This is a genomic window from Ramlibacter sp., from assembly GCF_036676645.1.
Lineage (GTDB): Bacteria > Pseudomonadota > Gammaproteobacteria > Burkholderiales > Burkholderiaceae_C > Ramlibacter.
In genome coordinates, this window is the sequence record NZ_JAKFCM010000054.1 from 1 (window position 1) to 56,169 (window position 56,169).

47 protein-coding genes, 5 tRNA genes and 3 pseudogenes (1 of these 55 only partly in view) are annotated in these 56,169 nt (G+C 68.8%); 19 read left to right on the top strand and 36 right to left on the bottom strand.

The annotated features are described in order from the left end of the window. Window positions 1-393: sigma-70 family RNA polymerase sigma factor (locus V6M57_RS08700; RefSeq protein ID WP_332814595.1), on the top strand; the 393-nt coding region annotated here is incomplete at its 5' end. Between the two features lie 137 nt (window positions 394-530). On the opposite strand, the gene fumC is transcribed toward V6M57_RS08700, so the two are convergent. Continuing rightward, complete coding sequence (gene fumC / locus V6M57_RS08705) at window positions 531-1,919, bottom strand: class II fumarate hydratase (protein ID WP_332814596.1); 1,389 nt, start codon at window positions 1,917-1,919, stop codon at window positions 531-533. 210 nt (window positions 1,920-2,129) lie between these two features. On the opposite strand from fumC, the gene V6M57_RS08710 reads away from it, so the two are divergent. The 3 genes from V6M57_RS08710 (at window position 2,130) to crcB (ending at window position 5,498) form a co-directional block, all read left to right on the top strand. After that, window positions 2,130-3,734: a methyl-accepting chemotaxis protein gene (locus tag V6M57_RS08710; RefSeq protein ID WP_332814597.1), complete on the top strand. Its 1,605-nt coding sequence runs from the start codon at window positions 2,130-2,132 to the stop codon at window positions 3,732-3,734. A gap of 223 nt (window positions 3,735-3,957) precedes the next feature. After that, on the top strand, window positions 3,958-5,013 hold the full coding sequence (locus tag V6M57_RS08715; protein ID WP_332814598.1) for a GNAT family N-acetyltransferase: 1,056 nt from the start codon (window positions 3,958-3,960) through the stop codon (window positions 5,011-5,013). 101 nt (window positions 5,014-5,114) lie between these two features. Further along, window positions 5,115-5,498, top strand: coding sequence for a fluoride efflux transporter CrcB (gene crcB, locus V6M57_RS08720; protein ID WP_332814599.1), 384 nt, complete (start codon window positions 5,115-5,117; stop codon window positions 5,496-5,498). A gap of 352 nt (window positions 5,499-5,850) precedes the next feature. Here crcB and V6M57_RS08725 read toward each other — a convergent pair whose 3' ends face one another. The 4 genes from V6M57_RS08725 to nhaA form a co-directional block, all read right to left on the bottom strand. Beyond that, the gene (locus V6M57_RS08725; RefSeq protein WP_332814600.1) at window positions 5,851-7,065 is read right to left on the bottom strand and encodes a DesA family fatty acid desaturase; all 1,215 of its coding nucleotides are present in this window, start codon (window positions 7,063-7,065) and stop codon (window positions 5,851-5,853) included. A 507-nt stretch (window positions 7,066-7,572) separates the two neighbouring features. After that, a complete protein-coding gene (locus tag V6M57_RS08730) occupies window positions 7,573-7,818 on the bottom strand; it encodes a hypothetical protein (RefSeq protein ID WP_332814601.1) in 246 nt (81 codons plus the stop codon). Window positions 7,819-7,823: 5 nt separating this feature from the next. Next, the gene (locus V6M57_RS08735; RefSeq protein WP_332814602.1) at window positions 7,824-8,978 is read right to left on the bottom strand and encodes a sensor histidine kinase; all 1,155 of its coding nucleotides are present in this window, start codon (window positions 8,976-8,978) and stop codon (window positions 7,824-7,826) included. A gap of 109 nt (window positions 8,979-9,087) precedes the next feature. Continuing rightward, complete coding sequence (gene nhaA, locus V6M57_RS08740) at window positions 9,088-10,398, bottom strand: Na+/H+ antiporter NhaA (RefSeq protein WP_332814603.1); 1,311 nt, start codon at window positions 10,396-10,398, stop codon at window positions 9,088-9,090. A gap of 134 nt (window positions 10,399-10,532) precedes the next feature. On the opposite strand from nhaA, the gene V6M57_RS08745 reads away from it, so the two are divergent. From V6M57_RS08745 to V6M57_RS08760, 4 genes and pseudogenes are all read left to right on the top strand, one after another. Then, complete coding sequence (locus tag V6M57_RS08745) at window positions 10,533-10,733, top strand: hypothetical protein (RefSeq protein ID WP_332814604.1); 201 nt, start codon at window positions 10,533-10,535, stop codon at window positions 10,731-10,733. Beyond that, window positions 10,730-10,987: a hypothetical protein gene (locus V6M57_RS08750; protein ID WP_332814605.1), complete on the top strand. Its 258-nt coding sequence runs from the start codon at window positions 10,730-10,732 to the stop codon at window positions 10,985-10,987. The genes V6M57_RS08745 and V6M57_RS08750 overlap by 4 nt, the downstream gene beginning before the upstream one ends. 205 nt (window positions 10,988-11,192) lie before the next feature. Then, window positions 11,193-11,576: pseudogene (locus tag V6M57_RS08755) on the top strand (IS21 family transposase); the annotation flags it as partial. Then, window positions 11,573-11,980 (top strand): annotated as a pseudogene (locus V6M57_RS08760) (ATP-binding protein); the annotation flags it as partial. The pseudogenes V6M57_RS08755 and V6M57_RS08760, both read left to right, overlap by 4 nt. A gap of 66 nt (window positions 11,981-12,046) precedes the next feature. Here V6M57_RS08760 and V6M57_RS08765 read toward each other — a convergent pair. Beyond that, window positions 12,047-12,358 (bottom strand): annotated as a pseudogene (locus V6M57_RS08765) (DUF4917 family protein); the annotation flags it as partial. Between the two features lie 185 nt (window positions 12,359-12,543). Between V6M57_RS08765 and V6M57_RS08770 the strand changes: the two are divergent. Next, window positions 12,544-14,100 (top strand): fumarate hydratase, encoded by a 1,557-nt coding sequence (locus V6M57_RS08770; protein ID WP_332814606.1) that lies wholly within the window; start codon window positions 12,544-12,546, stop codon window positions 14,098-14,100. 16 nt (window positions 14,101-14,116) lie between these two features. Here V6M57_RS08770 and V6M57_RS08775 read toward each other — a convergent pair whose 3' ends face one another. Continuing rightward, window positions 14,117-15,445, bottom strand: a complete 1,329-nt coding sequence (locus V6M57_RS08775) for an MFS transporter (RefSeq protein ID WP_332814607.1) — start codon at window positions 15,443-15,445, stop codon at window positions 14,117-14,119. A 187-nt stretch (window positions 15,446-15,632) separates the two neighbouring features. Next, window positions 15,633-16,253, bottom strand: coding sequence for a DUF6806 family protein (locus V6M57_RS08780; protein ID WP_332814608.1), 621 nt, complete (start codon window positions 16,251-16,253; stop codon window positions 15,633-15,635). Window positions 16,254-16,459: 206 nt separating this feature from the next. On the opposite strand from V6M57_RS08780, the gene V6M57_RS08785 reads away from it, so the two are divergent. The 3 genes from V6M57_RS08785 (at window position 16,460) to V6M57_RS08795 (ending at window position 18,559) form a co-directional block, all read left to right on the top strand. Further along, window positions 16,460-16,552: transfer RNA gene (locus V6M57_RS08785), tRNA-Leu, on the top strand. A gap of 162 nt (window positions 16,553-16,714) precedes the next feature. Then, complete coding sequence (locus tag V6M57_RS08790) at window positions 16,715-17,476, top strand: hypothetical protein (RefSeq protein WP_332814609.1); 762 nt, start codon at window positions 16,715-16,717, stop codon at window positions 17,474-17,476. Window positions 17,477-17,785: 309 nt separating this feature from the next. Further along, on the top strand, window positions 17,786-18,559 hold the full coding sequence (locus V6M57_RS08795) for a hypothetical protein (protein WP_332814610.1): 774 nt from the start codon (window positions 17,786-17,788) through the stop codon (window positions 18,557-18,559). Window positions 18,560-18,618: 59 nt separating this feature from the next. Here the strand turns inward: V6M57_RS08795 and V6M57_RS08800 are convergent. The 9 genes from V6M57_RS08800 to V6M57_RS08840 form a co-directional block, all read right to left on the bottom strand. Next, a tRNA-Cys gene (locus V6M57_RS08800) sits at window positions 18,619-18,692 on the bottom strand. A gap of 61 nt (window positions 18,693-18,753) precedes the next feature. Further along, window positions 18,754-18,829: transfer RNA gene (locus V6M57_RS08805), tRNA-Gly, on the bottom strand. Between the two features lie 60 nt (window positions 18,830-18,889). Further along, on the bottom strand, window positions 18,890-21,325 hold the full coding sequence (lon, locus tag V6M57_RS08810; RefSeq protein ID WP_332814611.1) for an endopeptidase La: 2,436 nt from the start codon (window positions 21,323-21,325) through the stop codon (window positions 18,890-18,892). A 253-nt stretch (window positions 21,326-21,578) separates the two neighbouring features. Then, a complete protein-coding gene (gene clpX / locus V6M57_RS08815) occupies window positions 21,579-22,844 on the bottom strand; it encodes an ATP-dependent Clp protease ATP-binding subunit ClpX (RefSeq protein WP_332814612.1) in 1,266 nt (421 codons plus the stop codon). 77 nt (window positions 22,845-22,921) lie between these two features. Beyond that, window positions 22,922-23,530: an ATP-dependent Clp endopeptidase proteolytic subunit ClpP gene (gene clpP / locus V6M57_RS08820; protein WP_332814613.1), complete on the bottom strand. Its 609-nt coding sequence runs from the start codon at window positions 23,528-23,530 to the stop codon at window positions 22,922-22,924. Window positions 23,531-23,661: 131 nt separating this feature from the next. Then, window positions 23,662-24,972, bottom strand: coding sequence for a trigger factor (gene tig / locus V6M57_RS08825; protein ID WP_332814614.1), 1,311 nt, complete (start codon window positions 24,970-24,972; stop codon window positions 23,662-23,664). Window positions 24,973-25,000: 28 nt separating this feature from the next. Further along, window positions 25,001-25,087: transfer RNA gene (locus V6M57_RS08830), tRNA-Leu, on the bottom strand. Between the two features lie 143 nt (window positions 25,088-25,230). Then, window positions 25,231-28,410, bottom strand: a complete 3,180-nt coding sequence (locus V6M57_RS08835; RefSeq protein ID WP_332814615.1) for an efflux RND transporter permease subunit — start codon at window positions 28,408-28,410, stop codon at window positions 25,231-25,233. 7 nt (window positions 28,411-28,417) lie between these two features. After that, the gene (locus V6M57_RS08840; RefSeq protein WP_332814616.1) at window positions 28,418-29,575 is read right to left on the bottom strand and encodes an efflux RND transporter periplasmic adaptor subunit; all 1,158 of its coding nucleotides are present in this window, start codon (window positions 29,573-29,575) and stop codon (window positions 28,418-28,420) included. A gap of 91 nt (window positions 29,576-29,666) precedes the next feature. Here V6M57_RS08840 and hpnC point away from each other — a divergent pair, with 91 nt between their 5' ends. Genes hpnC through hpnE form a run of 3 tightly spaced genes read left to right on the top strand, consistent with a single transcriptional unit; the run spans window position 29,667 to window position 32,705 of the window. Further along, on the top strand, window positions 29,667-30,515 hold the full coding sequence (gene hpnC / locus V6M57_RS08845; RefSeq protein WP_332814617.1) for a squalene synthase HpnC: 849 nt from the start codon (window positions 29,667-29,669) through the stop codon (window positions 30,513-30,515). Window positions 30,516-30,525: 10 nt separating this feature from the next. After that, window positions 30,526-31,365, top strand: coding sequence for a presqualene diphosphate synthase HpnD (hpnD, locus tag V6M57_RS08850; protein ID WP_332814618.1), 840 nt, complete (start codon window positions 30,526-30,528; stop codon window positions 31,363-31,365). Beyond that, complete coding sequence (hpnE, locus tag V6M57_RS08855; protein WP_332814619.1) at window positions 31,362-32,705, top strand: hydroxysqualene dehydroxylase HpnE; 1,344 nt, start codon at window positions 31,362-31,364, stop codon at window positions 32,703-32,705. Before hpnD ends, hpnE begins: the two co-directional genes overlap by 4 nt. On the opposite strand, the gene V6M57_RS08860 is transcribed toward hpnE, so the two are convergent. Next, window positions 32,679-33,371, bottom strand: a complete 693-nt coding sequence (locus V6M57_RS08860; protein ID WP_332814620.1) for an HAD family hydrolase — start codon at window positions 33,369-33,371, stop codon at window positions 32,679-32,681. The two genes, hpnE and V6M57_RS08860, sit on opposite strands and share 27 nt — an antisense overlap. A gap of 18 nt (window positions 33,372-33,389) precedes the next feature. On the opposite strand from V6M57_RS08860, the gene hemH reads away from it, so the two are divergent. Next, a complete protein-coding gene (gene hemH, locus V6M57_RS08865) occupies window positions 33,390-34,442 on the top strand; it encodes a ferrochelatase (RefSeq protein WP_332814621.1) in 1,053 nt (350 codons plus the stop codon). 271 nt (window positions 34,443-34,713) lie between these two features. On the opposite strand, the gene V6M57_RS08870 is transcribed toward hemH, so the two are convergent. The 10 genes from V6M57_RS08870 to V6M57_RS08915 form a co-directional block, all read right to left on the bottom strand. Continuing rightward, the gene (locus tag V6M57_RS08870) at window positions 34,714-35,613 is read right to left on the bottom strand and encodes an alpha/beta fold hydrolase (protein WP_332814622.1); all 900 of its coding nucleotides are present in this window, start codon (window positions 35,611-35,613) and stop codon (window positions 34,714-34,716) included. A 77-nt stretch (window positions 35,614-35,690) separates the two neighbouring features. Beyond that, window positions 35,691-36,812 carry a branched-chain amino acid ABC transporter permease gene (locus V6M57_RS08875; protein WP_332814623.1) on the bottom strand — a complete coding sequence of 374 codons (1,122 nt, stop codon included), beginning with the start codon at window positions 36,810-36,812 and terminating at the stop codon, window positions 35,691-35,693. A gap of 3 nt (window positions 36,813-36,815) precedes the next feature. Continuing rightward, window positions 36,816-37,796 carry a branched-chain amino acid ABC transporter permease gene (locus tag V6M57_RS08880; RefSeq protein WP_332814624.1) on the bottom strand — a complete coding sequence of 327 codons (981 nt, stop codon included), beginning with the start codon at window positions 37,794-37,796 and terminating at the stop codon, window positions 36,816-36,818. Continuing rightward, the gene (locus V6M57_RS08885) at window positions 37,793-38,515 is read right to left on the bottom strand and encodes an ABC transporter ATP-binding protein (RefSeq protein WP_332814625.1); all 723 of its coding nucleotides are present in this window, start codon (window positions 38,513-38,515) and stop codon (window positions 37,793-37,795) included. Before V6M57_RS08885 ends, V6M57_RS08880 begins: the two co-directional genes overlap by 4 nt. Beyond that, a complete protein-coding gene (locus tag V6M57_RS08890) occupies window positions 38,512-39,348 on the bottom strand; it encodes an ABC transporter ATP-binding protein (RefSeq protein WP_332814626.1) in 837 nt (278 codons plus the stop codon). Before V6M57_RS08890 ends, V6M57_RS08885 begins: the two co-directional genes overlap by 4 nt. A 106-nt stretch (window positions 39,349-39,454) precedes the next feature. Further along, window positions 39,455-40,657 carry a substrate-binding domain-containing protein gene (locus V6M57_RS08895; protein ID WP_332814627.1) on the bottom strand — a complete coding sequence of 401 codons (1,203 nt, stop codon included), beginning with the start codon at window positions 40,655-40,657 and terminating at the stop codon, window positions 39,455-39,457. Between the two features lie 149 nt (window positions 40,658-40,806). Further along, window positions 40,807-42,291 (bottom strand): sigma-54 interaction domain-containing protein, encoded by a 1,485-nt coding sequence (locus V6M57_RS08900; protein WP_332814628.1) that lies wholly within the window; start codon window positions 42,289-42,291, stop codon window positions 40,807-40,809. A gap of 18 nt (window positions 42,292-42,309) precedes the next feature. Further along, window positions 42,310-43,806: a tripartite tricarboxylate transporter permease gene (locus tag V6M57_RS08905; RefSeq protein WP_332814685.1), complete on the bottom strand. Its 1,497-nt coding sequence runs from the start codon at window positions 43,804-43,806 to the stop codon at window positions 42,310-42,312. Continuing rightward, the gene (locus tag V6M57_RS08910; protein WP_332814629.1) at window positions 43,806-44,315 is read right to left on the bottom strand and encodes a tripartite tricarboxylate transporter TctB family protein; all 510 of its coding nucleotides are present in this window, start codon (window positions 44,313-44,315) and stop codon (window positions 43,806-43,808) included. The genes V6M57_RS08905 and V6M57_RS08910 overlap by 1 nt, the downstream gene beginning before the upstream one ends. A gap of 86 nt (window positions 44,316-44,401) precedes the next feature. After that, window positions 44,402-45,361, bottom strand: coding sequence for a Bug family tripartite tricarboxylate transporter substrate binding protein (locus V6M57_RS08915; protein WP_332814630.1), 960 nt, complete (start codon window positions 45,359-45,361; stop codon window positions 44,402-44,404). Between the two features lie 123 nt (window positions 45,362-45,484). Here V6M57_RS08915 and V6M57_RS08920 point away from each other — a divergent pair, with 123 nt between their 5' ends. The 3 genes from V6M57_RS08920 to V6M57_RS08930 are packed head-to-tail and all read left to right on the top strand — an operon-like array spanning window position 45,485 to window position 47,983. Continuing rightward, window positions 45,485-46,159: a response regulator transcription factor gene (locus V6M57_RS08920; RefSeq protein ID WP_332814631.1), complete on the top strand. Its 675-nt coding sequence runs from the start codon at window positions 45,485-45,487 to the stop codon at window positions 46,157-46,159. Next, complete coding sequence (locus V6M57_RS08925) at window positions 46,156-47,580, top strand: sensor histidine kinase (protein ID WP_332814632.1); 1,425 nt, start codon at window positions 46,156-46,158, stop codon at window positions 47,578-47,580. The genes V6M57_RS08920 and V6M57_RS08925 overlap by 4 nt, the downstream gene beginning before the upstream one ends. Beyond that, window positions 47,561-47,983, top strand: a complete 423-nt coding sequence (locus V6M57_RS08930) for an RNA-binding S4 domain-containing protein (protein ID WP_332814633.1) — start codon at window positions 47,561-47,563, stop codon at window positions 47,981-47,983. The genes V6M57_RS08925 and V6M57_RS08930 overlap by 20 nt, the downstream gene beginning before the upstream one ends. 4 nt (window positions 47,984-47,987) lie before the next feature. Here the strand turns inward: V6M57_RS08930 and V6M57_RS08935 are convergent, their stop codons facing one another. The 8 genes from V6M57_RS08935 to V6M57_RS08970 form a co-directional block, all read right to left on the bottom strand. After that, the gene (locus V6M57_RS08935; RefSeq protein WP_332814634.1) at window positions 47,988-48,635 is read right to left on the bottom strand and encodes an aspartate/glutamate racemase family protein; all 648 of its coding nucleotides are present in this window, start codon (window positions 48,633-48,635) and stop codon (window positions 47,988-47,990) included. Continuing rightward, window positions 48,632-51,211, bottom strand: a complete 2,580-nt coding sequence (locus V6M57_RS08940) for a TRAP transporter permease (RefSeq protein WP_332814635.1) — start codon at window positions 51,209-51,211, stop codon at window positions 48,632-48,634. Before V6M57_RS08940 ends, V6M57_RS08935 begins: the two co-directional genes overlap by 4 nt. A 70-nt stretch (window positions 51,212-51,281) precedes the next feature. Beyond that, a complete protein-coding gene (locus tag V6M57_RS08945) occupies window positions 51,282-52,262 on the bottom strand; it encodes a TAXI family TRAP transporter solute-binding subunit (protein ID WP_332814636.1) in 981 nt (326 codons plus the stop codon). 28 nt (window positions 52,263-52,290) lie between these two features. Further along, window positions 52,291-53,637, bottom strand: coding sequence for an aspartate aminotransferase family protein (locus tag V6M57_RS08950; RefSeq protein WP_332814637.1), 1,347 nt, complete (start codon window positions 53,635-53,637; stop codon window positions 52,291-52,293). 58 nt (window positions 53,638-53,695) lie between these two features. Then, the gene (locus V6M57_RS08955; protein WP_332814638.1) at window positions 53,696-54,472 is read right to left on the bottom strand and encodes an SGNH/GDSL hydrolase family protein; all 777 of its coding nucleotides are present in this window, start codon (window positions 54,470-54,472) and stop codon (window positions 53,696-53,698) included. 136 nt (window positions 54,473-54,608) lie between these two features. Further along, window positions 54,609-55,820: an acyltransferase family protein gene (locus V6M57_RS08960; RefSeq protein WP_332814686.1), complete on the bottom strand. Its 1,212-nt coding sequence runs from the start codon at window positions 55,818-55,820 to the stop codon at window positions 54,609-54,611. Window positions 55,821-55,930: 110 nt separating this feature from the next. Next, window positions 55,931-56,023, bottom strand: a tRNA-Ser gene (locus tag V6M57_RS08965). A 58-nt stretch (window positions 56,024-56,081) separates the two neighbouring features. Then, window positions 56,082-56,169 carry the 3' end of an aspartate kinase gene (locus V6M57_RS08970; protein WP_332814639.1) on the bottom strand. 1,181 nt of this gene lie beyond the right edge of the window, so only the last 88 of its 1,269 coding nucleotides appear in the window; the start codon falls outside the window, past its right edge; it ends in the stop codon at window positions 56,082-56,084.

Below are 56,169 nucleotides of genomic sequence, written 5' to 3' on the forward strand. Positions count from 1 at the left end.
GCCAAGATGGAGATCCCCGAGGACAAGATCCGCAAGATCATGAAGATCGCCAAGGAGCCGATCTCCATGGAGACGCCGATCGGCGACGACGACGACAGCCACCTGGGCGACTTCATCGAGGACACCGGCAACACCGCCCCGATCGAGGCCGCGATGCAGGCCGGCCTGCGCGACGTGGTCAAGGACATCCTGGACTCGCTCACCCCGCGCGAGGCCAAGGTGCTGCGCATGCGCTTCGGCATCGAGATGAGCACCGACCACACGCTGGAGGAAGTCGGCAAGCAGTTCGACGTGACGCGCGAGCGCATCCGCCAGATCGAAGCCAAGGCGCTGCGCAAGTTGAAGCACCCGAGCCGCAGCGACAAGCTGCGGTCGTTCATCGACACGCTGTGATGAGTGCGGGGTCGCGTCCGCACTTCGCGTTTCATTCCGGCGAGAGCCGGGCTCCACCCTCGGGCCGAGTTGGACGGCGGGTGATGGGTTGCGGCTCGAGGCCGCAATGACATGGACGGCGCCTTCGGGCGCCGTTTCTATTTCGGTCCGACCATCTCCCCGGGCCGCACCCACTGGTCGAACTGCTCCGCGGTCACGTAGCCGGTGGCAATGGCCGCCTCGCGCAGGGTGGTGCCCTCCCTGTGCGCCTTCTTGGCGATCTCGGCCGACTTGTCGTAGCCGATGTGCGGGTTGAGCGCAGTCACCAGCATCAGCGAGCGCTCCACCAGTTCAGCGATGCGCTCGTGGTTCGGCTCGATTCCGGCGGCGCAGTGGTCGTTGAAGCTGTTCATGCCGTCGGCCAGCAGCCGCACGCTCTGCAGGAAGTTGTGCGCGATCATGGGCCGGAACACGTTCAGCTCGAAATTGCCCGATGCACCGCCGAAATTGATCGCCACGTCGTTGCCGAACACCTGGCAGCACAGCATGGTCAGGGCCTCGCTCTGGGTCGGGTTGACCTTGCCCGGCATGATCGACGAGCCGGGCTCGTTCTCGGGGATGGCAATTTCGCCGATCCCGCTGCGCGGGCCGCTGGCCAGCCAGCGCACGTCGTTGGCGATCTTCATCAGGCTGGCAGCCAGGCCCTTGAGGGCACCGTGTGCGTGCACCAGCGCATCGGCCGCAGCCATCACCTCGAACTTGCTGGGGGCGCTCACGAGGGGCTGCTGCGTCAGGCGCGCCAGTTCGGCGGCGACCTTGTCGGCGTAGCCGGCGGGCGCATTGAGGCCCGTGCCGACGGCGGTCCCCCCCAGCGCCAGCTCGCACAGGTGCGGCAGCGACGCTTCGACGTGCGCCCGCGCCTGCCGCAGCTGCGCCGCGTAGCCGGAGAACTCCTGCCCCAGCGTCAGCGGCGTGGCGTCCTGCAGGTGGGTGCGGCCGATCTTGACGATGCCGGCAAAGGCCTCGCTCTTGCCCTGCAGGGTGGCCTGCAGGCGGTCGAGTGCCGGCAACAGCCGCATGCGCAAGCCCTCCACCGCTGCCAGGTGCATGGCGGTCGGGAACACGTCGTTGGAGGACTGGCTGCGGTTCACGTCGTCGTTGGGATGAACCAGCCGGCCCTCGCCGCGCGGCCCCCCGAGCAGCTCGCTGGCGCGATTGGCGAGCACCTCGTTGACGTTCATGTTGGTCTGGGTGCCCGACCCGGTCTGCCAGACGACCAGCGGAAACTCGGCCGCGTGCCGCCCGGCCAGCACTTCGTCGGCCGCGGCCACGATCGCCCCGGCCTTGCGTTCCTCCAGCAGCCCCAGCTCGCGGTTGACCACGGCCGATGCGCGCTTGACCTGCGCCAGGGCCCGGATGATCTCGCGCGGCTGCCGCTCGCCGGAGATGGCGAAGTTCTGCAGCGACCGCTGGGTCTGGGCGCCCCAGAGACGATCCGCAGGGACCTCGATGGGGCCGAAAGTGTCGCGCTCGGTGCGTTGGTTCATGCCACTGTCTCGCCGGTTACAGGTGCACCGTAGCACAGGGCCGCCGCCCCTTCGCCGGCACGGCATTCCGGCGCGGCCGGCCGCCGGGCGGACCGGCGCAGCCGCTGCTCGGCCCGGCGCGCCTTGCACCTTGATGGGCCGCGCGGCCGCGGCCTAAGATGGGCCAGCGCCGGCGGCGCCCCCTGCGCCGCGCATGCACGAGGAGTCCCCATGCCGAAGTGGATGTCGACACCCGCGTTCACCCTCTTGAAGCGGGTGAGTTTCCTGGCGGGCTTTGCGCTGGCCGCAGGGCTGCTCGTCGTGGCGGCGCTGCTCTGCCTGGGTGCGGCCATGGGCGGGCCGCCCGCCATCCTGCTGCCGCCGGCGGCCCTGTTCGCGCTGGCCGGGGTGTACATGCAGGCCGCCCTGTACGCCTACATGACTTCCGGCGTCAGCCGCCTGATCCGCATGACCGAGCGGGTCTCGGCCGGGGAGCTGGTCAACAGCCGCGAGAGCTTCGGCGAGGACTCCAGCAACGGCGACTCCTCCAGGCTCTGGGCGGCGATCCTGAAGATGAACGACCGCCTCGCCGAGATCGTGCGGCAGGTGCGCTCCAGCGCCGACGGCATCGTGCTGTCGGCGCGCGACATCGCCGAGGGCAACCACCACCTCGCACAACGCACCCAGGAACAGGCGGCCTCGCTCGAGCAGACCGCTTCGGGCATGGAGGAACTGGCCGCCAGCGCCCAGCAGAACGCCGGCGACTGCGCGCGCGCCAGCGAACTGGCCGCGGGCGCCCACGACGTGGCCGGCAGGGCCGCCGCGCAGATGCAGCAGCTGGCGGCGACCATGCGCCGAATCGACGAGAGCGCACGCCGGGTCGGCGACATCCTGGCCACGGTGGAAGGAATCGCCTTCCAGACCAACATCCTGGCGCTCAACGCCGCCGTCGAAGCGGCCCGTGCCGGCGAGCAGGGCCGCGGCTTCGCAGTGGTGGCCACCGAGGTGCGCAACCTGGCCCAGCGCAGCGCCGCCGCCGCGAAGGAGATCAAGGGCCTGATCGCCGATTCGATCGGCAGCGTCGATCAGGGACGCAAGATGGTCGGCACCGCCGAGGCCACCATGATGGACGTGGTCGGCAGCGTCAAGGCAGTCAGCGAGGTGATCGCAGGGATCGCCATGGCGTCGGCCGAGCAGCGGGCGGGCGTGGAGGCGATCAACCAGGCCGTGGTGCAGATCGACTCGGCCAACCAGCAGAACGCCACCCTGGTGGAGGAAGCCAGCGCCGCGGCCGCCACCTTCGAACAGGAGGCCGCGCGCCTGGCCGACGTGGTCAGCCGCTTCAAGCTGGATCGGGGAGCCGAGCGCGGCAAGGTGGTGGCCATGGTCAAGGAGGCCGTCGCCCACCTGAAGAAGGTCGGCGCCACGCGCGCCTGCGCGGACTTCAACGACTCCCGCGGCCACTTCGTGCGCGGCGAGTACTACATCTTCGCGCTGGCGATCGACGACGGCCGGCGGCTGGCCTATCCGCCCGACCTGAGCCTGGTCGGCACTCTGGGTACCGAGCTGCGCGATGCCGATGGCCGGCCGTACGGGCAGGACATCCTGAACGTGGGCCGCCAGTACGGCTCCGGCTGGACCGACTTCAAGATCCTCAATCCCAGGACCGGCCGGGTCGAGCCCAAGTCGGTCTACGTCGAAGCGGTGGACCGCGTCGTCCTCGGCTGCGGCATCTACCGGAGCGCCGAGGATGCCGCCGCGACCCAGCTCGCAGCGGACAACCGGCGCGTGCACGCCACCGCCGGCTCCCTGCCGCGGCTCGCCGGCAGCCACTGACCTTCGCGAGGACACCGGCGGCCTGCAGGCGGGGCCTTCCGGCGCGCCCGCTTCCTGCGGAAGAGTCGAAGCCAGGTGTTCCTGGACGTCGTGAACTGGCCCTTTCGGGCTATCGACCTGCGAAGTCCCGCACTGGCACCCTCCGTTACGGCATCCTCTGTCGTATGCAGGGCTGCGCCACGCTTCGTCGCGCGGCAAGGTCATCGATGCCCAGTCTCCCCACGTGCGCACCCATCTCATCAAACCCCATGAACTGGACCGGCAAGCCCTGGCGCGCTGGCGGGATCTGCAGGCCCGCAACGATGCCCTTGCCAGCCCCTACTTCTCGCCGGAATTCACGCTCGCCGTCGCCGCCGTGCGGGATGACGTCTACGTCACCCTCCTCGAGGACGATGACCGCAGGATCGCCGGGTTCTTCCCCTTCCAGCGCCGCTGGGGCGCAGGATCGCCCGCAGGGGGGCGCCTGTCGGACCATCATGGCGTGATCGCGGCGCCCGGCACCCGCTGGGACTGGAACCAGCTGCTGCGCGGCTCCGGGCTGGGCTACTGGCAATTCGATCATCTCGCGGCCTACCAGAGGCCGCCGGGCCAGTGGGCGCACTCCGTTTCGCACGCCATGGACCTCGCCGGCGGGTACGCGGCCTGGCGCGAGGCCAAGGTGAAGGCCCGCAGCGAAACCGTCCTGCGGGTCGAGCGCAAGATGCGCAAGCTCGAGCGGGAGGTCGGGCCGCTGCGCTTCGTGGCGAACACGGACGACCTCGGCGTGCTGCAGACGGTGATCCGCCTCAAGCTGGACAAATGCCGGCGCACCGGTGCCATCGAGTACTTCGAGTGGCCATGGACCCGCGAGCTGGTCGCGCGCATCCAGGCCATCGACGAACCGGGCTTCGGCGGCCGCCTGTCGGCGCTCTACGCGGGCGACACCCTGATCGCCGCGCACTTCGGCATGCGATCGGAGCGCGTGTGGCACACGTGGTTCTCGGTGTACGAGCCCGACTGGGCCAGCTGGTCCCCGGGAAACATGCTGATGCTCAGGATGGCGGAGGCGGCGGCGGCTTCGGGCCACCGGGTCATGGACTTCGGCAAGGGCGACGAGGCCTACAAGCTGGCCCTGGGCAACGGCGGCCTGCCCCTGGTCGAAGGGTGCCTGACGCGGGCGTCGGCCGCGACCGGATTGAGGGCGGCCAGGAAAGGCACGGGCAAGCTGCTCCGTGCCTCGGGGATGATGCAGCCCTTGCGCAGCGTGGTGCAGATGCTGGGCGGGGGTCGGGTCCTCTAGGCGCCGTTGCCCAGGCCTGGAGCGCGCCGCTCGGGCGCAGGGCTCGCGCTTGCCTTCGCGGCCGCCGGCAGCCTGCTGCTAGAGTTCGTGCAGGAGGGGACATGCTCGTTTCTCTGGTGGCAGTGGCCGTGGGCGGCGCGTTGGGCTGCATCTGCAGGTGGCTGCTCGGCATCGGGCTCAACCTCCTGTTTCCCGCCATTCCTCCCGGCACGCTGGCGGCCAACCTCATTGGAGCGTACCTGGTGGGGATGGCGCTCGCGTACTTCGGCACCAGCCCGGACGTTGCGCCGCAGTGGCGGCTGCTGGTCATCACCGGCTTCCTGGGTGGACTGACCACGTTCTCGAGTTTCTCCGGCGAGACGGCCGTGCTGCTGCGTGACGGAAAGCTGGCCATGGCTGGTGCTGCGATCGGCCTGCACCTGGGGGGGTCGCTGTTGCTCACCTTCGCCGGCATGGCCACCGCTTCCGTCCTGCGCCGCCACTGATCCGCGCACGTTCAATGGCCGCACGGGGAGTCTTGCGTCCGATCGGACACCCCGCGGACGAAAGTGCTCAGCAGCGTTTGGGATAATGGGGACACGCCCCTCCACTGTCCTGACCCCATGCCGACGACCCTCAAGCAAGGCGATCTCATCGAATCGATCGCCGCCGCGCTGCAGTACATCAGCTAAGTCAGCAGTCGGTGGAAGCGTTGGCCCAAGCGGCGTGGGCCAGCGTGTTGCGCAGCGTGCAGACGGTGTGCAGCAGCGTAGGTCGAAAGAGGTACTGAATGGGTCTGGACCCATTCATTTGAACACTGGCTTAACTAGGAGTGGCCCCTGCGGGCGGAAACCTGATTCAGGCGTGCGCCGAACGCAAGCGCATCGAAAACTGCTGCAGGACCACGATGCCGCTTTCTTCGGCGCGACGGCACCAGGATTGCAGGTCGGCGGCGAGCTGCTCGCGCGACCGCGATGTGTTGAGCCACATCTGGCGCAGCTCTTCGCGCATCGCCAGCATCTTGTCGATCTCCGGGTACGCGGCGCGCGCCACGGCCAACTGCGACCGAACCAACACCGGCACGCGCTCTTCGTCGCGGTGCACCCAGCGCTTGGCGGACTTGAGCGCGGAGAAATCGGGCTGCCTGGCCTTGAGGCCGGCGATCTCGGCCTTGCAGACCCGCTTCATCTCGCTCGCGTAGGTCGCCATCAGTTCGTACCGGTTTGCGATCAGCGCCTCCAGCGTCTTGTCGTCAGGCACCTCACGAATGGCGCCCAGCCGCATCTTGGGCGGGACCTTCTTGACCGTAGCCCAACCGATCCTGCGCAGTAGGGAGATGTAGACCCAACCGAGGTCGAACTCGTACTTATGGACCGAGAACTTGGCCGAAGTCGGGTAGGTGTGATGGTTGTTGTGCAACTCCTCGCCACCGATGATGAGGCCCCAGGGCGAGATGTTGGTGCTGGCGTCGGTAGTTTCGAAGTTGCGATAACCCCAAAAGTGGCCAATGCCGTTAACGACGCCCGCCGCGGTAAGCGGAATCCAGATCATCTGCACCGCCCAAACCGTCAGTCCCAGGGCGCCGAAGAGCACCAGGTTGAGGATCAGCATCAGGCCCACGCCCTGCCAGGTGTAGCGCGAGTACAGATTGCGCTCGATCCAGTCATTGCGGGTGCCCTGGCCGTACTTGGTCAGCGTCTCCTTGTTCTTCGCTTCGGTGCGATAGAGCTCGGCACCGCGCCATAGGACCGTTTCAAGCCCGCGCGTCTGCGGGCTGTGCGGGTCATCCCCGCCTTCGCACTTGGCGTGGTGCTTTCGGTGAATGGCGACCCACTCCTTAGTCACCATGCCGGTGCCCAGCCACAGCCAGAAACGGAGGAAATGTGACGGGATCGGGTGCAGGTCCAGGGCGCGGTGCGCCTGGCTGCGGTGCAGGAAGATCGTAACCGAGGCAATGGTGATGTGGGTCGTCGCTAGCGTGTACAGCACGATCTGCCACCAGAACAGGTGCCACATACCGTTCGCGAGCCAGTCGAGGACGGCGTTCAGCAGGGGCCAATCGGGAAGCATCATGGAGATCTTTCGTGAAGCAGGGGTGCCGGAGGCGGCTTACGAAGGCCGACGCATAACAAGCTTACCGCCGTGTTCTGCCTTTACGCTTCGCCGGGCCGGCCACCTTGCCACTCCAGAAATCCAGCACCTGTCTGGTCGCTTCTGCCTGAATCGAAGTGACATGGCGTTTTGCGACAGCAGCGCTTTGGCCGCGAGTAGCTCCCAGTACCTTGTTTGCCGAACTGAGCCATGCGCTCATGAACGGGTTCCTCGTCATAAATGGATTACGCATTTGAGTTGGCCGCGGGATGGACCACGGCTTCCCATCGTCGGAGGAAACACTTGTCCTGGCAGCCGTCCATTAGCGCGACCGGCAATGGTCCCTCTCCTACGCTGCGTATCGCGCTTCCCTTGGCATCCTCCCGAAAGGGCGACGCGCGGCCGGGAAGCTGCAGACTTCACCTCGTGCTGCCCTACGCCACGTAACACGAGGGCGGGCCGAGCCTCTCCATCGTCGCATTCGCGACGTTACTGGCAGCCGAGGAAGACTTCGGGTGTGAATCGATAGAGGCGGTCGAGTAACCTGCCTTGCTCGTCGTACTGTTCAGTAATCGCCTCTTCAAGGCAATTGATGATGCCAAGCAATTGCCGAGTTCCTGCATCGTTCTTCCACCGGTGCAACTCCGGAGCTCTCAGAGGCGCAAGCTTCAGCTCAAGGACAATAATCATTTGTTCGACGCGGCCCAGCCGGCGCAGCAGGTAAGTTCGGTCCATATCACCTAGACTGACCCAACCTCCTGGGCGGGGCTCACGGCGTGCGAGGGCAGGTCCATCGTGAACACACAGCCAATGCCCGGAAGATTCCGGACGCTCAGGACGCCCCCATCGGCTTCGACGCTCTGACGCGCGATGGAAAGTCCCAGGCCAAGCCCCGTTGTCTCATCCGTGCGTTGGGAGAAAGGCTTGAACATGCGCTCGGCGCTGCCGGGCCGCAGCCCACCGCACCTGTCCTCTACTTCGATCAGCACCCGGTTCTCCACGGCCCTCGCACGCAGCTCCACGCTGCTGTCCGCGTGAGTGAACTTGAACGCGTTCTGCAGGAGATTGCCGAGCGCCGCAGACAGCAGCCCCCTGTTCCCCACGACCGCCAGCTGCGGATCGACGGAGTCCACGACGAACCGGCAACTGGCTGATTTCGGGTCGAGCCGGGCGGCGGCCGCTACGTCTGCGATGAAGTCGGCGACGACGAAAGTTTCCGCTCGCGCCGCCGGCTGCATGGTGGTGCGCACTTCGGCGATGGCCTTGTCCGTAAGCTTCGTCAGCGTATCAAGGCTGCGCTTCAGGACCGCGCCCGTGGCACCGCTCACGGGCATGTTGCTGTTCTCCAGCGCACTCACCGCGAGACTGGCGGTGCCGAGTGCATTGCGAAGTTCATGCACCAGGAAGCCGAGCCGCCGGTTCTCCACTGCAGCCTGTGCAAGCTCCCTGGACACGTCACGCTGCGAGCTGAACTCCGTGACGGCATCTGCAATCGCGTTGTCCAGGCAGCGGTTCAGGGTGCGGAACTCGTCGATGGTGAAGGGGGCGTCTCGTTCCACGGCAAGATCCGTGATGGCCTGGCACAGGTCGCCGTAATCGTGGACCACCTGATCTACCGAGAACCCCAGCTCCAGCAACTCCTTGCCGTGCGCTGCCGCGGTGACGCCGATTTCCGATTGGGCGAGACCGCCCCCGCCTGACGCGCCCGAGATTCGCGTCCCCTCCGCCGAGAAGCCCTTCTCCTCGGCCTCCAGAGTCCTCGTCAACTGCTCGAGAAAGATCGGGATGCCGTGGACCAACTGCCCCTCTGTCGCGGACCGACGGGGGCGTGCGCTCACCTTGTCCTTGCATCGGGTGATCAACTCTTCCCTGTTGTGAGCAAGGAACTGATACATCGTGCGCCTCCAACGGCACATGCCGCATGTCAATGCCTGAAGCCGCTTCGCTGAACGCGGCCTGAGGGACAGATCATCGTATTCCCGCGACCGGGTGTTGGCTCACCCCTTATCGGCGCGCGGGCATCGTGAGACAGGCCAACGCCAGCAAGCCTGCCGTGGCCGCGAGGAGGGAAGCGCCCATGACCCCCAGCTTCACCGAGCCCACCAGTGCGGGATCGAACGCCAGTTCCGCGATGAACAAGGCCATGGTGAAGCCGATGCCGGTCAGCAGGCTGCCTGCCGCCAGCACGCTCCAGGTCAGCGGCGCAGGAAGGACGGCCACTCGAAACTTCACGGCCAGGAAGCTGAACAGCACGATCCCGGCCGGCTTGCCCACAACGAAGGCGATGAAGATGGCGGTCGTCAGGGTTGCGTCGAAGCTGACCTCGGCCATCGACACGCCGGCGTTCGCAAGCGCGAAAAGAGGCATGATCGTGAACGCCACCCAGGGATGGAGCGCGAGCTCCAGACGTTCGATCGGTGAAAGTACCTCGCGGGCCGCCACGCCGGCCTGCTGGAGGTCGTAGCGGGCCGTATCGCCGCCCCAGTGGTTGCCGGGAGAGCGGGCGGTCACCCGGTCGAAGATCCCACGCAGGCGCCTGTCGCTGACCCAGCCCTTCGCCGGCGTCATCAAGCCCAGGATCACGCCAGCGAGCGTGGGGTGGATGCCGGACGCATCGAACGCGAGCCAGACACCGCTTCCGGCCGCAAAGTAGACCGGGATGCTGCGGAACCCAAGGCGGGCGATGCCGGTCACTGCGACAAGTCCGATCAGCGCCAAGGCCACGGCGGACCATCTCAAGCTTCCGCCGTAGCCGACGGCGACGACCAGGATCGCGCCGATGTCGTCGAAAATCGCCAGGGAAAGCAGGAACAGCCGTAATGCCTGCGGAACTCGCCGGCCCAGCACCGCGAGGCAGCCCACGAGGAATGCGGTGTCCGTGGACATCACGGTGCCCCAGCCGTTCGCACCCGGTCCGTCGCCGACCCAGAGAAGGAAGACAGCAGCAGGCACGACCATTCCGCCCAATGCAGCGGCCCCTGGCAGCGCCGCCAGCCGCAACCGGCGCAGTTCTCCCAGGACCATCTCGCGCTTCAGCTCCAGGGCGATGACGAAGAAGAAGATCGTCATCAGGCCGTCGTTGATCCAGTGCTTCAGCGAACGCGAGAACTCGATCCCGCCGAACTTGAGGCCGACCGGCACTTCCCACAACCCGAGAAACTGCGCTGAACATCCCGAGTTGGAAGCTCCGATCGCGACCACGGTACTCAGGAACAGGATCACGCCGGCCACCGCTTCGATGCGCAGGAAGCGCATGAAAGGCTTTGTGAAACGTGCCACCGGTTGGCTGGGTAGTCGGGTGGGGTTGTCTTCCATCTCGTCCAGTCAACTTGGCGCGAGTCTCATTCTCACCGCCGGCGATTGCTTGAACAGGTAGTCGCTGCCTGCTCCTACATACATGGCCGCGAATGAAGAGGAAGAAAGAGGCCCATCGAGAAAGGAGGCGGGCCATGAAATCAGCCAAGGTCCCACACCGCAATGTGAAGGAGGACCACAAGACCCATCAAACCAGCGCGGAGGAGGCAGCGCCAGATGCGTCTCGTACCCATACCCAGCAAGGCGGAGGACATCGCAGCGGCTCGAGCGGCGCGGGCACCAGCGAGAAGCTGGACCGCGAGCCGGAGCGTAAAGGACCCAGTGGCACAGCATGATCCAGCTGCAGCTTCAGGTGGAACTCGCCTATGAGATCCGGAGCCCAGCCGGAGCCGATCTCATCTTCAACGTGCACGCCGCGCAGACCGGGCAGCAGACGGTGAGTGAGGAGGAGCTCCTGCTCAGCCAGCCGGTGATTCCGGATGTCGCCATGGACCCAGCCACCGCAACGCGCTTCATGCGGCCACGCCGGTCCGGGCCAGCTGAATCTGACATACCGGGCGGTCGTAAGCATCGCACACCATCGCGCTGACCCTGCGACCTTGCATGAAGTGCCGGTCCGTTGCATGCCGCTCGAGGTTCTCCCCTACGTCTATCCGAGCCGGTACTGCCAGTCCGACCGGCTCCTGAAGAGTGTCATGGTCCAATCTGAATGGACACCTCGATCGGGACTTTTACCGACGAGGACAAGACGAGCATGACAGAAAAGAGATCCCGGCGAGCCTTTGATGCGGGAGCTCGCCGAGGAATGCGGCTTCAAGCCGCGGCTTTGCCGGCCATATCGGGCCAAGACGAAGGGGAAAGTCGAGCGGTTCAACGGCTATCTCAAGGGCAGCTTCCTGGTGCCGCTGGCAGCTAGCCTGGAGGCAGCCGGCTTGAAGCTCACATCGGAAGTCGCCAACGCGCACGTGCGCCGCTGGCTCGATGAAATCGCCAACGCACGGGTGCACGCGACCATCAAGGCCGTGCCGGCGACGCGCTTGGCCGAGGAGCAGGCGGTGATGCTGCCAGCGCCGGCCCTCAAGGCGCAGACCGCGCTGCCGGTGCGCGTGGCGATCCCGATCGAGAGTCTGCAGCACCCGCTGGCCGTTTACGACGAACTGCTGGGGGTGGCGGCATGAACCTGCAGCACCAACGCATCGCCGGCCTGTGCGAGCAATTGAAAATGGCCTGCATGGCCACGGAATGGCCCGCGCTGGCGCAGCAGGCCGCGCGAGACGAGGCGAGCTTCGCCGACTTCGTGGAGAAGCTGCTGCAGTGCGAGTCCGCCGCGCGCGAGCAGCGCAAGCGAACGACGCTGATGAAGCTGGCCACCATGCCGGCGGTGAAGACGCTCGAGCAGTTCGACTGGGCGATCGGCAGCGGACCGCCGAAGGCGCAGATCCAGGAGCTGGCGCATCTGACATTCGTCGAACGAGCGGAAAACGTGGTGCTGCTCGGCCCGAGCGGCGTGGGCAAGACCCACATCGCCTTGGCGCTGGCGCACCGTGCCGTGATGGCGGGACACAAGGTGCGGTTCATCTCCGTCGTATTCCGCGTCCGAAATCTCTCCCGGCCACGCTGGGTGGCTCGCAGCGATGGTTTGCACCAGTAGCTCACGCAACCCGTCTGCATCGCTCTGCAATGTATCGAGCACTGCCTGCGATGCCCCACCGTACGCAGCCAAAATCTTCTTGGCGTCCCGTAGTGCTTTGATGACCCGCTCAAAATCCTGCGTTCCTAGCGCGACGAAGGCGGTTTTCGCCGTCGGTGACAGCTTGGAGAAGTCTGCCTGCTCGTATAGTTTCCCGTACGCAAAGATGTTGGGGCGCAGAGCAATGCTGAACCCATTCCCCAGCAGTAAGTGGCGCTTGCTGTACCGGGCAGACTCTTCGATTGCCGCCTGGAACGTAAGGACGGTCATGCGCTCCTCCTGATCTTATTGCTGAGCAATATAGCTGGCCTGGGCTTTTTGTACTGATTTTGTACAGGTGCACAGCGTTACAGCAGCTTGCCCCAAGCGTCCCAAGTGCCGCCGAAGCGTGGCGGAAGCGGGCTCAACAGCGTCTGGGATAATCGGGCAACGCCGTTCTTCACCGTCCGAACACCATGCCGACGACCATCAAGCAAGCCGACCTGATCGAATCCATCTCGGCCGCGCTGCAGTACATCAGCTACTACCACCCCGCCGACTACATCGCCCACCTGGCGCGCGCGTACGAGCGCGAGCAAAGCCCCGCGGCCAGGGACGCGATCGCCCAGATCCTGACCAACAGCAAGATGAGCGCCACCGGCCACCGGCCGATCTGCCAGGACACCGGCATCGTCAACGTGTTCCTGAAAGTCGGCATGGACGTGCGCTTCGAAGGCTTCACGGGCAGCCTGGAAGAAGCGATCAACGAAGGCGTGCGGCGCGGCTACAAGCACCCGGACAACACGCTGCGCGCCAGCGTCGTGGCCGATCCGCTGTTCGCCCGCAAGAACACCCGCGACAACACGCCGGCGGTGGCCTTCACGGAGATCGTGCCCGGCGACAAGGTCGACGTAACCGTGGCTGCCAAGGGCGGCGGCAGCGAGAACAAGAGCAAGCTGGCCATGCTCAATCCGAGCGATTCGCTGGTCGACTGGGTACTCAAGACCGTGCCCACCATGGGCGCCGGCTGGTGCCCGCCCGGCATGCTGGGCATCGGGGTCGGCGGCACGGCGGAAAAGGCGGCGCTGATGGCCAAGGAAAGCCTGATGGACGACCTGGACATGTACGAACTCCAGGCCAGGGCCTCGCGCGGCGACAAGCTCACGCAGGTCGAGGAACTGCGGCTGGAACTGTACGAAAAGGTCAACGCGCTGGGCATAGGCGCGCAGGGGCTGGGCGGCCTGACGACCGTGCTGGACGTCAAGATCAAGCTGTATCCGACGCACGCCGCCAGCAAGCCCGTGGCGATGATTCCCAACTGCGCCGCCACGCGCCACGCGCACTTCGTGCTCGACGGCTCCGGCCCGGTGTACCTCGATCCGCCCAGCCTGGACCTGTGGCCCAAGGTCGACTGGATGCCCGACACCGGCAAGAGCAGGCGCGTCAACCTCGACACGCTCACGCGCGAGGAAGTCGCAAGCTGGAAGCCGGGCGACACCCTGCTGCTGAACGGGAAGATGCTCACCGGCCGCGACGCCGCGCACAAGCGCATCCAGGACATGCTGGCCCGGGGCGAGAAGCTGCCCGTGGATTTCACGAACCGGGTGATCTACTACGTCGGCCCGGTCGACCCGGTGCGCGACGAGGCCGTGGGCCCGGCGGGCCCGACCACCTCGACCCGCATGGACAAGTTCACCGAGATGATGCTGGCGAAGACGGGGCTGATCGCGATGATCGGCAAGGCCGAGCGCGGCCCGGAGGCGATCCAGGCGATCCAGCAGCATCGGTCGGCCTACCTGATGGCCGTGGGCGGCGCCGCCTACCTGGTCTCCAAGGCGATCAAGAAGGCCCGCGTGGCCGGCTTCGAGGACCTGGGCATGGAAGCCATCTACGAGTTCGAAGTGGTCGACATGCCGGTGACCGTGGCGGTCGATGCCGGCGGCACCAGTGCGCACGTCACCGGCCCGGCCGAGTGGAGCAGGCGCATCGCCAGCGGCGAGTTCAAGGGCATCCGGGTCGAGAAGACCGCCTGATCGGCGGCACCGGGCGTCAGGCGGGCGCCCACTCGCCCGGCAACGGCACCTCGGCCTGCTGCGCCGCCTGGCGGCCGCGTTGCACGTCCACCTTCAGCAGCAGCACCAGCCCGGCCAGGAACAGCACGGAGGTCGAGAGAATCGCCGCGCGCTGGTTGCCGCCGGTGGCCCAGGTGATGGCGCCATAGCTCAGCGGCCCGATGATGCTGGCCAGCCGCACGGCAAAGGACCACAGGCCGAAGAACTCGGCCGATTGCGCTCGCGGTGCGAACATGCCGACCAGCGCGCGGCCCGAAGACTGGCTCGACCCCATGCACAGCCCCGCGATCGCCGCGGCCCACCAGAAGCCCCCCTTGGTGGTGGTGATGGCCGCGATCACGCAGGTGGCGACCCAGCCCACCAGCGTCAGCGCCAGCGCCGGCTTGTGGCCGATGCGGTCCTGCAGGTAGCCCCAGGCGAAAGCGCCCCCGGCGGCCGCGAAGTTCAGCACGAAGATCAGCACCATGGTTTCCTGCTGCCGGAACCCGATCACCTGCTCGGCATAGATGGCGGCGAGCGTGATGGCGACGGCAACCCCGCCCTGGTAGCACACCAGGCAAACCAGCAGCCACATGAAGTCGCGGTAATGCCGCGCCTGCCGGAAGGTGGCCTGCAATCGCCGCAGCGAGGCCCGCAGCCCGCCCTGCTGCAGTGCCTGCGGATTGGGCCGGGCGCGCTCGTTCAGCAGCCGGAACGTCACCAGCGCGGCCGCCCCGTAGATCAGCGCCGTCAGCAGCATGGTGACCGGCACGAATTGCCGCGCGGCGATGCCCTGCCCCTGGGCCCACAGCACGTAAGCCAGGCAGATGCCCAGGGCCAGCATGCCGCCGAAGTAGCCGAATCCCCAGCCCCACCCACTGACCTTGCCCATGGCCTCGGGCCGCGCCAGCTCGGGCAGGAAGGCGGCGGTCAGCGATTCGCCATAGCTGTAGAAGGTGTTGGACAGGATGACCAGCAGCACGGCCAGCGCCACCGAGCCCGGCCCGGCCAGCGACAGCGCCGCCGTACTGACGACGCACCCTGCCGTCACCAGGACCAGCAGGCGCTTCTTGGCCGCGCGCAGGTCGGCGTAGGCGCCGATGCTGGGCATGGTGAGCATGACGATGGCATAGGAGACGCTCAGCGCCGCCGTCCAGGCAAAGGTGGCCCACGGCGCCTGGCCGGCGATGCCGCCCACGAAATACGCTGCGAACACGGCGGTGATGACCACCGTGGTGTAGCCCGAGTTGGCGAAGTCGTACATCGCCCAGCCGAACACCTCGCGCTTGCGCACGCCGGGGTTGAGGGCGTCGGGGGAGAAGAGCATGCGTGGGGAGGGGCTAGGGGCTAGGGGCTAGGGGCTAGGGGCTAGGGGCTAGGGGCTAGGGGCTAGGGGCTGAGGGGCTAGGGGGCGAGTATCGGCTGCACCCGGGAACGGCCTTCCCGGCTGTTTCCCTAGTCCCCAGTCCCTGGTCCCTAGTCCCCAAGCAGAGCCGCGCGCAGCGCGGCGCGCCCTAGTGCAGATGCCGCGGCCGCCGCCCGCCGCCGTGCCCGCCGCCACCGCCGCGCGGCGGCTTGCCGATCTCCAGCGAGTTGACCAGCGCATCGAAGCGCTCGGAGAACAGCCGGTCGATCTCGGCCACCACGCCGCCGAGCTCCTGGCTGTCGAAGTGGCGCTCCATCAGGCCGACCACGTCTTCCACCAGGAGGTCGCGCTGCACCTGCATGATCGCCGCGGGCGTGGGGCCGACGAACAGCATCAGGAAATCGTCGCGCGCCTCGGCCTCGGGCGGCTCCTCGTCCTCGTCGAACTCGGCGTCGTAGAAGCTGACCTCGATGGCCGCTCCCTCTTCGGCCAGTTCGTTGAGGCTCATGCACATCTCGTCGAGCGACTGGCGAAAGTCCTGGTCGCCGCCGACCGTCCAGCACAGGGTCAGCAGGTGCTCGTGCGCGTCGAAGCGGATGCCCGGCTCTTCCTCGTAGGCGCTCTCGGCGCCGTCGGCCAGGGACTTGGCGCCGGCGTAGGTCCACAGGGGCTTGAGAGCCTCCTGCAATTGCGCGTAGGTCACGTCCGCGCGCAGCGGCACGTCACCGTGCACGTGGATCTCGAAGGGGGCGTTGTCGTAGTTCGCCATGCTGTCCGCCTGTGTGCTGCCCCCGGCGGGCTTCGGCGCGATCGGCTTGCTGCGCGGCGCCGGAAGAAAACGCTGATTTTAAGCCAACAGATCGCTGGAGCTGCTCCACAGGAGCCCCGGTCCGCCCACGGCCGGCGGGGCGATCCAGCCGTCACAGACCTGAACAGGGCCACTGGCGCGCGCAGCGGTGACTATCATGCAGGCCTGCACGGGTGGCGGAATCGGTAGACGCAGCGGGCTTAAAACCCGCCGCCCACCCGGAAGGGAGCGTACGGGTTCGAGTCCCGTCCCGTGCACCAGCAGGCTCGAGTTGCCGTCGGGGCGGCGGTCGCGAATGTCCTGCACCGGGCAGGACAAGCCACTCGGGCCCTGCGGGACATGTCGGCCTGTTGGGGCATGTGCCTCAGGCGTGAAATAGGGCATCGAAGTGCACGCACCGTGTGCCGCCACGACGCCCCGACATGCCGATCCGTTCCGCCACGCCGACCTGCCTCCTTGTCCTCTCGCTGCTGTCCGCCTGTGGCGGTGGCAGCGAACCCGAGCGTGCCCAGACGTGGACACCGACGACGGTGAGCGCTGCGCCCCTGACCCAGGCCGCCACCGCCCCGGCCGTGCCGGCGCCACGGATGCGCAGCGAAGCTGCGTCCATTGCCGGCTGGCGGCAGGCGCCGCCGACGGCGGCGCCCCATGCGGCGGACCCGGCCGTGCAACCGGCGCGGCTGCGGGCACACGGCCCCACGGCCGCCCAGGTCGAGGCGGTATTGGACCGTTATGCCGATTCGGTCGCGGATGAGAAGACCTGCTCCTGGGGTCCGATCCCGTGCGACAACCACTACACGGCCGGGCCCGACCAGAAGTTCCACGGCAGCATGGGCTGGCACGTGCGGGAAGACGGGCAGGTGCACGTCGACACCGCCGACCTGGTGCGCCTGCCGCCCGTTCCGCAGGCCATGTCCGTCTTCATCCGCAACGAGGCCACGAGCAAGGACACCCTGCACGTGACCGTCGCGGACCGGGTGGGCACCACCGTCTACGTGGCTCCCAAGCTCGCGCCGGGTGCGGCCACCACGATCAACTGGACGCGCACCGACGACAGTCGCAGCGGGCCCTTCCGCCTGCACCTGCAATCGGGCAGCAGCGCCGGCGACCGGCGGGTGGAGTACCTGGTGTTGCCTCTGGTGGAAGCTGGCCTGGCCATCCGGGGCGCCCAGTCGAGCCGCTGACGACGGCACGCTTGCCGTTCGCGCCGGCGGCCATTTTTCACGCGCACCCTCGTTTGGCCGTGCGATCCCGCGGCTGTCCGGCGGCCCCCGTCGCAGCCGCCGCCACGGCGCGCTCTGCCGGCGCTTCGCAGCGACCCAAGCACGGCAGTACGTCCGACCCAGCTGAGTCAGGACAGCCGAGGGATGCCGAAGCTGCCCAGCCAGCCTAAGTTCTGCCGTGCCGGGTGTCCGGCTCCGCTTGCGGCCGCAGCGGGGCCGACACCCGGCGCACCTTCAACCATCCAACCCAACCGACAAGGAGCATCCTCGATGATCAAGAGAACACTCAAGACCGCATTCGCCCTGGCACTGGGAATCGGAGCGCTCGTGTTCGGCGGCACGGCCGCCGCGCAGAGCGGCACCCCGTCCGCGAAGGCCACCTTCGCCTACAGCTCGCTGGTGTCGCTGCCGGCGTGCAACACCCTGAGCGGCACCTGCGGCAATGGCGATTCCGACTGGCAGCCCATCCTGCGCCAGCAGATCAAGATGGCGAGCCAGAAGGACCTGTTCTTCGGCGCCTCGCTGCAGTGCGGGATCGTCACCGACACCACGGTCAAGAGCCGGGATACCGGGACGAATTCGTACGACACGGCCGAGGCCCGCGGGACGATCCGCGTGCGGATCAAGCTGGTGCCGGCTGGCGGCGGCACGCCGGTCTATGCCATGCCGACCAGCGGACTCGATGCCACGGCCCAGCAGACCTCCGGCGTGGTGTTCTGCGACCGGGTCCAGACCCTCAACGCGAAGTTCGCCGGCCTGAACTGCACGGCCGACGCGAACGGCGTGGTGACCTGCACCAGCCCGGAGGAACTGCAGCTGATCCTCAAGACCCTGAATGCCAATGCCTTCAACTTCGTGGCGCCCAACCTGTCCTCGGGCGTCTACAACATCGAGGTGCAGGCGCGTTCCTCGGTCGCATCGTCGACCGGCGGGAGCAACGGATCGCTGGCATCGGCCAACGCCTTCATCGGCGCCGGCTCGGTCTCCGTCGAGTCGGTCCGCATGGTCAAGGGCAACGACGGCTCGACGCTGTCGCTCGACTGAGCCCGCCTCGAGTGCAGGGAGAGGAAAAAAAAACAGCCCCGCTGCGGGGCTGTTCCTGATGGAGGCGCGGGCCGGAGTCGAACCGGCCTGGACGGATTTGCAATCCGCTGCATAACCGCTTTGCTACCGCGCCGTCGATGCCAGGGTGACAAGAAAAAGGGAAGCGAGGTGCTTCCCTTTTTCCCGTCGTTGACTGGAGCGGGAGACGAGTCTCGAACTCGCGACCTCAACCTTGGCAAGGTTGCGCTCTACCAACTGAGCTACTCCCGCGTGAGTCCGCCATTATAGGGGCAAATTCAGGCCTCCTGTCGGGCTGCGCGAAAAATCCGCTCAGTGCTTCACCGATGCGGGCACGCCCGGCTTGCCATCGCCCTTGCCCGCCGGCAACGGCGCCGCCGCGGGCCGCGCCTCGTCGTCGGCCAGCGGCGTCGGCTGGCGCTCCAGCGCGACTTCCAGCACCTTGTCGATCCACTTGACCGGCACGATCTCCAGCCCGTTCTTCACGTTCTCGGGGATCTCCTGCAGGTCCTTGGCGTTTTCCTCGGGGATCAGCACCGTCTTGATGCCGCCGCGCAGCGCCGCCAGCAGCTTCTCCTTGAGGCCGCCGATGGCGGTGACCTCGCCACGCAGCGTGATCTCGCCGGTCATCGCAACCTCGGCCCGCACCGGGATGCCGGTGAGCGCCGAGACCAGCGCCGTCGTCATCGCGGCGCCGGCGCTTGGTCCGTCCTTGGGCGTGGCGCCATCGGGCACGTGGATGTGCAGGTCCTTCTTCTCGAACACCTCGTCGGCGATGCCCAGGCGCCGCGCGCGGCTGCGCACCACCGTGCGCGCGGCCTCCACGGACTCCTTCATCACGTCGCCCAGCGAACCGGTGCGCAGGATGTTGCCCTTGCCCGGCATCAGCGCCGCCTCGATCGTCAGCAGGTCGCCGCCCACCTCGGTCCAGGCGAGGCCGACCACCTGGCCGACCTGGTTCTGCTGCTCGGCGCGCCCGTAGTTGTGCTTGCGCACGCCGAGGAACTCGTTGAGGTTCTCGGCGCTGACGCACACCTGCGGCGTCATCTTCTTCAACTGCAGGCCCTTGACCACCTTCCGGCAGATCTTGGACAGCTCGCGCTCCAGCGAGCGCACGCCGGCCTCGCGCGTGTAGTAGCGCACGATGTCGCGGATGGCGTCCTCGGTGACCGCCAGCTCGCCATCCTTCACGCCGTTGTTCTTCATCTGCTTGGGCAGCAGGTACTTGATGGCGATGTTGGTCTTCTCGTCCTCCGTGTACCCGGCCAGGCGGATCACCTCCATGCGGTCCAGCAGCGCCGGCGGGATGTTCATGGAGTTGGAGGTCGCCACGAACATCACGTCGGACAGGTCGAAGTCGACCTCCACGTAGTGGTCGCTGAAGGTGTGGTTCTGCTCGGGGTCCAGCACCTCCAGCAGCGCGCTGGAGGGATCGCCCCGGAAGTCGGTGCCCAGCTTGTCGATCTCGTCCAGCAGGAACAGCGGGTTGCGCGTGCCGACCTTGGACAGCGACTGCAGCACCTTGCCCGGCAGCGCGCCGATGTAGGTGCGGCGGTGGCCGCGGATCTCGGCCTCGTCGCGCATGCCGCCCAGAGCCATGCGCACGTACTTGCGCCCGGTGGCCTTGGCGATGGACTGGCCGAGCGAGGTCTTGCCGACGCCGGGCGGGCCGACCAGGCACAGGATCGGCGCCTTGACCTTGTCGACGCGCTGCTGCACGGCAAGGTACTCGAGGATGCGGTCCTTGACCTTCTCCAGGCCGTAGTGGTCCTCGTTGAGCACGTCCTCGGCGTGGCCGAGGTTGTGCTTGATCTTGGTGCGCTTGCTCCAGGGCAGGCCGACCAGCACGTCGATGTAGTTGCGCACCACGGTCGCTTCGGCCGACATCGGCGACATCAGCTTGAGCTTCTTGAGCTCGCCCTCGGCCTTCTTGAGGGCGTCCTTGGGCATCCTGGCCGCCTTGATCTTCTTCTCGATCTCCTCGATGTCGGCGCCCTCTTCGCCTTCGCCCAGCTCCTTCTGGATCGCCTTGACCTGCTCGTTCAGGTAGAAGTCGCGCTGGTTCTTCTCCATCTGGCGCTTCACGCGCGAGCGGATCTTCTTGTCGACGTTGAGGATGTCGACCTCGCGCTCGATCTGCTCGAACAGGTTCTCCAGCCGGCCCTTGATGTCGGCCAGGTCGAGCACGACCTGCTTGTTGTCGAGCTTCAGGGGCAGGTGGGCGGCGATGGTGTCGGCCAGCCGGCCGGCATCGTCGATGCTGGAGATCGAGGTGAGGATCTCCGGCGGGATCTTCTTGTTCAGCTTCACGTACTGGTCGAACTGCTGCATCACCGCGCGGCGCAGCGCCTCGACCTCGCTGGACCTGGCCGCCTGTTCGGCCGGGTCGACCGGGGTGACGGTGGCCACGAAGTGCTGCTCGCCCTCGACGATCTTGTCCACCTGCGCGCGCTGCTGGCCCTCGACCAGCACCTTCACGGTGCCGTCGGGTAGCTTGAGCATCTGCAGGATGGTCGAGATGCAGCCGACCTCGAACATGTCGTTGACCGACGGCTCGTCCTTGGCCGCGGCCTTCTGCGCCACCAGCATGATGCGGCGCTCCGCCTCCATCGCCGCCTCGAGCGCCTTGATGCTCTTGGGCCGGCCGACGAACAGCGGGATCACCATGTGGGGGAACACCACCACGTCGCGCAGCGGCAGCAGCGGCAGCTCGAGTGGGGTGGCGGGAAGCGGGATGTGTCCGGACATGAGGATCCTTGGTTGTCCAGCCGCAGTTGGGCGGCCAGCGGCTATTTTCAACCCGTCGGGCGCTTCGCGCCGCGCCGATGACGAATGACTCGCTTCGCTGATGACAAATGACCACAGGCCCGGCTACGCCGGGCATGACCATCGACCGGCGGCTGCGCCGGCGATGACGAATGAGCCCATGGCCGACCGGTCATTCGTCATCCCTGCGCGCCGCGCGGGGTCATTCGTCATGGAGCCGCGCGGCAGCGCCGCGTCAGGCCTTGCGGGCCGCCTCGCGGTAGACCAGCAGCGGCGGCTTGTTCTCCTCGATGGTGGATTCGTCCACCACCACCTTGTCCACGTTCGCCGTATTGGGCAGCTCGAACATGGTGTCGATCAGCGACTGCTCCAGGATGGAGCGCAGCCCGCGGGCGCCGGTCTTGCGCGCCAGCGCCTTGCGGGCGATCGCGCGCAGCGCGCTGGGCCGGATCTCGAGGTCGACGCCTTCCATGCCGAGCAGCTTGGCGTACTGCTTGACCAGCGCGTTCTTCGGCTCGGTCAGGATCTGGATCAGCGCGTCTTCCGACAGCTCGGTCAGCGTGGCCACCACCGGCATGCGGCCGACCAGCTCGGGGATCAGGCCGAACTTGATCAGGTCCTCCGGCTCGACCTCGCGGAACACGTCGGTCAGGCTGCGCTGGGCCTTGCTCTTGACCGCCGCGCCGAAGCCGATGCCCGAGCCCTCGGTGCGCTGCTCGATCACCTTCTCCAGCCCGGCGAAGGCGCCGCCGCAGATGAACAGGATGTTGGTCGTGTCGATCTGCAGGAAGTCCTGGTTGGGGTGCTTGCGCCCGCCCTGCGGCGGCACGCTGGCCATGGTGCCCTCGATCAGCTTGAGCAGGGCCTGCTGCACGCCTTCGCCCGAGACGTCACGGGTGATGCTGGGGTTGTCGGACTTGCGCGAGATCTTGTCGATCTCGTCGATGTACACGATGCCGCGCTGGGCGCGCTCGACCTCGTAGTTGCAGCTTTGCAGCAGCTTCTGGATGATGTTCTCGACGTCCTCGCCCACGTAGCCGGCCTCGGTCAGCGTGGTGGCGTCGGCCATCACGAACGGAACGTCCAGCATGCGCGCCAGGGTCTGCGCCAGCAGGGTCTTTCCGCTGCCGGTGGGGCCGATCAGCAGGATGTTGCTCTTGGTGAGCTCGACTTCGTCCTTCTTGGCCTTGTCCTTGTGGCGCAGCCGCTTGTAGTGGTTGTAGACCGCCACCGACAGCGATCGCTTGGCGGCTTCCTGGCCGATGACGTAGTTGTCCAGGTTGGCCTTGATCTCGGCCGGCGTGGGCAGGTCGCCGCGGGTCTCGCGCTGTTCCTCACCCGCGGGCAGCTCGTCGCGGATGATCTCGTTGCACAGGTCGATGCACTCGTCGCAGATGAACACCGAAGGCCCCGCGATGAGCTTCTTGACCTCGTGCTGGCTCTTGCCGCAGAACGAGCAGTAGAGGGTTTTCTCGCTGGATGAGCCTTTTTTGTCGGCCATGGCTGGGTTCGGTCGGCGGCGGGAAGGCCAATGATAAACGGCGGCGCGGACGGTGGACGGACCCTCGTGCGCGCCGGTCAGGGCCGCTTGGCGATGACCTGGTCGACCAGCCCGTAGTCCTTGGCTTCGTCCGCCGACAGGAAGTAGTCGCGCTCGGTGTCGCGCTCGATGCGCTCCAGCGGCTGGCCGGTGTTGTCGGCCAGGATCTTGTTGAGCAGCGCGCGCGTCTTGAGGATGTCGCGCGCGTGGATCTCGATGTCGCTGGCCTGGCCCTGCATGCCGCCCAGCGGCTGGTGGATCATGATCTTGGAGTGCGGCAGCGAGAAGCGCTTGCCCCTGGCGCCGGCGGACAGCAGGAAGGCGCCCATGCTGGCCGCCATGCCGGTGCACAGCGTCGACACGTCCGGCTTGATGAAGTTCATGGTGTCGTAGATCGCCATGCCGGCGCTGACGCTGCCGCCCGGGGAGTTGATGTAGAAGGAGATGTCCTTGTCGGGGTTCTCGCTCTCCAGGAACAGCAGCTGTGCCACCACCAGGTTGGCGGTCTGGTCGTTCACCGGGCCCACCAGGAACACCACCCGCTCCTTGAGCAGGCGCGAATAGATGTCGTAGGACCGCTCGCCGCGGCCGGACTGCTCGATGACCATCGGGATCATGCCGAGGGCCTGGGTATCAAGTGCGCTCATGGAAGGTCGGGACTTTCGAAGTGCGGCTCTTACTGTAGCCAAAAAAACAGATGGGGCCCGCGGCCCGGACCACAAGTCCGGCGCGAGCCCCGAAGCTGGTCATCGAGGCGTTGCCGCCTTCGCGGCGAAACTCAGCCCTGGCCCATCAGTTCGTCGAACGAGACTTCCTTGTCCTTGACCTGGGCCCTGGACAGCACGAACTCCGTGACGTTGTTCTCGATCACCACGGCCTCGACCTCGGCCAGGCGGCGGTTGTCGCCGTAGTACCAGCGCACCACCTCGGCCGGCTTCTCGTAGCTGGCCGCCAGTTCCTCGACATGGGCGCGGACCTGCTCCGGCTTGGCCTGCAGGTCGTTGGCGCGCACCAGTTCGGCCACCACCAGGCCCAGGCGCACGCGGCGCTCGGCCTGCGGGCGGAACAGGTCGTCCGGGATGGGGGCCTTGTCGGCGTCCTTGACGCCGCGCTGCTTGAGGTCGGCGCGGGCGCCCTCGACCATGCGGTCCAGCTCGGCCTGGACGCTGCTGCGGGGCAGGTCGAGCTCGGCCTTGGCGACCAGCGCGTCCATCACGGCCTGCTTGTTGCGGGCCAGCAGGCGGAACCTGACCTCGCGCTCGAGGTTCTTCTTGATGTCGGCGCGCAGGGCCTCCACCGTGCCTTCGGCAATGCCCAGGGATTTGGCCAGTTCCTCGTTCACCTCGGGCAGCCTGGCCGCCTCGATCTTCTTGACGGTGACCATGAAATCGGCCGTCTTGCCGGCCACGTCCTTGCCGTGGTAGTCCTCCGGGAAGGCCAGCGGGAAGGTCTTGCTCTCGCCCGACTTCATGCCGCGCACGGCGTCCTCGAATTCCTTGAGCATCTGGCCCTCGCCGACCAGGAACTGGAAGTCGGAGGCCTTGCCGCCCTGGAAGGGTTCGCCATCGATCTTGCCCTCGAAGTCCACGGTGACGCGGTCGCCCTCCTGGGCGCCGGAGTCCTGCGGGCGCTGGGCGAAGGTGCGGCGCTGCTTGCGCAGGATGTCCAGGGTCTTGTCGATCGCTTCCTCGCTGACCTGCGCCGCGAGCTTCTCGACCTCGGCGGTGGCCAGGTCGCCGATCTTGACTTCGGGGAACACCTCGAACACCGCGTCGAAGGCCAGCTGGCCCTCGGGCGCCTCTTCCTTCTCGGTGATCTTCGGCTGGCCGGCCACGCGCAGCTTGGCTTCGTTGGCGGCCTGGGCGAACGCCTCGCCGACCTTGTCGTTCATCACCTCGAAATGGACCGAATAGCCGTAGCGCTGCGCCACCACGTTGATCGGCACCTTGCCGGGGCGGAAGCCGTCCATCTTCACGGTGCGCGCCAGCCGCTTGAGGCGGGAGTCGACTTCGGACTTGATCGCATCGGCGGGCAGCGTCAGCGTGATCTTGCGCTCGAGCTTGTCCAGGGTTTCAACGTTCACGGCCATGGTGGTTCTCTCTTCGATGGGTCGGGTGTGGTGCGCGGGGTCGGACTCGAACCGACACGCCCGTGAAGGCGTCAGGACCTAAACCTGGTGCGTCTACCCATTTCGCCACCCGCGCAGTCCAAAAGCAGGGCGGGCGGCCGGATTGGAACACCGGCCGCCCGCCCGAATTCGGTCAACTGGCGATTTTAGCGGCCTTCGCCCCATGACGAATGACCGCCGGGCTTCGCCCCGGCTGATGACGAATGGCCCAGTCATTCGTCATTCAAGCCGCGCAGCGGCGAGGTCATTCGTCACCGGCGCCCGCGCAGCGGTCTCGCGCCGGACGCGGAACCAGGCGGCGTACATCGCCGGCAGGGCCAGCAGCGTCAGCACCGTGGCCACGACCAGGCCGCCCATGATGGCCACCGCCATCGGGCCCCAGAACACCGAGCGCGAGAGCGGGATCATGGCCAGCACCGCCGCGGCCGCCGTCAGCACGATGGGCCGCAGCCGCCGGACGGCCGATTCCACGATCGCGTCCCAGGCCGGCACGCCGCGCGCGCGGTCCTGCTCGATCTGGTCGACCAGGATCACCGAATTGCGCTGGATCATCCCCATGAGCGCGATCACGCCGAGCAGCGCCACGAAGCCGAACGGCCGGTCCAGCAGCAGCAGCGCCCCGGCCACCCCGGCAATGCCCAGCGGCCCGGTCAGGAACACCAGCAGCGACCGGCTGAAGCTCTGCAACTGCAGCATCAGCAGCGTGAAGGTGATGAACAGCATCACCGGCACCCCGGCGGAAATCGACGACGACCCCTTGGAGCTCTCCTCCACCGCGCCCGCCACCTGGATGCGATAGGCCGGCGGCCACTTCGCTTCCAGTTCGCGCAGCGAGGGCAGCAACTGGTTCGTCACGGTCGCTCCCTGCAGGCCTTCGACCACGTCGCCCTGCACCGTGATCGCGTAGCTGCGGTTCTCGCGCCACATCACCCCCGGTTCCCAGGTGAACACCGGCCGCGCGATCTGCGTCAGCGGGATGGACTTGCCGGAGGCCGTGGGGAGGTAGGCATTGGCGATGTCCGTGATCGCATTGCGCTCGTCCAGGGGCTGGCGCAGCACGATTTCGATCAGCTTGTCGCCCTCGCGGTACTGGCCCACCGGGGTGCCCGCCAGGATGGTGCGGGATGCCTGGGCGATCGACTGGCTGGTGACGCCCAGCGCGCGTGCCTTGGCCTGGTCGACTTCCAGCCGCAGCACCTTCACCGGCTCGTTCCAGTTGTCGTTCACGCCGCGCAGGTTGGCGTTGGCGCGCAGCAGGGCCTTCACCTCGTCGGCGTGGGCGCGCAGTTCGGCCGGTTCCGGGCCGACGACGCGGAACATCACCGGGTAGGGCACGGGGGGCCCGTTGGGCAGCAGCGTGACGCGGCCGCGCACCTCGGGGAACTCCCCGGCCAGCAACGCGGGCAGTTTCCTGCGCAGGGCTTCCCGCGTGCGCAGGTCCTGCGGCATCACGATCAGCTGCGACACGTTGGTCTGAGGGAAGATCTGGTCCAGCGGCAGGTAGAAGCGCGGCACGCCCGAGCCCACCCAGGCGCTCACGCCGGTGACGCCCGGCTCGCGCAGCAGGCGCGCTTCGACGCGCCGGGCGACGTCCTCGTTGGCGCTGAACGAAGTGCCCTCGGGCGACCACAGGGCGACCAGGATCTCGGGCCGGCTGGAATCGGGGAAGAACTGCTGCTGGACCTTGCCCATGCCGGCGATCCCCAGCGCGAACACCGCCAGCGTGGCACCCATCGTGATCCAGCGGTGCTCCACGCACCAGTCGACCGTGCGCCGGAAGCCGCGGTAGAACGGCGTGTCGAAGTGCTCGTGGTGTTCGGCGGAGACCGGCCTGGCCTTGAGCAGCAGCGTGCCGAGGTACGGCACGAAGTAGACCGACACCAGCCAGCTGAGCACCAGCGCGATGGCGGTGACGGCAAAGATCGCGAAGGTGTATTCGCCCACCGTCGACTTCGCCAGCCCGATCGGCAGGAAGCCGGCCGCGGTGACCAGCGTGCCGGTCAGCATCGGCATGGCGGTGACCTCGTAGGCGAAGGTGGCGGCGCGCACCCTGTCGTAGCCCTCCTCCATCTTCCGCACCATCATCTCCACCGCGATGATGGCGTCGTCCACCAGCAGGCCCAGCGCGATGATCAGCGAGCCCAGCGAGATCTTGTGCAGGCCTATGCCCCAGTAGTGCATGGCCAGGAAGGTCACCGCCAGCACCAGCGGGATGGTGATGCCCACCACCAGTCCGGGGCGCATGTCCACGTACCAGCGCTTCCAGAGCGGCAGATGCGGCGTGCCGGGGCGCTTGTGCAGGCCCAGGCTGATGAAGCTCACGGCGAGCACGATCACCACGGCCTCGGCCAGCACCTTGACGAATTCGCCGACCGAGGTCGCCACGGCGCGCGGCTGGTCCTGGACCTGCACCAGCCGGATGCCGGCGGGCAGGCCGTCCTCGATGCGGTTGAAGGACGAGCGCAGCGACTCGCCCAGGCCGATGATGTCGCCGCCCCTGGCCATGGACACCCCGAGCGCGATCACCTCGCGGCCGTCGTGCCGCACCTTGACCACGGGCGGGTCGACGTAGCCCCGCCGGATCTCGGCAATGTCGCCCAGCCGCAGCTGGCTGCCCGAGCTGCCGCGGATCGGCATGGCGGCCAGCTGCTCGACGGCCTGGAACTGGCCGCCCACCCGCACCTGCACCACGTCCAGCGGCGTCTGCACCGCGCCGGCCGACTCCACCGCGTTCTGCTGCCCGAGCTGCTGCAGCACCTGGTTCAGGTCCAGTCCCAGCTGGGCCAGGCGCTTCTGCGAGACTTCGACATACAGCTTCTCGTCCTGCACGCCGAACAGCTCCACCTTGGCGACGTCGGGCACGCGCAGCAACTGCTGGCGCACATCGTCGGCAAAGGTCTTGAGTTCGGCGTAGCTGAAGCCCGGCTCGGCCTCCAGCGCGTAGATCACGCCGTAGACGTCGCCGAATTCGTCGTTGAAGAACGGCCCCTGGACGCCCTGCGGCAGGGTGAAGCGCATGTCGCCCACCTTCTTGCGCACCGTGTACCAGACGTTGGCGACCTCCGACGGCTTCGACGAGTCCCTGATCTGGAAGATGATCTGCGACTCGCCCGGCTTGGAATAGCTGCGGATGATGTCGGCATAGGGCACCTCCTGCAGCGTGCGCTCGATCTTGTCGGTGACCTGCTCCGCCACCTGTTGCGCGGTCGCGCCGGGCCAGTGGGTGCGCACCACCATCGCCCGGAAGGTGAAGGGCGGATCCTCGTCCTGCCCGAGCTGGTAGTAGGCGGCGAAGCCCAGCGCCAGCAGCGCGACCATCAGGTAGCGGGTCAGCGCCGGATGGTCCAGCGCCCATTTCGACAGGTTGAATCGCGGCCGCGTGCCGCCGTCACCGGTCATGCCCGCCTCACCGCGCCGCCACCGGCTGGACGGCGGCTGCGAGCGCCGGCTGCGCCGGCGCGGGCGCACTGGCCGCGACGGGACGTTCCTCGTAGATGCGCACCTTCTGGCCCGCGGCCAGCACGTGGACGCCGGCGGACACGACCAGCATGCCGGGCTGCAGGCCCGCCGCGATCACGGCCTCGTTGCCGTCGGCGGTGGCGACCTGCACGGGCTGCGAGCGCAGGGTCATGGTGGCGCGGTCCAGCACCCAGACCGCGCTGCCCTGCCCCTCCTGGCGCAGCGCGCTGGTGGGCAGCTTGATCACCGCCGTGCCGGCATGGGCCAGCGCCTGCGGCGAGACATAGGCGGTGGATCCCAGGGGCGGCTGCGCGTCGGCCGGCAGCGACACCTTCACGGCGTAGGTGCGCGTGACCGGATCGGCGCTGGCCGCCACTTCGCGCACCTCTGCCTCGATCGCCCCGCCGCCGGACCACAGGCGCACGCCGACCGGGGAGCCCGGACGGATCGCCGTCACCTTGTCTTCCGGCACCGAGAACAGCACGTCGCGCGGGCCGTCGCGCGCGATGCGCACGACCGGCGAGCCGGCACCGACCACCTGGCCCGGCTCGGCCTCGACGCCCGTGATCACGCCGGCGGCGTCGGCCGAGAGGCTGGTGTAGCCGGCCTGGTTGGACTGGGACGCGAGTTGCGCCTGGGCCTGCTCCAGCTGCGCCTGGGCCGCCTTGAGCGAGGCCTCGCGCCGCTGCAGTTCGGCGCCGCTGATGAAGTTCTGGTCCTCGAGGGCGGCAAAGCGCTTGAAGTCGGCGAAAGCGAGATCGCGCTGCGTGGCCGCGGCCGCGACCTGGGCCCGCGCCGCGTCGGCGGCCAGCCGGTAGTCCCGGGCGTCCAGCTGCGCCAGCACCTGGCCCGGCTGCACGCGCTGGCCCGGTTCCGCATGGCGCTGCACGATCTTGCCGGCCACCCGGAACCCCAGCCGGGACTCCACGCGCGGGCGGACCTCGCCGGCGAACTCGTGCGCGGAGGACCAGGCTGTCGCCCCCACCGTCAACACCTTGACCGATCGAACCGGCTCGGGCGCCGGCTGCGGCTTGGAACAGGCGGCGAGCACGGCGGCGAGGAGCAGCGGTGCGAGCCGCCACGCGGATGCGGAAGGCTTTGTCATGGGTGCGGGGGGCTAAAGGACGGGTTACTGACTGACCGGTTAGTAATCTAAAGGCTGCCGCAGGGCGCTGTCAAGGCGAGAATCTCGGCCCGTGACCGCCAACCCATCCGCGACTCCGGTCGAGCACTACGAGAACTTCCCGGTTGCCTCCTGGCTGTGCCCGCCGCGGCTGCGGCCAGCCGTGGCAGCGATCTACCGGTTCGCACGGACGGCCGACGACCTGGCGGACGAAGGGCCTGCCTCGCCGGCGCGCCGGCTGGCGGACCTGGCCGAATACCGGGCCGACCTCGCGGCGGCCGCCCAGGGACCGGGGCGCTCGGCGCGCTGGCCGCAGGTGTTCGGCCCGCTGGCCGGCGCCATGGCCGACTGGCGGCTGCCCCTGCCCCTGCTGCAGGACCTGCTGTCCGCCTTCGAGCAGGACGTGGCGAAGACACGCGACGGCGCCGCTTACCGCGATCGCGACGAATTGCTGGAGTACTGCCGGCGCTCCGCCAATCCGGTCGGGCGCCTGATGCTGCACCTGTACGGCGTCGGCGACGCCGCCTCCATGGCGCAGAGCGATTCGATCTGCACGGCCCTCCAGTTGATCAACTTCTGGCAGGACATCAGCCAGGACCTCGCCCGCGGGCGGCGCTACCTGCCCGAGAGCGATTGCCGCGCCCACGGCGTCGATCCGGTCCTGCCGGCGGCGGCACCGCCGCAGCGGCGGCAGGCGCTGGTGCGCGCCGAATGCGAGTGGGCACGCGAGCTGATGCGGGCCGGCGCCCCCCTGGTGCGGCGGGTGCCGGGCCGGGCCGGCTGGGAGCTGCGCGGCGTGGTGCAGGGCGGCCTGCGCATCCTGGACCGCATCGCGGCCCTGGGCTTCGACACCTTCGCGCACCGGCCCAAGCTGCGCGCCCTGGACATGCCCGTGATCGCGGCACGCATGCTGCGGATGTGACAATCGCCGCATGACCCCCGATCAATACGTCCAGGAGAAGGCGGCAGCATCGGGCAGCAGCTTCTACTACGCCTTCCTGTTCCTGCCCCGGCAGCGCCGCGCGGCGATCACTGCGTTCTATGCCTTCTGCCGCGAAGTCGACGACGTGGTCGACGAAGTGAACGAGCCCAGCGTGGCCCAGGCCAAGCTGGCCTGGTGGCAGGACGAAGTGGCCCGCGCCTTTGCCGGCGAGCCCCAGCACCCCGCCTTGCGGGCCCTGATGCCCGTGGCCGCCGAATTCGGCATCGAGGAGCGCCAGCTGCAGGCCGTGATCGAGGGCTGCCGCATGGACCTGCAGCAGACCCGCTACCCGGACTTCCCGACGCTCGAGAGCTACTGCCACCTGGTCGCAGGCGTCGTCGGCGAGGTGGCGGCCCGCATCTTCGGGCAGCAGGACCCGGGCACCACGGCCTACGCGCACCGCCTGGGGCTGGCGTTCCAGCTCACCAACATCATCCGCGACGTCGGCGAGGACGCGATGCGCGGGCGCATCTACCTGCCGGTCAGCGAGCTGCAGCAGTTCGAGGTCCAGGCGCACGAGATCACGAAGCGCCAGTACTCGGATCGCTTCAGTGCCCTGATGCGGTTCCAGGCCGAACGCGCCCATCGCCTCTACGACGAGGCGCTCGCCCTGCTGCCGGCCGCCGACCGCCGCAGCCAGAAGCCCGGGCTGATGATGGCCAGCATCTACCGCACCCTGCTGCGCGAGATCGAGGCCGACGACTTCCACGTGCTGCACCAGCGCATCAGCCTGACGCCGATCCGCAAGCTCTGGCTGGCCTGGAAGGTGCAGGCGCTGGGCCGGATGTGAGCGACGCCTCCCTCAGGCTGGCGGTCGTCGGCGCCGGCTGGGCCGGGCTCGCCGCGGCCGTCGCTGCCACGCTCGCGGGGCACGCCGTGGTGCTGTTCGAAGCGGCGCGCCAGCCGGGCGGCCGGGCCCGCAGCCTGCCGGTCGACCTGCCGGGCGGCGGCACGGCCACGCTGGACAACGGCCAGCACATCCTGATCGGTGCCTATCGCGACACCCTGGCCCTGATGCGCCAGGTCGGCGTGCGGCCCGCGCAGGTCCTGCGCCGGTTGCCGCTCACGTTGCAGCGGCCGGACGGCAGGGGCCTGTCGCTGCCGGACTGGCCCGCTCCCCTCGATGCGGCCTGGGGCATCCTGTCGGCGCGAGGCTGGTCGGCCGCCGACAAGCTGTCGCTGCTTGCGCATGCCACGCGCTGGCGCCTGCGCGATTTCGCATGCCCCGACGACTGGACGGTGCTGCGCCTCTGCGCCGGCCTGAGTGAAAACGTGCTGCGCGACCTGGTCGAGCCGCTGTGCGTCGCCGCCCTGAACCTGCCCGCCGCGCGCGCCAGCGCCGGCGTCTTCCTGCGCGTGCTGCGCGACGGACTGTTCGGGGCGCGGCAGGACGGCTGGGGCGCCTCCAACCTGCTGATCCCGAGCGCCGACCTCGGCCGGGTCTTTCCCGATGCGGCGGCGGCCTGGCTGGCGACGCACGGCGCCGATCTGCGGCTGGGCGCCCGCGTGCAATCGGTGCAGCCCGATGCCGGCGGGTGGCGGCTGGACGGCGAGCCATTCGACGCCGTGGTGCTGGCCTGCCCGGCGTGGGAGGCGCAGCGCCTGGTTGCGGCGAGCGGTGCGCAGGCAGGCGATTGGCTGTCGGCGGTGAACGGGCTCGCGCACGAGCCGATCGCCACCGTCTACACCCGCGGCGGCCCGCGCCTGCCGCTGCCCATGCTGGCGCTGGACGTCCGGCCGGGGCAGCCGGCGCAGTTCGTGTTCGACCGCGCGCAGCTCGGCGGACCGCAGGGCGTGCTGGCGTTCGTGGCCAGTGCCGCCCAGGGCGACGCCCGCAGCCTGGAGGGCCAGGTGCTGCAGCAGGCGCTGGCACTTGGCTGGCACGTGCAGCCGCTCAAGACCGTGCTGGAAAAGCGCGCCACCTTCGCCTGCGTCCCGGCCTTGCGACGCCCCGGCGCGCGGGTCGCGGCCGGCCTGCTGGCCTGCGGCGACTACGTGCAGGGCCCCTACCCCGCCACCCTCGAAGGGGCGGTCCGCTCGGCGCTGGAAGCGGTGGCGCGGCTCAGGCCGGCGGCCGGCCGCCCCCGGCAAGCCGGGCTCCGCTCAGGCCAGCAGGTCGCACAGCTGTGACAGCGTCGTGACGGTGGCGTGCGGCTGCTGCTCGTGCGGCCACAGGCTGTCGAGCCGGTTGACCCAGACCGCCTGCATGCCGGCATTGAGCGCACCCACCACGTCCAGCGTGGCATCGTCGCCCACGTGCAGCACGTCCCCGGGCCGGGTTGCGACGGCACCGGCGGCGGCATGGAAGATGCGCGGGTCGGGCTTGCCGACGCCGAACTCGCGCGCCGTGACCGCGGCCCGGAAGTACCCGGCCAGCCCGATGCGCTCCAGGTCGGCATTGCCGTTGGAGAGGCTGACCAGCGGGTAGCGTTGCGACAACTCCTGCAGGGCCGGCAGCACGTCGGCGAACAGCACCACCTGCTGGCGGGCGTCGAAGAAGGCCGCGAAGGCGTCGTCGGCCAGCAGCGGATCCTCCCCTGCGCGGTACAGGGCCAGCCGGATGGCCTCCCGGCGCAGCGTGCTCAGGTCATGGCGAAGCTCGGGGCGCTGCTCCGCCAGGTGCTGGCGTATCTCGGTCAGCGCGGCCGGATTGGCGAACAGGGCGGCGGCCATGGGGGCATGGTCCACCAGCCATTGGTGCAGCACCTTCTCGGCGCGCTCGATCGTGGGCCAGATCGGCCACAGGGTGTCATCGAGGTCCAGGCTGATCGCCTTGACCCTTCGGGTGTCCAGCATGCAGGCGAGAATAACCGGATGCCGTCGTCATCGCGATTTCGCACCGAGCCACCGGCCTTGCCGGGTACCACGGGATCCGGCACCGGGGTTCTGCTGTGCAACCTGGGCACGCCGGAGCAGCCGACCGTGGCCGCGGTGCGGCGCTACCTGCGCGAGTTCCTGTCCGATCCCCGGGTCGTGGAGATACCGCGCGCGGCGTGGCTGCCCTTGCTGTATGGCGTGGTGCTGCCGCTGCGGCCGGCGAAGTCGGCTGCCAAGTACGCCAGCATCTGGACCAACGAAGGCTCGCCGCTGAAGCTGTGGACCGAACGCCAGGCCCGGCTGCTGCAAGGCTGGCTGGGTGAAGCCGGGCACCGGGTGAAGGTGCGCTACGCGATGCGCTACGGCCGGCCATCGATCGGCGCGCAACTCGATGCGCTCAAGGCCGAGGGCGCCGGCCGGATCGTGGTGCTGTGCGCCTATCCGCAGTACTCGGGCACCACCACCGCCAGCGTGCTCGATGCGGTCGGCGACTGGGCGGCGGGCGCGCGCCTGGTACCCGAACTGCGCTTCGTGACGCGCTTCGGCGACGATTCCGGCTACATCGACGCGCTCGCCGCGCGCATCAACGGCTACTGGCGCGAGCACGGCAAGCCGACGCATTTCGTCATGAGCTTCCACGGCGTGCCCGAGCGCGCCGTCCGCCTGGGCGATCCGTACGAGGCCGAATGCCGCCAGACCGCCAAGCTGCTGGCAGGCCGGCTCGGGCTGGCTCCCGCCGCCTACACCGTGAGCTTCCAGTCGCGATTCGGGCGCGCCCGGTGGCTGGAGCCCTACACCGAGCCCACGCTGCGCGCGCTGGGGCGCAAGGGCGTGGAGCGGGTCGACGTGGCCTGCCCCGGCTTCGTGGCCGATTGCCTGGAAACGCTGGAAGAGATCGCGCAGGAGGGCCGCCACGCCTTCCTCGGCTCGGGCGGCAAGGCATTCCACTACATCCCCTGCCTCAATGCCGAACCGGCGTGGATCCGCGCACTCGGGGAACTCACGACGCGGCACCTGGCCGGCTGGCCGACGAGGGCCTCCGGCAATTAGGCGCACCGGATCGTGTCCTTGCGGCCTCGAGCCGCAATCCCTCTCCGGAGCTCGAAACAGATCGCGCGGATTCCGGCAACCGGAGGTGGATTCCGGCTTTCGCCGGAATGACAACGCTATCTGTCATTGCGGCCTCGAAGCCGCAATCCATCTCCCGAGCTCGAAACAGATCACGCGCGCACTCGGTCAGCCGGGAGGTGGATTCCGGCTGAATGACATGGACGTGGGTTCCAGGGACGGGGCGCATCCCGGCCGGTGCGTTGCTGCAGCCTCAAGCGGGGACCCTTTGCGCCACTTGCGCGGCCCGCTCGGCTTCGTCGATGAACCCGGCCACGAGGTCGAGTTGGTCCGGCACGTTCAGCGCCGGCGCGTGGCCGCAGCCGGGCACTTCCACCACGCGCAGCTTCCCGCGCACGCCGGGGCCGCGGCGCTGCATTTCCTCGACGGCATCGGGCAGCACCAGGTCGGACTCGGCGCCGCGCAGGCACAGCACCGGCACCTCGATCGCGTCCCAGTGCGCCCAGGTTTCGTAGTCGTTCGGGTGGTCGATGAACTGGCGCACCATGGCCGGGTCGTAGTGCGGTGTCACCCGCCCATCCGGCAGGCGGCGGGTCGAGGTTTCGGTCAGGCGCCGCCACTGGGCGTCGCTCAGCCAGCCGTAGGGCTTGTAGACCTGCCGGAAGAAGGCCTCCAGTTCCGCCATCGTGCCGAAGGCCGGCGGGTTGCCGGCGTACTGCTTGATGCGCTCCACCGCCGCCGGCGCGAGGCGCGGCGCGTTGTCGTTGAGGACCAGGCTGCGGATGCGGGCCTTCATGCTCGGCAGCACCAGGCCGCCCGCACAGACCGTGCCGATCGCCCCGCCCATCGAGGTGCCGACCCAGTGCGCGCCGGCGATGCCCAGCTGGGTGAACAGGTCGGCCGCCAGCTGGGCATAGAAGGCCAGCGTGTACTCCGACTGCGGCTGCGGGCTCCACTGCGAGAAGCCGCGGCCCAGCGTGTCCGGGCAGATCACCCGATAGCGCGCCGCCAGGTGCGCGGCCAGTTCGTCCATGTCGCGGCCGGTGCGCGCCAGGCCGTGCCAGGCGATGACGGTGCCGCGGTGCTGCGCGCCCCACTCCATGAAGTGGATCTCGCGGCCGGCGCAGGTGACGTAGTTCGAGCTCGGGCCCATGGGACAGACGCCTTTCTTGCGGAGAGGAGAATCGTTGGGGACAGAGCGCTCGCTGCGCCCGTGGTCAGTCCCCAAAGTCATTTGGTCAGTGCGGGGCTGCGGCGCGGCTGGCTGGCCGGTGGCCGGGGCTGCGGCGGGCGCGGCTTGATCGAGCGCAGCTTGCCGACGATGCCGGTCGGGAAGTAGTAGACCGACAGCACGAACAGCAGGCCCAGCCACAGCAGCCAGCGGTCCGGCGACAGCAGTGCGGACAGCCAGGGCAACCCCGAGGTGGCCTCGCTGGCCAGCCGCAGCAGGTCCTGCAGGTAGCTCTGGGCCACCACGAACAGGGCCGAGCCGATCACGGCGCCATAGATGGTGCCCATGCCGCCGATCACCACGATCAGCAGCACGTCCAGCATGATCTCGAAGGACAGCGAGGTGTCCGGGCCGTTGTAGCGCAGCCAGATCGCCAGCATCGCGCCGGCCAGGGTCGCGAACAGGGCCGACAGGATGGCGGAGGTGGTGCGGTACACGACCACCCGGTAGCCGACGGCCTCGGCGCGGAACTCGTTCTCGCGGATCGCCTGGGTGACGCGGCCGAAGGGCGAGTTCACGATGCGCAGCATGGCCAGCACCAGCACCACGGCGACCCCGAACAGCAGGTAGTAGCTCAGCAGCCGGCCGTCCAGGTCGACCCCGAACAGCGGCGTCGACGACAGCTCGAAGCTGGGCTGCAGCTGCGGCGGCACCTTGAAGGTCAGGCCGTCCTCGCCGCCGGTGAACTCCGACAGCTGCGAGGCCAGGGTCTGGAAGGCGGCGGCGAAGGCCAGCGTGATCATCGAGAAGAAGATCGCGCGCACCCGCAACGAGAACAGGCCGATGGCCAGCGCCAGCAGGAAGGACAGGGCCAGCGCGCAGCCGATGCCCAGCGCCAGCGCGCCCCAGCCCGGGCCCATGCGGGTGAGCGCGATCGCCACCCCGTACGCGCCGATGCCGAAGAACATGGTGTGGGCGAAGCTGACGATGCCGGTGTAGCCCAGCAGCAGGTCGAAGCTGGCCACCAGCACGATGAACACCAGCACCTTGGCGGCCACGTTCAGGGCCTTGACGCCGGGCACCAGGAAGGGGGTGAAGGCCAGCGCCAGCACGATGGCCACCAGCAGCACGGCCAGCACGCGGCTGCGGGGCAGGTCGTGGGACAGCAGTCGGTTCAGCATGGCCTACTTGCTCAGGGCATAGACGCCCTGCGGCCGCCACAGCAGGATGGCCATCATCAGGACGATGTTGGAGAACAGCGCCGCCTTGGGCACCAGGAAGCCGGTGTAGTTGGCCATCAGCCCCACCAGCAGCGCCCCGATCAGCGCACCGGTGGTGGAACCCAGCCCGCCGATGATCAGCACGATGAAGATCAGCACGTTGACCTGCGCGCCCATCTGCGGGATCACGTTCTGCTGGTACAGGCCCCACATCACGCCGCCCAGCCCGGCCAGCGCGCTGCCGACCACGAACACGCCCACGAACAGGATGCTGATGCGGTAGCCCAGCGACTCCACCATCTCGCGGTCCTGCACGCCGGCGCGGATCAGCAGGCCGATCTTGGTGCGGGTGAGCGTCCACAGCAGCACCGCGAACACCAGCAGGCCGACGATCACCGCCAGCAGCCGGTACTTCTCGACCGCGGCGTCGCCCAGGTAGTAGGAGCCGCGCAGGCCCTCGGGCAGCGGCAGCGGGATCTGCAGCGGGCCCCAGATCACCTTGATCAGCTCCTCGCCGATGATCATCCCGCCCATGGTGATCAGGATCTGCTTGAGGTGGTTGCCGTACACCGGGCGCACGATGAAGCGCTCGAAGGCCAGCCCCACGGCCGCGGCCACCAGCATCGCGACCACCATGGCCGGCAGCACCGCCAGCAGGTTGGTCCACAGGCTGCCCGAGGCCGTGTAGTCGCCCATGGCGCCCAGCACGCTGGTGGCGACGAAGGCGCCCAGCGCGATGAACACGCCATGGCCGAAGTTCAGCACGTCCATCAGGCCGAACACCAGCGTCAGGCCGGAGGCGATGATGAAGATGATCATGCCCATGGCCAGCCCGGCGACGGTGAGCGTGACCCAGATGGAGGACGAGCCGATGAAGGGCAGCACCAGCAGCGCGAGCAGCGGCACCAGCGCCAGCGGCTTCCAGTCGAGATCGAGCTTGTTCATAGCGCCAGCCCCAGCAGCGAGTGCTGCAGTTCCTCGTCGTCGGCCAGCGCCTTCATGGTGCCGGCGTGGACGATGCGTCCGTTGTCCATCACCGCCACGGTGTCGCCCAGCCGCCGGGCGAAGTTGAAGTTCTGCTCGACCAGCAGGATGGTCACGCCGCTGGCCTTGAGCTGGCCGAAGGCGTCGATCATGTTGTTGATGATGGCCGGCGCCAGGCCCTTGCTGGGCTCGTCGATCACCAGCAGTTCGCGCGGCTCGACGATCGCGCGCGACACCGCCAGCATCTGCTTCTGCCCGCCCGACAGCTTGCCGGCCGGGTGGTTCCAGAATTTCTCCACGGCCGGGAACAGCGTGAAGATCCACTGCAGCCGGGTGTCGTCGATCTGGGCCGCGGTCTTGGCACCGCGCGCCGCCAGCAGCATGTTCTCGCGCACCGTCAGGTCGGCGAAGATGCCCATGTTCTCCGGCACGTAGGCCACGCCCAGGCCGGCGATCTGCGGCGTCGGCAGCGCGGTGATGTCGCGCCCGCCCAGCGTGATCGTCCCGGCGGAGGCCTTCCACAGGCCCATGATGGTCCGCAGCGTGGTCGTCTTGCCGGCCCCGTTGCGGCCCAGCAGCATGGTCAGCTGCCCGCGCGGCACGGCGAGGTCCACGCCATGCAGGATGTGGTACGCGCCGATATGGGTGTGGACGCCCTCCAGGGTGAGCAGGGCGTTCATGGCTGTTCTCCCCTTCCCCCGGACGGGGGAAGGCCGGGATGGGGGGGAGCGTCAGTACCGCTGGAAGCGTCCGGGGGCGACAGCCCCAGGTACGCTTCCTGCACGACCGGCGAGGCGATCACCTCCGCCGGCTCGCCATCGGCCACCAGCGAGCCGTTGTGCAGCACGATGATCCGGTCCGCGAGCTCGCGCACCACGTCCATCTTGTGCTCCACCAGCAGGATGGTCTTGCTCTTGTCGGCCTTCAGCCGCCGGATCAGGTCCAGGATCACCGGCGCCTCGGCGTGGTTCATCCCCGCCGTCGGCTCGTCGAACATGTAGACCTGCGGCTCCAGCGCCATCAGCAGCGCCACTTCCAGCTTGCGCTGGTCACCGTGCGGCAGGTTGGCCACCAGCTCGTGCTCCTTGTCCTTGAGCGCGATGGACTCCAGGATCTCGTCGGCGCGCCGGGTCAGCGCGGCGTGGTCGCTCCACACGCTCCACAGGTTGAAACCGTGGCGGTGCTGGCCCTCGCGGGTGGCCTGCACGGCCAGCCGCACGTTCTCCAGCACCGACAGGCGAGGAAACAGGTTGGTGAGCTGGAAGGCGCGGCCCAGGCCGGCACGGGTGCGCTGCGAGGCCGATTCGCCCGACAGGTCGCGCCCGCCCAGCGTCACCGTGCCGCTGGTGGCCTTGAGCTGGCCGGAGATCAGGTTGAAGTAGGTGGTCTTGCCGGCGCCGTTGGGGCCCACGATGGCAGTCAGCGTGCCCGGCTCGAAGGAGCAGGTGACGCCGTTGACCGCGACGTGGCCGCCGAAGCGCACCGTCAGGTCCTGGGTGGCAAGCAGGCTCATGGTGTTCCGGGTGAGCGAAGCCCCGCCCCGCGCGCGGCCGCCGGGCTTCTCGCGAATCTCTCCAGGGGACCCGGGCGGCACGCCGCCGCCCGGAAGGGGCGGCCGCTTACTTGGCGTTGCCGTTGCGGATCGGGATGTTCATCTCGGAAGGCTTGATCTCCTTCACGAGCTGCAGCTGCACCTCGGGGCCCGGCTTGGCGTTCGGGTCCACCTTGAAGTGGTACATGGACTGCATGGCCTGGTGGTCTTCCTTGCGGAAGGTCATCGGACCCTTGGGCGTGTCGAAGGTCATGCCTTCCATCGCCGCGATCAGCTTGTTGGTGGCGGCGTCGCCGTTGGTCTTCTTCAGCGCGCCGACCAGGGCCATCGCGGCCGAGAAGCCGCCCGCGGTGAAGAAGTCCGGCGGGCTGTTGAAGCGCTTCTGGTGCTCCTTGACCAGCCAGTCGTTGGCTTCGTTCTTCGGGAACTTGTAGTAGTAGTAGCTGGCGCCTTCCATGCCCGGGAAGTTGTTGTAAGCCGCCATCGCCGGCAGGATGTTGCCGCCGGTGGCGATCTCGATGCCGTAGCGCTTGAGGTCCATGTCGGCGATCTTGAACGGGTTGCCGGCGCCGGCCCAGACGATCCAGATCACCTTGCGGCCGGGCTGGTCCTTCAGCTTCTCGATCAGCCGCTGGGCGCCGGCCGTGAAGTCGGTGGTGGTGGCCGGCAGGTATTCCTCGTGGACGATCCTGGCGGTCTTGATCGCTTCCTTGAACGCCTTGACGCCGTCGCGGCCGAAGGCGTAGTCCTGCGCCAGGGTGGCGATCGTCACGCCCGGCTTGTCCAGCGCCACGGCGTTGGAGATCGCGTCCTGCGAGCTGTTGCGGCCGGTGCGGAAGATGTACTTGTTCCACTTCTCGCCGGTGATCGCATCGGCTACGGCCGGCTCGACCAGCAGGATCTTCTTGTATTCCTCGGCCACCGGCAGCAGCGCCAGCGCCACGCCGGACGAGCTCGGCCCGACGGCGATGTCGGCCTTGTCGTCGGAATAGGCGGTGGCGAGCAGCGACTTGCCCAGGTCGGGCTTGCCCTGGTCGTCCTTCTCGATCACGGTGATCTTGCGGCCGTTGACGGCCATGCTGCCTTGGGTGGCGTACTCCAGGCCCATCATCAGGCCGGCCTGGGTCTGCTTGCCATAGGCCTCCAGCGGGCCGGTGCGGCTGTACACGTGGGCGACCTTGATCTCGCCGCCGGACTGGGCCAGGGCGATGGGCGCGGACAGGGTGGTGGCGGCCAGCGCGGCGAGCGCGACCAGGGTGCGACGTTGCATGCTTTTGTCTCCTGGAAGAAAGAAATGGAATGGATACCCGACCGGACTACAGCACTTTGCGTGCCAGCAGCAAGGGGGGCGATTTCGCAGGCAGTTGACGCGGAACCGAACCGCAGTGACCGATAAACAGTCACTTCACTGTACGGCAATCAGGCAATTGACTGGTTTTCGTACAGAACGGGTGCAGCGAGACGCTCGTACAGCTTGGCCCGCGAGATGCCCAGCAGGCGCGCGGCGGCGAGCTTGTTGCCGCCGGTCGCGGCCAGCGCCGCGGCAATGGCGGCGTGCTCGACCTCGGCCACCTGCTCGGCCAGCGGCCGCAGCCGCCGGCTGTCGGACGCGGGCTGCGGCAGCGAAGGTACGGCCGTGACCGATGCAGGCGCAATGCTCTCCACCCCCGCATCGCGCAGCACCTGCTCCAGGGAGGCCGCCTCGATGCGCTGCGACTCGCTGCGCATGGCGGCCTGCTCCAGCACGTTGCGCAGTTCGCGGATGTTGCCGGGCCAGTACTGCGCGGCCAGCAGCGCCATCGCCTCGGCACTGAGCTCCGGCGGCGGCGTTCCGTTGCGCAGCGCCATGTCTTCGCCCAGTGCCTCCACCAGCGCCGGGATGTCGGCGCGCCGCTCGCGCAGGGGCGGCACCCGGATCGGCAGCACGTTGAGCCGGTAGTACAGGTCTTCGCGGAAACGGCCTTCGCGCACCAGCGCCGCCAGGTCGCGCGAGGTGGCGGCGATCACGCGGGCGTCGAACGGCACCACCTTGTTGGACCCCAGCGGCTCGATCTCGCCTTCCTGCAGCGCCCGCAGCAGCTTGGGCTGCAGGCTGGGGGGCATGTCGCCGATCTCGTCGAGGAACAGCGTGCCGCCGTCGGCCAGCTTGAACTTGCCGTCCCGGCCCTTGCGGTCGGCCCCGGTGTAGGCGCCCGGCGCCACGCCGAAGAACTCGGCCTCCAGCAGCGTGTCCGGCACGGCGGCGATGTTGATGCTGACGAAGGCGCCGCCGGCGCGCGAGGAGCCGGCATGGATGGCATGGGCCAGCAGTTCCTTGCCGGTGCCGGTCTCGCCGAGCAGCAGCACCGGGCTGGACGAGCCGGCCGCGCGCCGCGCCTGCCGCTTGACCTCCACCGCCGCAGGGCTGGAGCCCAGGAAGCTGCCCAGCGTGTACTTGGAGCGCCGCTGCGTCGCCAGCTCGCGCCGGGCGTCGTCCAGGTCGCGCTGCAGGTGGGCGAACTTCTGGATCAGTGGCTGCAGGGTGGTCTCGGGGTGGTCGAACAGGACGATGCCGAGCGCCCCGATCACCTGCCCGCCCTCGTCGCGCAGCGGGATGCGGCTGACCACGAAGGTGCCCGCGCGGTTGGACAGCAGGTCGATCAGGATCGGCTTGCCGGTGCGGATCACCCGGTCCATCAGCGTGTTGTGCACGACCTGCGAGACCGGGTGGCCGAGGAAGTCCTCCACCCGGTCGAAGCCCAGTGCCGGCAGGAAGCGCTTGTACTGCTCGTTGATCCAGACCACGCGCTCGTCGCGGTCGACCAGCATCATGCCCTCGCTGGCGTTGGCGAACAGGTCGAACATCGACCGCGCCGCCAGCTCCAGGATGCGCTGGCCGTCGCGTGGCAGGCTGTCGTCGTGCATGCGGGCGATGGTAGCGCCCTAGCCTCCCCGCACGCCGGTGCGGCGCAGCAGCCTCGGCAGCACCAGCACGGCCAGCACCACGAGCACCAGCGCGAGCGACATCGGGCGCTGCACGAACACCGCGAAGCTGCCCTCCCCGATCGACACCGCATTGCGCATCTGCGCCTCGGCCAGCGGCCCCAGGATCATGCCCACCACCACCGGGGCCGTCGGGAAGTCGAAGCGCCGCATCACCACGCCCAGCAGGCCGATCCCGTACAGCAGCACCAGGTCGAAGGCGCTCTGGCGCATGCCATAGGCGCCGACCGTGGCGAAGATCAGGATGCCGGCGTACAGCTGCGGCCGGGGGATCTTCAGCAGCTTCACCCACAGCCCCACCATCGGCAGGTTCAGCACCAGCAGCATCAGGTTGCCGATGTAGAGCGAGGCGATCAGCGCCCAGACCAGCGCCGCCGAGCTGGTGAACAGCTGCGGCCCCGGCTGGATGCCGTAGTTCTGGAACGCGCCCAGCAGGATGGCGGTGGTGTTCGAAGTCGGGATGCCCAGCGTCAGCAGCGGGATCAGCGCCGCCGTCACGGTGGCGTTGTTGGCGGCCTCCGGCCCGGCCACGCCCTCGATCGCTCCCTTGCCGCCGAACTCCGCCAGGTCCTCGCCCTTGGCCAGCTTCTTCTCGGTGGCGTAGCTCAGGAAGGTCGGGATCTCGGTGCCGCCGGCGGGAATGCAGCCGAACGGCGCGCCGATGGCGGCGCCGCGCAGCCAGGCGGGAATCGAGCGCCGCCAGTCGCGCCGCGTCATGTACACGCGGCTCATCGCGTGGCGCTGCTGCGGCGACCGGCCTTCATACAGGGCCGCGTACATCACCTCGGACACGGCGAACAGGCCCACCGCCACCAGCACGATCTCGATACCGTCCAGCAGCTCGGGCACGCCCAGCGTATAGCGAGGCTGGCCGGAGATCTGGTCCAGGCCGATGCAGCCGATCGCCAGGCCCAGCAACAGCGCGGTCATGCCGCGCAGCGTGCTCTTGCCGAGCACGGCGCTGACCGTGGTGAAGGCCAGCACCATCAGCATGAAGTACTCCGGCGGGCCGAGCTTGACCGCGAACTCGGCCACCGCCGGCGCGAACAGCGTGACGATCACCGTCGCGATGGTGCCGGCGACGAAGGAGCCGATCGCCGCGGTGGCCAGCGCAGCGCCGGCGCGCCCGCTCTTGGCCATGCGGTTGCCTTCCATCGCGGTCACCAGGGTGGCGGTCTCGCCCGGCGTGTTGAGCAGGATGGAGGTGGTCGAGCCGCCATACATCGCGCCGTAGTAGATGCCGGCGAAGAAGATCATCGAAGCGGTGATCTCGACCTTGCCGGTGATCGGCAGCAGCATCGCGACGGCGACGGCGGGGCCGATGCCGGGCAGCACGCCGACCGCGGTGCCCAGCGCGCAGCCGACCAGTGCCCACACCAGGTTGGCCGGCGAAATGGCGGTCGCGAAGCCCTGCAGCAGGGCGTCGAAGATCTCGATCACAGCCAGCCCGTGTGCGTGAGCCCGGGCAGGGACAGGCCCAGGAACCGGGTGAACAGCCAGTACACCGGCGCGGCGATCAGCAACCCGGTCGCCAGGTCGGCCAGCAACGAAGCCGGGCGTGCCGCGGCCTGGCCCGCCGCCCGCCGCAGGCCCTGCACCGCCAGCAGGTAGCAGGCGGTGCAGGCCAGGATGAAGCCGATGCGCGTGATCAGCGCGGCGTTGGCCAGCAGGCCGGCCGTGATCCAGGCCAGGCCCGGCCACCAGGCCTGCGGCGAGCCGTCCGGCTCGTCCCGGTCGCGAAAGCCGCCCGTGAGCGCCTCGCGCAGGATCATCCCCCCGCAGGCCGCCAGCCCGATGGCCACCACCCACGGCAGGAAGTTCGGGCCCACCCCCCCGTAGCCGGCGGCCGAGGGCACCACCCATGCGCCCGCAGCGAGTGCGAGGCCCAGCAGCAGCACGCCCGTGCCGACCGCTGCCTCCGAGACCTTGCCCGTGTTCGCTTCCATGTCCGTGTCCTTGGCTCCTGGCGGATCCGCCGCTGCACGAAAACGCCCGGCCGTGCCGGGCGTTTCGCCGTGCGGGCCGGTACCGGTCACACCATGCCCGACTTCACCATGGTGGCGCGCAGGCTGGCGAACTCGTCGTCGACGAACTTCTCGAACGCCGGGCCGCTGAGCACCGCCGGCGTCCACTTGTTCTTCTCCAGCGCCTCGGCCCAGGCCCTGGTCTTGAGCGCGGCCAGCACCATGTCGGTGGTGGCCTTGCGCTGCGCGGGGGTCAGGCCCGGCGCGCCATACACGCCGCGCCAGTTGCCGATCTCCACGTCGATGCCCTGCTCCTTGAGCGTGGGCACGTTGATGCCCTTCAGGCGCGCGCCGGAAGTCACGGCGATCGGCTTCATCTTGCCGGCCTCGATGTACTCGGCGAACTCGCTGTAGCCGCTGCCGCCCACCGTGACGTTGCCGCCCAGGATGGCCGCGGTGGCTTCGCCGCCCCCGCGGAAGGCCACGTAGTTGATCCTGGCCGGGTCCACGCCGACCGCGCGCGCCAGCATGGCCGCCGCGATGTGCTCGGTGGAGCCGCGCGAGCCGCCGCCCCACTTGACGCTGCCCGGGTCCTTCTTGAGCTGGGCGACGACGTCGGCCATGGTCTTGAAGGGCGAGTTGGCCGGCAGCACGAACACGTTGTATTCGCTGGTCAGCCGGGCGATCGGCGTGGCCTGCGACAGGCTGACCGGCGGCTTGCCGGTGATGATGCCGCCCAGCATGACGGCGCCCATCACCATCAGCGCGTTCGGGTCGCCCTTGTTCGCGTTGACGAACTGGGCCAGGCCGAGCGCACCGGCCGCCCCGCCCTTGTTCTCGAAATTGACGTTGTAGGCCACCTTGGCGTCCTGCAGCGCCTTGCCGAGGGCGCGGCCGGTGCTGTCCCAGCCCCCGCCCGGGTTGGCCGGGATCATGATCTTGACGCTGGCGGCGGCCCGTGCCGACAGCGGCAGGGCGCCGGCAGCGGCCAGGGCGGCCATTGACTTGAGGAAGGTGTCGCGACGCATGGCAGGTCTCCTTGGGGAAAGGTCTGGAGGGAACCGGCGCATGATCCGTCGCGCGCCTGTCAATCGGCTGTCCGCGGCATTGGGGGAACTACCGAGCCCGGGCGCTGCTACGCTGCGCCACCCATGAAGCTGCTGCTGGTCGAGGACGACCCATCCATGCGCGCGGCGCTGCAGCGCTCGCTGGGCCGCCGCGGCCTGCAGGTGCAGGCCTGCGCCGACGGCAACGCAGCGCTGGGCGCCTGGAAGGACTTCGGCCCGGACGTGGTGGTGCTCGACCTCAGCCTGCCGGGCCGCGACGGGCTGCAGGTGCTGGAGCAGGCGCGCCGCGAAGGCATCGCCACGCCGGTGCTGCTGCTGACGGCGCGCGGCACGGTCGGCGACCGGGTGCTGGGCCTCAACGCCGGCGCCGACGACTACCTGCCCAAGCCGTTCGACCTGGATGAGCTGGAGGCCCGCCTGCGCGCCCTCGCCCGCCGCCGCTCGGCGACGCCAGCCGAAGGCCCGGGCGACGCCCAGGTCGGCCGCCTGCGGCTGGACCGGGCCGATGGCGCCTTCTACCTCGACGGCGCCGTGCTGGAGTTGAGCCCGCGCGAATCGGCCCTGCTGCAGGCGCTGTTCGCCCGCCCCGGCCATGCGGTCGCCAAGGAGCGGCTGTTCGAGCTGGTGTTCCCGGGCGAGCCCGACGTGCAGTACGAGGCCATCGAGGTGGTGGCCTACCGGCTGCGCAAGAAGCTGGCCGGAACCGGTGCGCGACTGATGACGCTGCGCGGCCTGGGCTACCTCGTGAAGCCCGAATGAGGCCGCTGTCGCTGCGCCGCTACCTGCTGCTGGGCATCCTGCTGCCGGTGCTGGGGCTGATCGCGCTGAACGGCGCCAGCCTGTACCGCCAGGCGCTGCGCGCCGCCAACACGGCCTACGACCGCACGCTGCTGGCGTCCGCCAAGGTGATCGGCGAGCAGCTCGAGGTGCAGGGCTACGACGACGGCGCCCGGCTGCGCGCCACGGTGCCCTACTCCGCGCTGGAGGCCTTCGAGGCCGACACCCGCAGCCGGCTGTTCTACCGCGTGTCCGACCTGCGCGGCGAGCTGGTCTCGGGATTCGAGGAGCTGCCGTTCTGGCGCGGCCGGCTGCCGCAGCAGCCGCCCTATGCGGCGCTGGTCGATTTCTACGACGCCCGCTTTCGCGACCAGGAGGTGCGGGTGGCGGTGCTGCTGCAGCCGGTGGCCAGCGCCGATGGCCGCGGCATGGCCGTGGTGCAGGTGGCCGAGACGCTGGAGCTGCGGCGGTCGCTGGCGCGCCAGGTGCTGCTCGACACGCTGTGGCGGCAGGCGCTGCTGGTGGCGGTGATCGCCCTGGTGGTCATCGTGGTGGTGCAGCGCGCCACCCGGCCGGTGCGAAGGCTGTCCGCCGAGCTGCAGGCCCGGCCGGAGAACGACCTGACGCCGATCCAGGCGCCCGACGCGCCGCGCGAGCTGCTGCCGCTGGTGGACGCCACCAACCAGGTGATGGCCCGGCTGGCCCGCCTGCTCGACAACCAGAAGCGCTTCGTGCGCGACACGGCGCACCAGCTGCGCACGCCGCTGGCCGTGCTCAAGACCCAGGTGCAATCGGCGCTGCGCGGCGACGTCGAGCCGCGCCAGGCGCTGCAGGAAGTGGGCGCCACGGTGGAGCGGGCCACCCAGCTGGCCAACCAGATGCTGTCGCTGGCCAAGGTGGAACAGCTGCGCCAGCAGGCCGATGCCCCCGTCGCGGACCTGGCCGAGGTGGTGCGGTCGATCGCGCTGGAGCTGTCGCCGCTGGTGGCGGACCAGGACCTGGACTTCGAGATCGACACGCAGCCGGCGCCGGTGCGTGCGCACGAGTGGATGCTGCGCGAGCTCACCCGCAACCTGCTGCACAACGCGATCCGGCACGGCCGGCGCGGCGGCCGCCTGGCCGTCCGGCTGGTCGCCGACGGGCACTGGCTGGCGCTGACGTTCAGCGACAGCGGGCCGGGCCTCGCGGCCGAGCTGCGCGAGCGGCTGTTCCAGCCCTTTGCCGCCGGCGACGGCCGCAGCGGCTCCGGCCTGGGCCTGCTGATCTGCCAGGAGATCGTGCACGCGCTGGGCGGCAGCATCGTGCTGGACAACCGCGAGCGGCACGGCCGCGTGCAAGGTCTGGATGCAACCGTCCGGCTGCCGCTCGCCACAATGGGAATCGATGGACAGGCTGCGGATTGACAAGTGGCTGTGGAGCGCGCGCTTCTACAAGACGCGCTCGCTGGCGGCCGAGGAGATCGGCAAGGGGCGCGTCGCGGTCAACGGGCAGGAAGCCAAGCCGGCGCGGGAGGTCAGGGTGGGCGACACGGTCTCGATGCGGCGCGAGTCCGTCACGCGCACCGTGGTGGTCAAGGGACTGTCGGCCATGCGGGGGCCGGCGCCCGTCGCGCAGCAGCTCTACGAGGAAACGCCGGAGAGCCTGAAGGCGCGCGAGGAGGCCGCGCAGCAGCGCCGCCTGGCGCGCGAACCGGCGCTGTCCATCGAGCACGGGAGGCCGACCAAACGGGGCCGGCGCGACCTGGACGAAGCGCGCCGCGGCGGCTGGGGCGACCGCTGGAGCGCGTCGATCGACGACGACGATTGAGCGCTCAAGCGGGATCGCCCAGGCGCCTTCGCAATTCCGCCACGGCGCTGTGCACCGTCGTCAGCACCGGCACGCCGCAAGCCGCAGCCACCGTGTGGCGTGCCCGCGCCAGGCTGAACTGCGCCAGCGCGATCGCGCTGCAGCCTTCATCGACCAGCTGCCGCGCAGCCGCGGCCACGAGTGCGTCATGGCGCGCGCCATCGCCGGCGTCGAGCGCCGCCAGCGCGCCCTCGGCCAGCCGCGTGCGCAGCTCCAGGCCCGGCGGGAACTCCGGCGGCATCGAGCCCAGCGTGGGGGCGAAGCTGGCCACCAGCCCGATGCGGCCGCCCCGCGCAGCGGCTTCGGCCACCATGGCCTCGTTGGGCTTGAGCACCGGCACCTGCGGGTGCGCGCGCGCCACCGCCTCGATGCAGGGGCCGAAGGCCGAACAGGTGAACAGGATGGCATCGCTGCCGCAGTCCAGTGCGTAGCCGGCCAGGCGCTGGAAGCGCTGGTGCATGGTGGCGTCGAGCGAGCCGGCGCGGGCCAGGTCGGCCGACAGGCTGTCGTCCAGCAGGTTCATGCGCAGCGCCTGCGGCCAGTCCTGCGCCAGGGCCTGGTTGATCGGCGCCACCGAATGCGCCAGCGCGTGGATCAGGGCGATGCGGGTCATGCGGGCTGGACCCGGGGCGGCGACAGGCGCATCCCCTGCGCGAACCACACCAGCGCGATCAGCAGCAAGCCCGGCAGGTAGAACCAGTGCGGCGTCGGCCGGTCCAGCGGCACCTTCACCGCCGAGACGTCCCAGCCCTGCTCGATGCCCGCCTTGCGCGCCACCGAGCCGAAGCGCACCGATCCGATCTGCACTTCCTGTCCCAGCGGCACCAGCTGCAGGCCGGCGTCGGCCAGGCGCTTGCGGCCGTCGGCGCCGGCGGCGCCGAGCCGCACGGCCACGGTCTTGGTCACCTCGTCGCCCTCCAGCGTCGTGCCCTTGATCACCATCACCAGCCGGCCGCTGTCGGGCAGGCCGCGGGCCACGTCGAACACCTGGCCGGCCGGCACGTCGCGGTACTCGGGGCTGATCCGGTCCATGAAGAAGTCGGGGCGGAACAGCAGCACCACGGCCAGCGCCAGCAGCAGGTTCTCCCACCAGCGGCTGCGCACCCGGAACCAGTTCATGGTGAGGGCCGCGAACACCAGCATGGCCATGGTGCAGGCCACCGCCACGCTGAGCAGCTCCCACCAGCCGTTCACGTCGATCATCAGCAGCTGCGGGTTGAAGATCCAGATGAAGGGCAGGATCACGGTGCGCAGCGCATAGAGCGCGCCCTGCACGCCGGTCTCGATGGCGTCCTCGCCGGAAATGGCGGCCGCGGCGAAGGTGGCCAGGCCCACCGGCGGCGTGATGTCGCCCATGATCCCGTAGTAGAAGACGAACAGGTGCACGCCGATCAGCGGGATCACCAGCCCGCTCTGCGCGCCCAGCTCCACCACCACCGGCGCCATCAGCGTGGCGACCAGCACGTAGTTGGCGGTGGTGGGCACCCCCAGCCCGAGCACCAGGCAGACGAAGGCGATGAACAGCAGCATCGCGAACACGTTGCCCTGCGAGACGAAGTCCACGAACTCGGTCATGCGCAGGCCCAGGCCGGTGAGCGTGATGCCGCCCACGATGATGCCGGCCGTCGCAGTGGCGATGCCGATGCCGATCATGTTGCGGGCGCCGTCGTGGAAGCCGCCGACCACGTCATGCCAGCCGGCCAGCCAGGCGCCCGCCGTCGATTGCCGGCGCAGCAGTTTCACCAGCGGACGCTGGGTCAGCATCAGCGCGATCAGCACGGTGATCGCCCAGAACGCCGACAGCGAGGGCGACATCTGTTCCACCATCAGGCACCAGATCAGGGTGCCGATCGGGATCAGGTAGTGCAGGCCGGCGCGCACCGTGGGCCAGGTGTCCAGCGGCTTGGGGTTGTCGACGTCGATGTCCTCCGGCAGGTCGGGACAGCGGGCCGCCTCGCGGATCGAGTAGAGGTAGAGCCCCGCCAGCAGCGCCACCACGCCCCAGACCGCGGCGTCACCCAGCAGCGACTGGATGGCCACCATCGCGTAGTAGAGCGCCGCCACCACGATGATGCTGCCGGACAGCCCGATGGCATTGCGCAGCAGCTTGTCGCGCAGTGGCCGCGGCTCGCGCCGCACCAGCGGGCTCATGCCCATCTTCAGCGCCTCGAGGTGGACGATGTAGAACAGGCCGATGTAGGACAGCACGGCCGGCAGCAACGCGTGCTTGACGACCTCGGAGTACGGAATGCCCACGTACTCCACCATCAGGAAGGCCGCGGCACCCATCACCGGCGGCATGATCTGGCCGTTGACCGAGCTCATGGTCTCGATGGCGCCGGCCTTGACGCCGCCATAGCCGGACTTCTTCATCAGCGGGATGGTGAAGATGCCGCCCGACACCACGTTGGACACCGACGAGCCGGAGATCATGCCGTTCAGCGCCGACGACACCACGGCCACCTTGGCCGGGCCGCCGCGCATGTGGCCCAGCGCCGCGAAGCTCACCTGCATCATGTAGTTGCCGCCGCCGCCGCGGTCGAGCAGCGCGCCGAACAGCACGTAGACGAAGATCGCGCTGGTGGACACGCCCAGCGCGATGCCGTAGACGCCCTCGGTGGTCAGCCACATGTGCGACATCAGGCGGCTGACCGAGGCGCCCTTGTGCTGCAGCACCTCGGGCATCCACGGTCCGGCCATCGCATAGCCGATGAACAGCGCGGCCAGCACGGCCATCGGCCAGCCGACCGCGCGCCGCGTGGCCTCCAGCAGCAGCACCAGGCCGACCACGGCGGTGACCAGGTCCATCGTCGTCGGCTGGCCCGGGCGGGTGGCGAGCTGGTCGTAGAACAGCAGCAGGTAGGCACCGGCGAAGGCACCGGCCAGCGCCAGCAGCCAGTCGAGCACCGGGACCCGGTTGCGCGGCGAGCGACGCGTGGCCGGCCAGGCCAGGAAGGCCAGGAACATCGAAAAGGCCAGGTGGATGGCGCGCGCCTCGGTGTCGTTGAGCACGCCCCAGCCCAGTGCGAAGGGCAGCGGCGAGGCGTACCAGTACTGGAACACCGACCAGGCCAGCGCGGTGCCGGTGATCGCCAGGGCGGTGAGGCCGGCGGGCTTGCGCCCGCCGGTGTCGGTATCCGCAACCAGCTCCTGCAGGGCCTGCGGCGCTTTCTCGATGTCGGTGGCCATGCTCTCGTTCTCCTCGTGCAACAAAAAAGGGCGAAGCTCCCTTCGCCCTTGTTCGCGTGAGCGCCGGACTTTACTTGATCCAGCCCTTTTCCTTGTAGTAGCGCGCGGCGCCTTCGTGCAGCGGCGCCGAGAGGCCGTCCTTGACCATGTTCTCGGGCTTCAGGTGCGCCAGCGCCGGGTGCAGCTTCTTGAACTCCTCGAAGTTGTCGAACACGGCCTTGACCATCTGGTAGACGGTGTCGGCCGGGGTCTTGGTGGACGACACCACCGTGGCCAGCACGCCGTAGGTCTGCGTCGGATCCGGGTTGTTCGGGTACAGGCCGCCGGGGATGGTCGCCTTGGCGTAGTACGGCTTGTCGGCCACCAGCTTGTCGACCGCCGGGCCGGTGACCGAGACCAGCTTGGCGCCGCAGGTGGTGGTCGGGTCCTGGATGTTGGCGCTGGGGTGGCCGACGCCGTAGAAGAAGCCGTCGATCTTGCCGTCGCACAGGGCCGGGCCGTGCTCGTCGGCCTTGAGCTCGGAAGCCAGCGCGAAGTCGCTCATCTTCCAGCCCATGGCCGCCATCAGCTCCTCCATCGAGGCGCGCGTGCCCGAGCCGGGGTTGCCGACGTTGAAGCGCTTGCCCTTCAGGTCGTTCAGGGTCTTGGCATTGGCTTCCTTGCGCGCCACCACGGTGAACGGCTCGGGGTGCACCGAGAACACCGCGCGCAGGTCGCCGTAGGCACCCGAATCCTTGAACTGGGACACGCCCTTGTAGGCATTGAACTGCACGTCGCTCTGGGCGAAGCCGAGGTCGAGTTCGCCGGCCTTGATGGTGTTGACGTTGAACACCGAGCCGCCGGTGGACTCGACCGAGCAGCGGATGCCGTGCTTGGCCCTGTCCTTGTTCACCAGGCGGCAGATGGCGCCGCCGGCGGCGTAGTACACGCCGGTGACGCCGCCGGTGCCGATGGTGATGAACTTCTGCTGGGCGGCCGCGGGGGCACTGAACAGCGCCGCCGTGACGGCCGCGCAACCGGCCAGTGCCGGCACCAGGGTCTTCAGACGCATTTCGAAAGGCTCCTTTGTGGTTGGTTTTTCAGAGGGAGGAAACGGTGGCCTCGAGCGCGGCATGCAGCCTTTGCGCGACGAGGCCCAACTCGGATTCGCTGGCGATGAAAGGAGGCGCCAGCAGGACGTGATCACCATAGTGGCCGTCCACGGTGCCGCCCATCGGGTAAACCATCAAGCCTTGCGCCATGGCTTGCTTCTTGAGCCGCGCATGCAGCCTGAGCGCGGGGTCGAACGGTGTCTTGCTGTCGCGCTCGCGGACCAGCTCGATGCCCCAGAACAGGCCTCGGCCGCGGATGTCGCCCACGTGCGGATGCGCTGCGAAGGTCTCCTGCAGCAGGCCCTGCAGGAAGTCGCCCCGCCGGCGCACCTGCTCGAGTAGCCGGTCGCGCGCGATCACCTGCTGCACCGCCAGTGCAGCCGCGCAGGCCACCGGATGGCCGAGGTAGGTGTGGCCGTGCTGGAAGAAGCCCGAGCCGGCGGACATGGCCTCGACGATGCGCCCTTGCGCCAGCACGGCGCCGATCGGCTGGTAGCCGCCGCCCAGGCCCTTGGCGATGGTCATCAGGTCGGGCACCACGCCCTCCTGCTCGCAGGCATGCAGCGTCCCGGTGCGGCCCATGCCGCACATCACCTCGTCCAGGATCAGCAGCACGCCGTGCCGGTCGCAGACCTCGCGAACGGCCTTGAAGTAGCCCGGCACCGGCGTGAGCACCCCGGCGGTGGCGCCGCCCACCGTCTCGGCGATGAACGCGATGACCTTGTCCGGGCCGGCGCGCAGGATCGCTTCGTCCAGTTCGCGCGCCAGCCGCTGGCCGTACTGCTCGGGCGACTCGCCCGGCCGCATCTCGCGGTACGGGTAGCACGGCGACACGTGCGTGGCCGGCATCAGGATGGGCGCGAAGGGCTCGCGGCGCCAGGCATTGCCGCCCACTGCCAGCGCGCCCAGGGTGTTGCCGTGGTAGCTCTGCCGCCGGGCGATGAAGTGGCTGCGCTGCGGCTGGCCAATCTCCAGGAAGTACTGGCGCGCCATCTTCAGCGCCGCTTCCACCGCCTCGGAGCCGCCGCTGACGAAATACGCGTGGCTGGTGCCGGACGGCGCGGTGCGCACCAGCTCGTGGGCGAGCTCCTCCGCCACTTCGCTGGTGAAGAAGCTGGTGTGCGCGTAGGCCAGCTTGTCGGTCTGCGCATGCATGGCCGCCAGCACGTCCGGGTGGCCGTGACCCAGGCAGGACACGGCGGCGCCGCCCGATGCATCGAGGTAGCGGCGGCCTTCGCGGTCGGTGATCCAGACGCCCTGCCCGGATACCGCCACCGGAGGCAGGTGGTGCAAGTGGCGGTGGAGGACCTGCGTGGAAGTGGTTTCTCGTGTCACCCGGGCAGTTTAGAGCCTGCGACGGACTCCCCCGCGGACCCGGCGCCGGCCCCGGGCGCTACCAGCCCCTGGATTCGATGAACTCCCTGAGTTTCGCCGTCACCGCGCGGCACCCGGCCTCATTCAGGTGGATCCGGTCGAAGCGCAGCGACGAAGGCGGCAGGTCGTTCTGGAAATCCTGGACGTCCTGCCAGCTGTTCGGGTCGTAGAGGTTCACCAGGTACCGGTGCATGTCCAGGTAATGCTCGGGATACTGCGCGGCCAGCTCGCCGTTGACGCGCATGGTCTCGGTGTATTCCTGCGTGCCCCGCTCGCCGGAGCCCGCCCAGTTGAGCATGGACAGCACCACGAAGGCTTCGTTGCCGGTCGCCAGCGAAGCGATCGAGGCCGCGATGTCGGCCTTGACCTGGTCCTTGTCCCAGTTGTTGTGGCCGTACCAGAGGATGGTGATCCAGCTCCTGTGCGAGCTGTCGGCCTGCAGGCGCGCCGTGATCTGCATCGAAGTCTCGCCGATGACGCCGCCGTTGTGGACCTGCCGGTCCGGGTAGGCCTGCTGCAAGGTGGGCGCGTACAGGTCGGTGATCGAGTCGCCCCAGCACGCGATGTGCGGAGACAGGGCCTGGAGTTGCTGCGCGGGAGGGGGTGCCCCCTCGCCGGCTGCGCCGGAACCCGGCTCGACGGTCACGCTTTGCGGCAGGTCGGGGCTGGCGCCGGCGGTGTCTGCCCCGGCGCCGACTCCGGCGCCTGCCAGGCTCGTGCCGGCCCCTCCCCCACCACCGCCGCAACCGGTCAGGAGCCCGGTCCCCAACCACATCAGCGCCGTTCTCCTGTCCATCGGTGATCCCCCATTGCTGAGACAGAGGACAGTTTGGACGGAAGAGCTGTTTACATCGTGTAAGCGTCGGCTATGGGTGTACCGATGGGTTTGCCGTTCCGCAACCGCGGGCGGGCATGCCGGACCTTTTGCATGCTCACGTGGCGTCCGCGGGACGGTTCGACGCTTCGACCGGCCTTCCGGTGGTCGCCTTGAACTGGTCCTTCAGGCGCAGGAGGGGCGACTCGAACCAGCGGTGGCTGGCATAGGCCATCAGGGCCACGATGGCCAAAGTCACGACGAACACGTCCGGGCCGAACTGGGCGCCCAGCAGCTTGCGGGCGGCGTTCGCAGCCAGCATGTGCATCAGGTAGACGCCGTAGCTGATCGCACCCAGCACCCTCAGCGGACGCCAGCGCAGCATGCCGTGCAGGGCGGTGTTCTCCCGGACGCACAGGCTGGCCACGAGGAGCGCCATGACGAAGCGGGTCAGCAGGCCGACGGCCTCGAACTGCAGGCAGGCGAGGACAAGCAGCCCCGCGGCCGGCGCCATCAGGCGATTGCCCAGCGCCGGGTACAGGGCGGTGAAGACCACTCGGTTGTGCAGCAGCACGGCAAACATCACTCCGAACAGGATGGCCGGCGCCAGGCTGCCCAGGATGGTCAGCAGCAAGCCCGGCTCGACGTGGCGCACGGCCACCATCTGGATGCACACCAGCAGCACGGCGGGGACGGCCGGCGCCCAGTTCCGCCCGGTCAGCCACAGCACCAGGACCATCAGGGCCGGCCAGAACAGGTAGAACTGTTCCTCCGTCGCCAGCGACCAGGCGAAGTAGAAGGTCACGCCATGGCCGCCCGGATCGTCCGCCGACACGAACCAGTTCGAGGTGTAGGTCAGGAAAGCCGGAAGGTTGCCCCAGAACTCCGCGGCCTTGGGCGTACCGCGGAACACGGCGAGGACCAGAACGCAGTACAGGGCCAGTACGGCGTAATAGAGCGGAAAGATCCTGAGCGTGCGCCGGATGTAGAAGTCCCGCAGCGAGATGCGGCCGCGGCAGCGATGCTCGCGCAGCAGGAGCGTGGTCACCAGGAAGCCGCTGATGGCGAAGAACAGGTCGACGCCCTTGTGGCCCTGGCCCAGGATCGTCGCCCAGCCCGGCCCCCCGACATGGACCCAGACCACCCCCATGACGCTGATCGCGCGCAAGCCGTCCAGGGCGCTGAAGTAGCGGGTCGACTCGAAGGCCTGGGCTGCCGCCAGGAGCGTCGGCCCGCGAGGAGGTGCCTGGACCGATCCAGTTGCGGCCGCCGCGGCCACCAGCAGCAGCAGCGAAAACAGCACCACCAGGTCGATCAGCATGGCCGTCACCCCCAAGCTGAGCCATTGTGATTCGGCAGAAGGGGAGGATGGCGTGCCACCGGCCCGAAAGAGCCAGGACACCAAAAGAAGAAGCCCGCCGTGCGGCGGGCTTCCTGGACTGGCGGAGACGGAGGGATTCGAACCCTCGATGCGGCTCTACACCGCATACTCCCTTAGCAGGGGAGCACCTTCGGCCTCTCGGTCACGTCTCCAGCGAGCGGCAATTATGCCCGAAGCATGCGCTCTTCCATTCGCCCGGCGGCGGCTGGTTCAGGCGGGCGGCGCGTCCAGGTCGAACGCGCGGTGCAGCGCACGCACGGCCAGTTCCATGTACTTCTCGTCGATCACCACCGAGGTC

What these genes read in the sequence shown, in the direction of transcription:
- V6M57_RS08730 (WP_332814601.1), bottom strand. Translation starts at nt 7,818, where the DNA reads ATGGACCGAACTTACCTGCTGCGCCGGCTGGGCCGCGTCGAACAAATG.
- V6M57_RS08770 (WP_332814606.1), top strand. Translation starts at nt 12,544, where the DNA reads ATGCCGACGACCATCAAGCAAGCCGACCTGATCGAATCCATCTCGGCC.
- V6M57_RS08725 (WP_332814600.1), bottom strand. Translation starts at nt 7,065, where the DNA reads ATGATGCTTCCCGATTGGCCCCTGCTGAACGCCGTCCTCGACTGGCTC.
- V6M57_RS08750 (WP_332814605.1), top strand. Translation starts at nt 10,730, where the DNA reads ATGATCCAGCTGCAGCTTCAGGTGGAACTCGCCTATGAGATCCGGAGC.
- crcB (WP_332814599.1), top strand. Translation starts at nt 5,115, where the DNA reads ATGCTCGTTTCTCTGGTGGCAGTGGCCGTGGGCGGCGCGTTGGGCTGC.
- V6M57_RS08885 (WP_332814625.1), bottom strand. Translation starts at nt 38,515, where the DNA reads ATGAACGCCCTGCTCACCCTGGAGGGCGTCCACACCCATATCGGCGCG.
- V6M57_RS08745 (WP_332814604.1), top strand. Translation starts at nt 10,533, where the DNA reads ATGAAATCAGCCAAGGTCCCACACCGCAATGTGAAGGAGGACCACAAG.
- V6M57_RS08780 (WP_332814608.1), bottom strand. Translation starts at nt 16,253, where the DNA reads ATGGCGAACTACGACAACGCCCCCTTCGAGATCCACGTGCACGGTGAC.
- fumC (WP_332814596.1), bottom strand. Translation starts at nt 1,919, where the DNA reads ATGAACCAACGCACCGAGCGCGACACTTTCGGCCCCATCGAGGTCCCT.
- V6M57_RS08795 (WP_332814610.1), top strand. Translation starts at nt 17,786, where the DNA reads ATGATCAAGAGAACACTCAAGACCGCATTCGCCCTGGCACTGGGAATC.
- V6M57_RS08840 (WP_332814616.1), bottom strand. Translation starts at nt 29,575, where the DNA reads ATGACAAAGCCTTCCGCATCCGCGTGGCGGCTCGCACCGCTGCTCCTC.
- V6M57_RS08880 (WP_332814624.1), bottom strand. Translation starts at nt 37,796, where the DNA reads ATGAACAAGCTCGATCTCGACTGGAAGCCGCTGGCGCTGGTGCCGCTG.
- V6M57_RS08735 (WP_332814602.1), bottom strand. Translation starts at nt 8,978, where the DNA reads ATGTATCAGTTCCTTGCTCACAACAGGGAAGAGTTGATCACCCGATGC.
- V6M57_RS08920 (WP_332814631.1), top strand. Translation starts at nt 45,485, where the DNA reads ATGAAGCTGCTGCTGGTCGAGGACGACCCATCCATGCGCGCGGCGCTG.
- V6M57_RS08775 (WP_332814607.1), bottom strand. Translation starts at nt 15,445, where the DNA reads ATGCTCTTCTCCCCCGACGCCCTCAACCCCGGCGTGCGCAAGCGCGAG.
- V6M57_RS08860 (WP_332814620.1), bottom strand. Translation starts at nt 33,371, where the DNA reads ATGCTGGACACCCGAAGGGTCAAGGCGATCAGCCTGGACCTCGATGAC.
- V6M57_RS08910 (WP_332814629.1), bottom strand. Translation starts at nt 44,315, where the DNA reads ATGGAAGCGAACACGGGCAAGGTCTCGGAGGCAGCGGTCGGCACGGGC.
- tig (WP_332814614.1), bottom strand. Translation starts at nt 24,972, where the DNA reads ATGGCCGTGAACGTTGAAACCCTGGACAAGCTCGAGCGCAAGATCACG.
- V6M57_RS08875 (WP_332814623.1), bottom strand. Translation starts at nt 36,812, where the DNA reads ATGCTGAACCGACTGCTGTCCCACGACCTGCCCCGCAGCCGCGTGCTG.
- V6M57_RS08940 (WP_332814635.1), bottom strand. Translation starts at nt 51,211, where the DNA reads ATGGCCACCGACATCGAGAAAGCGCCGCAGGCCCTGCAGGAGCTGGTT.
- V6M57_RS08945 (WP_332814636.1), bottom strand. Translation starts at nt 52,262, where the DNA reads ATGCGTCTGAAGACCCTGGTGCCGGCACTGGCCGGTTGCGCGGCCGTC.
- hpnD (WP_332814618.1), top strand. Translation starts at nt 30,526, where the DNA reads ATGACCCCCGATCAATACGTCCAGGAGAAGGCGGCAGCATCGGGCAGC.
- hemH (WP_332814621.1), top strand. Translation starts at nt 33,390, where the DNA reads ATGCCGTCGTCATCGCGATTTCGCACCGAGCCACCGGCCTTGCCGGGT.
- clpX (WP_332814612.1), bottom strand. Translation starts at nt 22,844, where the DNA reads ATGGCCGACAAAAAAGGCTCATCCAGCGAGAAAACCCTCTACTGCTCG.
- V6M57_RS08895 (WP_332814627.1), bottom strand. Translation starts at nt 40,657, where the DNA reads ATGCAACGTCGCACCCTGGTCGCGCTCGCCGCGCTGGCCGCCACCACC.
- V6M57_RS08955 (WP_332814638.1), bottom strand. Translation starts at nt 54,472, where the DNA reads ATGGACAGGAGAACGGCGCTGATGTGGTTGGGGACCGGGCTCCTGACC.
- V6M57_RS08900 (WP_332814628.1), bottom strand. Translation starts at nt 42,291, where the DNA reads ATGCACGACGACAGCCTGCCACGCGACGGCCAGCGCATCCTGGAGCTG.
- V6M57_RS08790 (WP_332814609.1), top strand. Translation starts at nt 16,715, where the DNA reads ATGCCGATCCGTTCCGCCACGCCGACCTGCCTCCTTGTCCTCTCGCTG.
- V6M57_RS08915 (WP_332814630.1), bottom strand. Translation starts at nt 45,361, where the DNA reads ATGCGTCGCGACACCTTCCTCAAGTCAATGGCCGCCCTGGCCGCTGCC.
- V6M57_RS08835 (WP_332814615.1), bottom strand. Translation starts at nt 28,410, where the DNA reads ATGACCGGTGACGGCGGCACGCGGCCGCGATTCAACCTGTCGAAATGG.
- V6M57_RS08930 (WP_332814633.1), top strand. Translation starts at nt 47,561, where the DNA reads ATGGACAGGCTGCGGATTGACAAGTGGCTGTGGAGCGCGCGCTTCTAC.
- nhaA (WP_332814603.1), bottom strand. Translation starts at nt 10,398, where the DNA reads ATGGAAGACAACCCCACCCGACTACCCAGCCAACCGGTGGCACGTTTC.
- V6M57_RS08890 (WP_332814626.1), bottom strand. Translation starts at nt 39,348, where the DNA reads ATGAGCCTGCTTGCCACCCAGGACCTGACGGTGCGCTTCGGCGGCCAC.
- V6M57_RS08870 (WP_332814622.1), bottom strand. Translation starts at nt 35,613, where the DNA reads ATGGGCCCGAGCTCGAACTACGTCACCTGCGCCGGCCGCGAGATCCAC.
- V6M57_RS08935 (WP_332814634.1), bottom strand. Translation starts at nt 48,635, where the DNA reads ATGACCCGCATCGCCCTGATCCACGCGCTGGCGCATTCGGTGGCGCCG.
- V6M57_RS08925 (WP_332814632.1), top strand. Translation starts at nt 46,156, where the DNA reads ATGAGGCCGCTGTCGCTGCGCCGCTACCTGCTGCTGGGCATCCTGCTG.
- V6M57_RS08710 (WP_332814597.1), top strand. Translation starts at nt 2,130, where the DNA reads ATGCCGAAGTGGATGTCGACACCCGCGTTCACCCTCTTGAAGCGGGTG.
- clpP (WP_332814613.1), bottom strand. Translation starts at nt 23,530, where the DNA reads ATGAGCGCACTTGATACCCAGGCCCTCGGCATGATCCCGATGGTCATC.
- lon (WP_332814611.1), bottom strand. Translation starts at nt 21,325, where the DNA reads ATGTCCGGACACATCCCGCTTCCCGCCACCCCACTCGAGCTGCCGCTG.